The organism is Paracoccus marinaquae, from assembly GCF_018860165.1.
GTDB classification, from domain to species: Bacteria; Pseudomonadota; Alphaproteobacteria; order Rhodobacterales; family Rhodobacteraceae; genus Paracoccus; species Paracoccus marinaquae.
In genome coordinates this window covers 1-55,725 of sequence record NZ_JAHKNG010000020.1, presented here as the reverse complement: position 1 = coordinate 55,725, position 55,725 = coordinate 1, and the positions used below count along the sequence as shown (strand labels likewise).

Here is a 55,725-nt window from a genome sequence, read left to right as displayed (position 1 = left end):
AGCCGCGGATCATGCTGTTCGACGAACCGACCTCGGCACTGGACCCGGAAATGATCAAGGAGGTGCTGGACGTCATGGTGGAACTGGCCGGCACCGGCATGACGATGCTCTGCGTGACCCACGAGATGGGCTTTGCCCGCAAGGTCGCCGACCGGATGGTGTTCATGGAGGCCGGCAGGATTGTCGAGACCGCCCCGCCCGAGGCCTTCTTCACCGCCCCTGCCAGCCCGCGCGCCCGGCTGTTTCTGGATCAGGTGCTGGAGCACTGAGGCGTGGTCGAGGCGGCAGACAGGGTGACGATCCGGCGCAGGTCCCTCCGCCCGCGGCGCCTGCTGTCATCACGGCTCGTCTCGGTCCTGCTGTATCTTCTGGTGGTCTGGCTGATCCTGCGCACGGCGCTGAACGGCGCGGCGGCGATGGGCTATAACTGGCAATGGTATCGCATCCCGCAATTCCTCCTTGAGCGCACCGAGGACGGATTTCAGGCCGGCGAACTGCTGACCGGGCTTCTAGCGTCGCTGATCCTGTCGGGGTTGGCCTTTCTGCTGGCGCTGTTCCTGGGACTGATCGTGGCGCTGCTGCGGCTGTCCGATCTGGTCGTCGGGCGGGCGGTGGCGCGGCTGTTTCTTGAAATCGTCCGCAACATGCCGCTGCTGGTGCTGCTGTATGTCTTTTACTACGTCACCGGTCCGATCTTCGGGCTGAACCGCTATGTCGCCTCGGTGATCTGCCTTGGCGTCTATCACGCAGCACTTGTCTCGGAGATCTTCCGGGCCGGGATCAACTCGATCGCCACGGGCCAGTGGGAGGCTGCCGCCGCCATCGGCCTCAGCCGCAGGCAGACCTATCGCTTCGTGATCCTGCCGCAGGCCGTCCGCTTCATGCTGCCGCCGATGACCGGCGAGGCGGTGAACATGATCAAAAGCTCGGCCATCGTCTCGGTCATCGCGGTCGCCGAACTGACGACCGCGGGGCGCAACATCATCTCGGACACCTATCTCAGCTTCGAGATCTGGTTCACCGTCGCCGCCCTCTATCTGGCGGTCACGCTGTGCCTGTCGCTGCTGGCCACGCATCTGGAACACCGCCTTGCCACCAAATCCTGAAACCAGAACCACCGGAGGATCATCATGAAGAACCGAAGAACCCTTCTGGCCGGCGCGCTGGCGCTTGGCGCCACGCTGCTGGCCGGGCTGCCGGCAGCCGCGCAGCAGGCCACGCAGGCGCTGGCCCGCGAAAGCGTGATCGAGGCCATCAAGGAGCGCGGCGTCATCAAGATCGGCCTGTCCCTGTTCGTGCCGTGGTCGATGCGCGCCAAGAACGGCGATCTGGTCGGCTTCGAACTGGATGTCGGCCGCAAGCTGGCCGAGGACATGGGCGTCGAGGTCGAGTTCATCGAGACCGCCTGGGACGGCATCATCCCGGCGCTGGTCGCGGGCAAGTTCGACGTCATCATCTCGGGCATGAGCTGGACCGCGCAGCGCAACCTGACGGTCAATTTCAGCGATCCCTATGCCTATTCCGGCCTGAAGATCGTCGCCAACAAGCAGCTGACCGAGGGCATGACGGTCGCGGATCTTAACGATCCCTCGGTCACCTTCGCCGCCCGGCGCGGCGGCACGCCCTCGACGCTGATCGCGACCATGTTCCCCGAGGCCAAGCTGCTGCAGTTCGACGAGGACGGCGCGGCGACGCAGGAGGTCCTGAACGGCAACGCCCATGCCACCATGGGGGCCGAGCCGACGCCCTCGCGCGATGCCCGGACCCATCCTGATACGCTGGTCGTTCTGGGCGAGCAGGTGTTCGACCAGCGCGGCGACGGCTTCGTGATGCGCAAGGGCGATGTGGATGCGATGAACTTCTTCAACAACTGGATCGCGCAGAACTGGCGCTCGGGCTGGCTGAAGGAACGGCAGGACTACTGGTTCACCACCGAGGACTGGGCCGATCAGGTCGAATGATACCAACGGCCCCGCCGGGTGATCCGGCGGGCGCGCGGGGCGCGGAGACATCGCATGCGAGGACTGCGAAAGCTGCATTGGCTGGACTGGGCGATCCTCGCCCTGCTGATCCTGCTGGCCGGTTATGTCTGGCTTCGCATCGACGGCACGCTGAACTACAAGTGGCGCTGGCAGATCATCCCGCAATTCCTGATCCGTTACGACGAGGAGGCCGGGGGCTGGGTGGGCGGCACGCTGATGGTGGGGCTCTTCAACACCATCCGCATCTCGATCATGGCAAGCCTTCTGGCGCTGATCCTGGGCACGATCCTGGGATTGGCGCGCTGCGCGCAGAACCTGACGATCCGGCTTCTGGCCCGCACCTATCTGGAGTTCCTGCGCAATATCCCCGGCCTCGTCGTCATCTTCATCTTCTACTTCTTCCTCTCCGAGCAGTTGATCGCCGCCTTCAGGATCGAGGACTGGGCCCGCGACATCGCCCGCGGCGACAACGCCTGGCTCTGGGAGATTTTCTTCGGCGACATGCGCCGCTTTCCCTCGCTGATTTCAGGCGTTTTCGTGCTGGCCCTGTTCGAAAGCGCCTTCGTGGGCGAGATCGTACGGGCCGGCATCCAGTCGGTCCCGAAGGGCCAGCGCGAGGCCGCACGGGCGATGGGCCTGTCATGGACCGACCAGATGCGTTTCGTCGTGCTGCCGCAGGCGATGCGCAAGGTGGTGCCGCCGCTGGCCAGCCAGTTCATCATGCTGGTCAAGGATTCGGCCATCGTCTCGCTGATCTCGGTTCAGGACCTGACCTACCGGACGGTCGAACTGGTCACCTCGACCCGCGCGATCTTCGAGGCATGGATCACCACTGCGCTGATCTATGGCGGGTTGTGCTTCGGGTTGTCGCTGCTGTTCCGGCGTCTGGAACAGAAGCCGGGGCGCCGATCCTAGCCGCGGCTATGGCGTACGCTGTGATGGATGCGGATGCGCACCTCGTCCGGCTCGGCCGCCACTGCCTGCATCAGCGCCCGCATGTCGCCGCGCGCCGTATTCAGCTGGTCGATCAGCGACATGACCATGCGCAGCGTATCCTCGGGCAGGTCATACGAGTCGCTGAGATCACACAGCAGTTGCAGGCGTGCCAGATCGGCTTCGCGATAGCCCGGCCCCGCGGGCGTCGGGACCGGCCGGACGATATGGGCGCGCAGATAGGTCTGCAGCCGTGGCGGCGTCAACTCGTCGATCAGCGCCACGACCTCGGTTTCGCTGTAGAAGCGCGTCATGCCGTCATCCCCCCACCTTCATCCCGGCACGCGGGTCGTAGCCGTGATCCCTGCGCCAGGTTTCAATGAATGTCGCCAGATCGTCGTCGATCTTCGGCGGCATGACGATCTTCAGTTCGACCTGCTGATCGCCGCCATTGATGCCGCGCCCGCGCAGCCGCAGCCTGCGCCCGCTCGAGGCGCCCTTTGGAATGGTCAGATTGACCGGCCCGTCGACGGTCGGCGCCGCCACCTTGCCGCCAAGGACCGCCTCGTCAAGGCTGATCGGCAGGGTCAGGAAGATGTCGTCTCCCTCGCGCCGGAACTCGGGATGTGGCGCGACCGAGATGGTCAGATAGGCGTCCCCGGCACCGCCCTGCCCCATGCCCGCCCCGCCCTTGCCCTTCAGCCGGATGGTCTGGCCGTCGCGCACGCCCTTGGGGATCGTCACCTCCAGATCGCCGCCTTCGGGCAGGGTGATGCGGGCCTTGCCCCCCCGCGCGGCGGTCATGAAATCGACCTCGAGCGAGAAGCGGTAATCCTGTCCGCGCATGTGAAAGTCCCGCCTTGTGCCGCCCTGCCCGAAGCCGCCTGTGCCGCGTCGCCCGAACAGATCCGCGAAGACATCCGACAGGTCGGGATCGCCATCGAAGCCGTAACCCTGCGCATAGGGATTGCCGGCAGCCTCGGCATGGTCGCGGTAATAGCGGCGCTGCGGGCGTTCCTGGCCCTGCTCGTCGATCTCGCCCGCGTCAAAGCGGCGGCGCTGTTCGGGATCCTTCAGCAGGTCATAGGCCGCCGAGGCGGCCTTGAAGCGTTCCGCCGCCGCCGGATCGGGGTTCAGATCCGGGTGATCGGTCTTGGCGATCCTGCGATAGGCTTTCTTGATCTCGGCATCGCTGGCCGATTTCGTCAGCCCCAAGGCTGCATACGGATCGCCCGCCATTCACGGCTCCCTTCGCCTGTCTTTCTTGTCAACAAGATAGGGGGCCGGCCGGTTTCATCAATAGGGCAAGGGATGGTCGCGGTGCAGCCGGTCGATGGCCTTGACCAGATCCGCGGGCATCGCCCGGCCCAGCCCGGCGATCAGGTGGTCCAACTGTGCAAGCGTGGTCGCGCCAAGGATCGGAACCACCCTGAATGGCCGGGTCAACTGCCATGCGATGGCCATGTGCAGCGGATCCCAGCCGTGATCCCGCGCCAGATCGTGCCAGGCCTCGGTTGCGGCGACGCCACGGCGGGTCCTGCGCCCACCCAGATCGCCGAGCCCGCCCGTTGCCTTGTCGACGGCGGCCCGGCTGCCCTCGGGCAGGGCACCGCCGGAATACTTGCCGGTCAGCAGCCCCGCCGCCAGCGGCGAATAGGCCAGCAGCGTCACTTCCTCATTCACCGCCACCTCGGCCAGATCGGTGTCGAACATCCGGTAAAGCAGCGAATATTCGTTCTGGATCGCAGCCATTCGCGGCCCGCCGATGCGGTCTGCGGTATCGCACCAGCGGGTCAGCCCCCAGGCGCTTTCATTCGACAGCCCGACGGCGCGGATCTTGCCCACCCTGACCCCCTCGGCCAGCGCCTGAAGCACATCCGCCATATGGTCCAGGTTCCGCTGCTTCGACTGGCCCGAGGGATCATAACTCCAGTTCTGCCGGAAGCCGTAGGAGCCACGCACCGGCCAGTGCAACTGATAGAGGTCGATCCGGTCGGTCTGCAGCCGTTTCAGCGAGGCGTCGATACAGGCCCGGATCTCGGCGCCGCCGAAGGGCGCGCCGTCGCGGACCATCTGGCTGGGTCCGGTGATCTTGGTCGCGATCTCGACCCGATTGCGCTGGCCCGTCTTCGCCAGCCAGCGGCCGAGGATTTCCTCGGTCAGGCCGATGGTCTCGCGGCGGACCGGGTTCACGGGATACATCTCGGCGGTGTCGATGAAGGTCATGCCGACGGCCAGCGCCCGGTCGATCTGGGCATGCGCCACGGCCTCGTCCGTCTGGTTGCCGAAGGTCATGGTGCCAAGGCAGATCTCGCTGACCTCGACCCCGCTGCCGCCCAGTGTCACCCGCTTCATCGCCGTCCCCGTTTCCGATATCGCGCGCAAGCTAGCGATACCGGCGGCGAGTGCAACCCACCGACAGCCGTCAGCTGCGGCTGTAGCCGGTCGAGGCCGCGATCAGGTTCCGGGTATAGTCCTGCTGGCCGGCACCGCGGCGCAGGGCATCGGCAGTCATCACCTCGAGGATGCGGCCATGCTGCATCACCGCCAGCCGGTCGCACATATGCGCGACCACCGCCAGATCGTGGCTGACCATGACATAGGTCAGCTTGTGTTCGGCGCGCAGATCAGCCAGCAGGTTCAGGATTTCCGCCTGCACGCTGACATCCAGCGCGCTGGTCGGCTCATCCAGCAGCAGCAGCCGCGGCTCGGCCGCCAGCGCGCGGGCGATGGCGACCCGCTGGCGTTGCCCGCCCGAAAGCTGGTGCGGATAGCGGAAGCGGAAACCGCGACCAAGGCCGACATCCTCCAGCAGCCGGGTGATCCGCGCGTCGATATCGTCCATGCCCTGCAATGTCAGCGCCTCGTTCAGCACGGCATCGACGGAATGGCGCGGATGCAGGCTGGCATAGGGGTCCTGGAACACCATCTGCACGGTCCGGTAGAAGGCGCGGTCGCGGGTCCTGCCGGCGACGGCTTTCCCGTCCACCTCGATCCGGCCGGACCATGTGTCGATCAGCCCGGCAATGGCGCGCAGGATGGTGGACTTGCCGGAACCGGATTCGCCCACAAGGCCGAAGCTCTCGCCCGGGGCCACCGCGAAGCTGGCGGCTTTCACCGCATCCACGCGGTCGGGCGGGAAGCCGAACCAGACATTAAGGTCCTTGACCGTCAGCATGGGCGGCCACTCCGGACATCTGCAACCCGGGGCAAGGACATGGTTCACAGACCTCCGGGGAAATCGGTCGTAAGGCTTTCGCTCAGCGGATCACCGTCGCGCCAGTTGTCCTGACGTTGCAGGACCGGCAGGCGGTCAACCGGCGCATCGAGGCGCGGCAGGCTGTTCAGCAGGCCCTGCGTATAGGGATGGCGGGCGTGGTGCAGGTCGCGCGCCGCCAGCGTCTCGACGATGCGGCCGGCATACATGATCAGCACGCGGTCGCAGAACTGCGCGACAAGATTCAGGTCATGGCTGATGAAGATCAGCCCCATGCCGCGATCCTTGACCAGCGCGTCCATGATGTTCAGCACCTCGTTCCTGACCGAGACATCCAGCGCCGAGGTGGGCTCGTCCGCGATCAGGATTTCGGGATCGGGGGCCAGCATCATCGCGATCATGATCCGCTGCCCCATGCCGCCCGAGACCTCGTGCGGATAGGTGGTCATCACCCGTTCGGGATCGCGGATCTGCACGGCCTCAAGCATGTCCAGCGCCTTTTGCCGGGCCGCATCCCTGCCGCCGCCGGCATGCAGGCGATAGGCCTCGATGATCTGGTCGCCGATGGTCATCACCGGGTTCAGGCTGAATTTCGGATCCTGCATGACCATGCTGATGCGGCGCCCGCGGATCCTGCGCATCTGCCGTTCGGGCAAATTCAGGATCGGCTGGCCATCCAGATCCAGCCTCTCGGCGGTGACGTGGCCGGGCGGGCGGACGAGGCCGAGGATGGCGCGGCCGGTCATGGATTTGCCGCTACCGGATTCGCCCACCACCCCCAGCCGTTCGCGGCCCAGATCGAAGCTGACGCCGCGCACGGCCTCGAAGATGCCCTGACGGGTCGGGAAGGCAACCCGCAGATCGCGAACCGAGAGCAGCGGGCCGGTCATTCCTTGGCCCCCTTCGGGTCCAGCACGTCGCGCAACCCGTCGCCCAGCAGGTTGAAGGCCAGGCTGACGATGAAGATGGCAAGGCCCGGCATCGCCGCCACCCACCAGAAATCGAGGATATAGGTCCGCCCGTCCGAGATCATCGCCCCCCATTCCGGCATCGGTGGCTGCGCGCCAAGGCCGAGAAAGCCCAGACCCGCCGCCGAGAGGATGATCCCGGCCATGTCGAGGGCCACGCGCACGATCAGCGAACTGATGCAGAGCGGCCAGATATGCCGGATCAGCAGCCGCATCGGACCCGCGCCCTGAAGGCGGGCGGCGGCGATATAGTCGGCATGGCGGATGGTCAGCGTCTCGGCCCGCGCCAGCCGCGCATAGGGCGGCCATGCGGTCAGCGCGAGGGCAAGGACGGCGTTGCCGATGCTGGCGCCGAGGGCCGCGACGAAGGCCAGTGCAAGGATCAGCTTGGGGAAGGCCAGAAAGATGTCGGTGATCCGCATCAGCACCTGATCGGTCCAGCCGCCCGCGAAGCCCGCCACCGTGCCGATGAACAGCCCGATGATCGGCGCGATCAGCGCCACCGTGCCGACGATGAACAGGGTGATGCGCGATCCGTGGATCAGCCGCGACAGGATATCGCGTCCCAGGGCGTCGGTGCCCAGCCAGTGTTCGGCCGAGGGCGGGGCCAGCCGTCCGGCGAGGTTCTGCGAGAACGGGCTCTGCGGTGCCAGCCATGGCGCGAAGATCGCCATGAAGATCAGCAGGATCAGGATCACCAGCCCGAACATCGCCAGCCGGTTGGCGCGGAAGGTCAGCCAGCCCTGATAGATCGCGCCCAGCCGCGCCTGACGCCGGGTCTGGGGCGCGTCGGACAGCAGCCATTCGCGGCGGGTCATCCGGCTCATTTCGACCTCGGGTCCAGCACGCGGTACAGGAGGTCGCTCAGCAGGTTCAGCGCGATGAAGCAGGTGCCGACGACGATGGTGCCGCCAAGGACCGCGTTCATGTCGCCGGCCAGCAGCGATTTGGTGATGTATTGCCCAAGGCCGGGCCAGGAGAAGATGATCTCGGTCAGCACCGATCCTTCCAGCAGCGAGCCGAAGGAAAGCGCGATCACCGTCACCAGCGGGATCGAGATATTGCGGAAGGCGTGGCGCCAGATCACCGCGCGCTCGGACAGGCCCTTGACGCGCGCGGTGGTGACATATTCGGCCGACAGCTGCTCCAGCATGAAGCTGCGGGTCATGCGGCTGATATAGGCAAGGCTGAAATAGCCCAGCAGCGACGCCGGCAGGATGATGTGGCTGAACGCGTCGCGGAACGCGCCCCAGTCGCCGGCGATCAGCGAATCGACCAGGATCAGGCCGGTCACGGTCGGCACCATGCCGTCATAGATGATCCCCTGCCGGCCCGGCCCGCCGACCCAGCCGAGGATGCCGTAGAAGACCAGCAGCCCCATCAGGCCCAGCCAGAAGATCGGCATGGAATACCCGACCAGCGCCACCACGCGCGCGACCTGATCGACGAGGCCGCCGCGTTTCGCCGCGGCGATCACCCCAAGCGGCACCCCGATCGACACGCCGATGAAGGTTCCCAGCGTCGCCAGTTCCAGTGTCGCCGGGAACACCCGCTTGATGTCGTTCACGACCAGTTGCCCGGTCGAGATCGAACGGCCGAGATCGCCGCTGAGAATGTCCCGGATATAGCCAAGGAACTGCACTGCCAGCGGCCTGTCCAGACCCATGGCCTGATAGGCGGCGTCGTATTGCGCCTGGCTGGCACGGTCGCCCACCACCTTCAGCACCGGATCGATCGGCATGACCCGGCCGATGATGAAGGTGACCAGCAGCAGCCCCAGCAATGTCAGTGCCAGCGACAGCAATGTTCCCGCGATGTTGCGAAGGCGACGACGGCGGGCGGCGCTGCGGTCAGAGGCCGAAGGGGGCGGGGTCTGGCCCCGCCCGCCCGGATCGGTGTCGGTCGCGGCCAAGGATCACTCGCCCTTGGTGACCTGATGATACATGACCGAGGTCACGGCCCCGCCGATATTCCAGTTCTGCACGTTTTCCTGCAGGCCGGTATTGGCGATGCGCTGGAACAGCGGGATCAGCGGCGCCTCGGCCTGATACTGCTTCTGGATGTCCAGATACATCTGGGCGCGCTTGTCGCCATCCTGCTCCAGCGTGGCGGCGACGGTCGCCTCGTTCATCGCCTCGGGCACGGCATAGGAATTGCGCCATGCCAGCAGGCCGGTGGCCATCGCCTCATCGCTGTTGTCCGGATTATAGGCGAAGGTCGCGGCATTGGTGTTCGGGTCGGAATAGTCCGGGCCCCATTCGCCGATATAGATCGGCACCTGGCGGGCGCGATAGGCGTCAAGGCTTTGCGCGCCGGTCATCTGCTCGATGTTCAGCGTCAGCCCGGCTTCGGCGAAGGATGCCTGCAGCGTCTGCGCCACATCTACATATTCGCGCAGGTCGCGGACGCTGGTATTGATGGTGCCGCCCTCGATCCCGGCGTCAGTCAGAAGCTGCTTCGCCTTCGCGATGTCATAGGTCCAGGGGTTCTCGTCCAGCGCGCCCAGATAACCCTCGGGCAGGAAGGACTGACGGGTCTTGAACATGCCCTTCAGGAAGCTGCCGGTGATGCCATCGTAATCGACCAGATGCTTGATCGCCTGGATCACGGCGGGGTTCGACAGCAGTTCGTCCTTCTGGCTCAACCCCAGATAGAGGATGCGGCCCTGGGGCTGGTCCTCGACCTTGACGCCCTCGACCTCGCGCAGCGCATCGGCATCGGTGGGCGTCAGGTTGCGCGCGGCGTCGATATCTCCCTGCTCGAGCAACAACCGCTGGGCGCTGGATTCCGCTACGTTGCGGATGATGACGCGCTTCATCGCCGCGGCACCCTGCCAGTAGCCCTCATAGGCGGCCAGTTGCACCGCCTCGTTCGCCCGCCACGAGGTCAGCGTGAAGGCGCCCGAGCCGGCCTCGTTGGTGTTCAGCCAGGTGTTGCCCATATCCTCGCCCTCGGCATTGGCCATCACCAGTTCCTTGTCCACGACGCTGGCGACCATCGCGGTGAGGCAGTTCAACACGAAGGATTGCGCATAGGGCTTGTCGAGGCTCAGCGTCAGCGTATTGCCGTCGAAGGTGATCTTTTCCCCGGCGTTCTCGGGCGTGAAGCCGAACTGGGTCAGGATGAACGCCGGGGTCTTGTTCAGGATCACCGCACGTTGCAGCGACCATGCCGCATCCTCGGCACGGACCGGGTTGCCGGAATGGAAGGTGACACCCTCGCGCATGGTGAAGGTGATCGACATGCCGTCCTCGGCCACCTGCCAGCTTTCGGCCAGCGCCGGCTTGAAGCCCGCCGCCATGTCCAGCGGATCGAAATCGACCAGCCGGTCATAGGTGTTGCGGTTCACGTCATTGCCCGAAAACTCGAAGGTCTGAGCCGGGTCGAGGCTGATGATGTCGTTGATATCATTGGCCACGACCAGCGTGTCGGCCGGGGTCTCGGCAAAGGCCGCAGGGGCCAGGGCGATGGCGGAAGCCAGCAGCAGCGCGCGCGGGGTCAGAAGATGTTTCATGGCGGGTTCCCTGTCGTTGGTTCGCCCCCTTGTTGCGGGGGTTGCATGGCGCGAGGGTAGGCCCAAGCCCGCATCGCTGGCAAGAGGCGAGGCCGGACCGGACGGGGCAGCCCCGGCATGTGAAAAGGGGGCGCGAACGCCCCCCGTTGAAGAGTTGCCCCGGATCGCGCCTCAGGCCGTCTCGAACCGCCACTCACCCTCGCCAAGCGCCGGCGCGGCGCGGTCGGTGACCAGCGGGCTGCGCGAAAAGCGGATCGGCGTGCGCAGCCCGGCGATCCCCTCGGGCGCGATCTGAAGCCCCCGCGCCCGCAGCTGCGGTTCGGCCAGTGCCTCGGCCACGTCATTGACCGGGCCGCCCGGCACGCCCGCCGCCTCCAGCGTGGCGATCAGATCGGCGCGCGCAAAGCGCCGCGTGGCCTGTGACAGCAGCGGGATCAGCCGCTCGCGGTGGCTGACGCGGCCCCCGTTGCTGGCGAAGTCGGGATCGGCGGGCAGATCGGGCAGGTCCAGCACCCGGCAGAGTGCCGCGAACTGCCGGTCATTGCCGCAGGCGATGATCAGATGCCCGTCCGAGGCCGGAAACAGCTGATAGGGCACGATATTGGGATGCGCATTGCCCAGCCGGTGCGGAACCTTGCTGCCCAGCAGGTAGTTCGTCGCCTGATTGGCCAGCACCGCGACGCCGCAATCCAGAAGCGACAGGTCCAGATGCTGCCCCTGCCCCGACCGCGCCCGTTCGGCCAGGGCCGCCTGCACCGCGATCACCCCGTAAAGCCCGGTGAAGATGTCGATCCAGGCGACGCCGACCTTCTGCGGCTCGCCCCTCGGGTCGCCGGTCAGGTCCATGATGCCGGACATGCCCTGAATGAGGAAGTCGTAACCCGGCTGCGCCGCGCGCGGCCCGTCCTGCCCGAATCCGGTGATCGAGGCATAGACGAGGCGCGGGTTGCGCGGCGCGAGGCTGGCATAGTCCAGCCCGAACCTGCGCAGGCCGCCCAGCTTGAAATTCTCGACCAGCACATCGGCGCCGTCGATCAACGTCTTCAGCCGCTCCAGATCGCCGGCATCGTTGAAATCGCAGATGATCGAACGCTTGCCCCGGTTGGCGGCGTGGAAATAGGCGGCGACCGTTTCGGTCGAACCATCGGCGCGCGGACGTTCAATGAAGGGCGGCCCCCAGCGGCGGGTATCGTCGCCCTCGGGCGCCTCGACCTTGATGACCTCGGCACCCAGATCGGCCAGCGTCTGGCCGATCCAGGGACCGGCGAGGATGCGGGCCAGTTCGACGACCCTGAGCCCCTTCAGCGGTGCCTCGGACATGGCTCAGCCGAAGGCCTGAAGGTCGGTCTGCGCGCGGCCAAGGATCAGCGCGTGAACGTCATGCGTGCCCTCATAGGTGTTCACGGTTTCCAGGTTCTGGGCATGGCGCATGACGTGATATTCGATCTGGATGCCGTTGCCGCCATGCATATCGCGGGCCATGCGCGCGATATCCAGCGCCTTGCCGCAATTGTTGCGCTTGACGATCGAGATCATCTCGGGCGCGAACTTGCCCTCGTCGAACAGCCGGCCGACGCGCAGGCTGGCCTGCAACCCCAACGCGATCTCGGTCTGCATGTCGGCCAGTTTCTTCTGGTAAAGCTGCGTCGCGGCCAGCGGGCGGTTGAACTGATGCCGGTCCAGCCCGTACTGGCGGGCGCGGAACCAGCAATCCTCGGCCGCGCCCATGGCGCCCCAGCTGATGCCATAGCGCGCGCGGTTCAGACAGCCGAAGGGGCCGCCCATGCCCTCGGCGCCGGGCAGCAGCGCGTCCTCGCCGACCTCGACATTTTCCATCACGATCTCGCCGGTGATCGAGGCGCGCAGGGACAGCTTGCCGCCGATCTTCGGCGCGCTGAGGCCCTTCATGCCCTTCTCAAGGACAAAGCCGCGCACCTTGCCGCCATGCGCCTCGGACTTCGCCCAGACCACGAATACATCGGCGATCGGCGCGTTAGAAATCCACATCTTCGCGCCGTTCAGCACATAGCCGCCTTCGGTCTTCTTCGCCCGGGTCTTCATGCCGGCCGGATCGGACCCCGCATCGGGTTCGGTCAGGCCGAAGCATCCGATGAACTCTCCTGAGGCCAGTTTCGGCAGGTATTTCCGCTTCTGTTCCTCACTGCCATAGGCCTCGATCGGGAACATCACCAGCGAGGACTGGACCGAGGCCATGCTGCGATAGCCGCTGTCGATCCGCTCGATCTCGCGTGCGACCAGGCCGTAAGCGACGTATGAGGCCCCCACCCCGCCATATTCCTCGGCCACGGTGACGCCCAGCAGACCCGCAGCACCCATCTCGCGGAAGATCTCGGGGTCGGTCTGCTCGTTCAGATAGGCGTCCTGCACCCGCGGGACCAGCGATTCGGCGGCAAAGGCGGCGGCGCTGTCGCGGATCATCCGCTCTTCCCCGGTCAACTGATCCTCCAGCAGGAACGGGTCGGACCAGGAAAACGGTTGGCCCTTGTGCGATTTCGTGGACATCGGATTTCCCCCTCGGCGGTGCCAGTGACATTCTTGCTGCAACTTTTATCGCTTTGCAGCCGCCATGAAAAACGGATAATCCGCATCAGTTCATGTATGGAATGAATGATGCGGCAAAGGCGCTTTCTGCCCAATCTCAGCCTGCTGCTGGCCTTCGACGCGGTGATGCGCAACGGCTCGGTCACGGGGGCGGCGCAGGATCTGGCGCTGACCCAAAGCACCGTCAGCCGGCTGATCCAGACGCTGGAGGCGCAACTGGGGCAGGATCTGTTCCGCCGCCAGCGCAAGCGGCTGATCCCGACCGAGGCGGCGCAGCGCTATTTCCGCGAAGTCTCGAACGCACTGGATATCCTGCAGCGCGCCAGCATGTCGCTGATCGCCAATCCCGAGGGCGGCTCGCTGTCGCTGGCGGTGCTGCCGACCTTCGGCACCCGCTGGCTGGCGCCGCGACTGCCGGGATTCCTGTCGGCCAATCCGGGCATTTCGGTCAATCTGGCCACGCGCTTTGCCCGCTTCAACTTCGAGGCCGAGCCCTTCGACGCGATGATCTGTTTCGGCCGCGACGACTGGCCCGAGGCGATGCATCTGAAACTGTTCGACGAAAGGCTGACCGCCTGTGCCGCACCTGCCTTCCTCGCCGATCATCCGGTTGCGCGCGCCGAGGATCTGCATGACTGCGTGCTGCTGCAACTGGAAACCCGGCCCACCGCATGGGCGGCCTGGTTCGAGGGTCAGGGCGCGGCGCCGCCCATGGTGCCCAACGGCATGCTGATGGATCAGTTCTCGATGATGATCCAGGCCGCGATCTCGGGGCTGGGGATCGCGCTGCTGCCCGATTACCTGGCGCGAATCGAGATCACCGAGGGTCGGCTGCGCCCGATCCTGCGGCAGGCGGTGCCGGGACCGGGCGCATACTGGCTGGCCTGGCCGCAGGGCAAGGACGATCTGGGGCCGCTGAAGGCCTTTCGCGGCTGGATCACCGCAATGCTGGCTGAAGCGACGGACCGCTGATGTGCCTACGGGCACCCTTTCCTCTGCCCTGTCGGGTGACTAGTGTCGCCGGACGATCGCAGGAACGAGCAGATGACCGGCAGCACGGCCCCAAAGAAAAAGCGCCCCGGGCAGGGCAAGGATCCGGCACCCGCAGCGGCGAATCTGCTGATCGTCGCGCAGGCCGGGCGGCTGGAATACGAGGCGGTGATCTTCACCGCCAGCCTGCGCCAGTTCTCGCCGGACTGGCAGGGGCGATTGCTGATTGCCGAGCCGCAGCCCGAGGCGGCGTGGGAGGGCCACCATACCCGCATCGCCCCCGAGACGCGCGCCCTGCTGGAAGAGATGGGCGCCGAAATCCTGCCCTTCACGGCGCGGCACTTCGGCGCGACCTATCCCCATGGCAACAAGATCGAGGCCCTGTTCGCCCTTCCCGCGCGCGAGCCCTTCCTGTTCTTCGACACCGATACGCTGATCACCGGACCGCTGGACAGGATCGCCTTCGACTTCGGGCGCCCCTCGGCCTCGATGCGGCGCGAGGGGACCTGGCCCGACCCGCCGCTTTACGGCCCCGGCTATGACGACATCTGGAAATCGCTCTATGACCGTTTCGGGCTGGACTTCGCGGGCTCGCTGGACCCGGACCAGCCGGACGGGCATTGGGAACGCTATCTCTACTTCAACGCCGGCTGGTTCTTCGGCGCCGATCCGGCCGAATTCGGGCGGCGCTTCCTGAACTGGGCGATTGCCCTGCGGGACGAGCCCGGCGAGGTGATGGCCTGCCAGAGCCTCGATCCCTGGCTGGATCAGGTAATCCTGCCACTGGTGATCCACAGTTTCGGCGGCGGGCGGCCGGGGCCGGAGCTGGCCGGGCTGGACGGGGCGGTCAGTTGCCATTACCGCAACCTGTCGTTGCTCTATGCCCGCGAACCGGACGAGGTGCTGGATGCACTGGAGACGGCGACGGCGCCGAACCGGATCAAGCGGCGCCTGCGCGAATGGGTGCCGGCGCATCGGCTGATCTATCAGGGCAAGGGGCGCAAGAAGATCCGCCCCATGTTCGACCAGACCGCCCTGCCCACGAAGGAACGGCCGATCCGGCAGCGGCTGAAGAACCGGGGCTGGTGGCTGGTCTGAAACTCAGCCCTCGCCCGCCCCTTCCGACGAGCGCGCCCAGATATTCACGTCACCGCCGGCCGACAGCTCATCGATCCGGGCCAGTTCATCCGGGCTGAAATCGAGGCGGGCCAGCGCCCCCACGCAATCCTCGACCTGTTCGGGCCGCGAGGCGCCGATCAGCGCGCTGGTCACGCGCCCGCCGCGCAGTACCCAGGCCACGGCCATCTGCGCGAGGCTCTGCCCGCGCGCCGCGGCGATTCCGTTCAGCCCGTTCAGCCGGGCGATCATGTCCTCGCTCAGCCAGTCCTGCGACAGCGACTTGCCCTGTGCCGCGCGGCTGCCCGACGGCACGCCCTTGAGGTATTTCCCGGTCAGCATCCCCTGCGCCAGCGGCGTGAAGACGATGCTGCCCACGCCCAGATCGTCCAGCCGGTCCAGCAACCCGTCATTTTCCACCCAGCGGTTCAGCATGTTATAGCTGGGCTGATGGATCAGGCAGGGCGTGCCCAGATCCTTCAGGATCGCCACCGCCTCGGCCGTGCGCTGGCTGTTATAGCTGCTGATCCCGGCATAGAGCGCGCGCCCCGACCGCACGATCTGATCCAGCGCGCCCATCGTCTCTTCCAGCGGTGTCTCGGGGTCGAAACGGTGCGAATAGAAGATATCGACATAATCCACGCCCAGCCGTTTCAGCGACTGGTCGCAACTGGCGATCAGGTATTTGCGGCTTCCCCATTCGCCGTATGGCCCCGGCCACATGTCATAGCCGGCCTTGCTGCTGATCACGATCTGATCCCGGCAGCCGGAGAAATCGCTGCGCAGGATCTCTCCGAAGGCCTCTTCGGCGCTGCCCGGCGGCGGGCCATAGTTATTGGCCAGATCGAAATGGGTGATGCCGAGGTCCAGCGCCCTGCGGCAGATGTCGCGCTTGACCTGATGCGGCGTGTCATGGCCGAAATTGTGCCACAGCCCCAGGCTGATCGCCGGCAGCTTCAGCCCCGAGCGCCCGCAGCGGCGATAGATCATGCGGTCATGGCGGTCCGCAGCGGGCTGGTAGGGCTGCGCCTCAGCCATGGCCCAGAACCTTGTCGCAGCGGGCGCAGACGCCGGGATGGTCATGGCTGCCCACATCGGGAAGGATTTTCCAGCAGCGCTGGCATTTCTCGCCCATCGCGCTTTCGAAGACCACGCCGATGCCCGGCGCCTCGGCCATGCGGAAAGCCTCGTTCGGGGCCGGATCGGCGGTCAGCGACAGGTCCGAGGTGATGCAGATATCGGTGAAGTTCACCGATTTCAGCGCCTCGAGGATATCGCGGTCCTCGACATGCACGACCGGCGCCGCCTCGAGGCTGGCGCCGATGGTCTTGTCGCTGCGCTTGATCTCCAATGCCGCCGTGACCACGCGGCGGGCGCGGCGCACGTGATCCCATTTCGCCGCCAGCGGCTCGTTCAGCCATTCCGCGGGCGTCGCCGGAAAATCGTGCAGATGCACGCTGTCATCCTCGGACGGGAAACGCGACAGCCAGACATCCTCCATGGTGAAGGGCAGGATCGGGGCCAGCCATGTCACGAGGCGATGATAGAGAATGTCCATGACCGTGCGCACGGCGCGGCGGCGGGTGCTGTCTGCTGCGTCGCAATAGAGCCGATCCTTGCGGATGTCGAAATAGAAGGCCGACAGATCGACGGTACAGAACTGGAACAGGGTCTGGAACACGCCCTGGAAATCATAGGCGTCATAGCCCTTGCGCACGACATGATCCAGTTGCGCCAGCCGGTGCAGGACCCATTGCTCGAGTTCGGGCATCTCGTCGGGCGCAAGCTTCTCGGCCTCGGCGAAGCCGGCCAGTCCGCCCAGTAGGAAGCGCAGCGTGTTGCGCAGCCGGCGATAGCTGTCGGCGGTGCCCTTCAGGATCTCGGGGCCGATGCGGCTGTCGACGCTGTAATCCACCTGCGCCACCCACAGACGCAGGATATCGGCGCCATATTGTCCGACCACCTCGGCGGGCACGATGGTATTGCCCAGGGACTTGGACATCTTCATGCCCTTCTCGTCCAGGGTGAAGCCATGCGTCAGCACGCCCTTGTAGGGCGCGCGGCCCCGGGTGGCGCAGGCCTGCAGCAGCGAGGACTGGAACCAGCCGCGATGCTGGTCGGTCCCTTCCAGATACAGGTCGGCGATGCCGTCGGGGCTGCCGTCTTCGCGGTCGCGGATCACGAAGGCATGGGTCGAGCCGCTGTCGAACCACACATCCAGCACGTCCATGACCTGATCGTAGTCGTCGGGGTCGGCCACACCCTCCAGCACCTGCGCCTTGAAGCCGTCGCGATACCAGGCATCCGCGCCCTCGGCCTCGAAGGCGGCGATGATGCGGTCGTTCACCCGGACATCGCGCAGCAGGAAATCCCCGGCATCGGGCTTGGCGCCCTTCTTCACGAAACAGGTCAGCGGCACACCCCAGGCCCGCTGCCGCGACAGCACCCAGTCGGGGCGGTTCTCGACCATGGAATGGATCCGGTTGCGGCCGGTCTGCGGCGTCCATTTCACCAGCCTGTCGATGCTGGTCAGCGCCCGCGCCCGGATCGTGTCGCCATAGTCGCCCATCCCGTCGACCAGCGGCCGGTCGATGGCGGCGAACCACTGCGGCGTGTTGCGATAGATCAGCGGCGCCTTCGAGCGCCAGCTATGCGGATAGCTGTGCTTGATCTTGCCCTTGGCCAGCAGCGCGCCGGCCCAGGCCAGCTGCTTGATGACGCTGACATTCGCGGGGCCGTCCTTGCCATCGGGCTGGATGATCGCCTCGCCCCCGAAGAGCGGCAGATCGGCGCGGTAAGTGCCGTCCGGCTCGACGTTATAGGTCATTTGCAGCTTGTGCAGCAGCCCTAGCTGATAGTCGTCATCGCCATGGCTGGGTGCGGTATGGACAAAGCCCGTGCCAGCGTCGTCGGTGACGTGATCGCCGGCGAGCATGGGGACACGATAGTCCCATTCCCCGTCGGCGCCCTCAACTCCCCTCAGTGGATGGACAAGATAGAGCATCCCTAGCTGATCCGTGGGCACGTCGCGAAGTCTTACGTAATTCTCGACCTTCGCAGCTTGCATCACTCCCTCGGCTAGGGTGTCAGCCAGCAACAGCTTTTCACCCTTTGTCGCTGTTGAGTTGTCAGCAATCTCTCTGACCTCATAAAGGCCATAAGCGATGTCTCTATTGAAGGCGACTGCGCGGTTCTGTGGGATCGTCCAAGGGGTCGTTGTCCAGATAACGACAGACGCCTCTGCTTCGCTACCAATCAGATCATCCAGTGCTCGTAGCTTGTCCTCGAAATTTTTTTTCCATGTCTGCTGTTGTTCATTTGAAGAACCAATCCATTCGGCCTTGGGCTGCAAGCCCATGGGCTTGAACCGCACCCAGATCGTATGGCTGGTATGGTCGTGATACTCGACCTCGGCCTCGGCCAGCGCGGTCTTTTCGACCGGGGACCACATGACGGGTTTGGACCCCTGATAAAGCGAGCCATTCATCAGCAGCTTCATGAACTCCGCCGCGATCACCGCCTCGGCATGGTAGTTCATGGTCAGATAGGGATCGTCCCATTTGCCGGTGACGCCCAGCCGCTTGAATTCCTCGCGCTGAACGTCGATCCAGTGATCGGCGAAGCGGCGGCATTCCTGCCGGAACTCGACCAGATCGACCGCGTCCTTGTCCTGCCCCTTCTGGCGGTACTGTTCCTCGATCTTCCATTCGATCGGCAGGCCGTGGCAGTCCCAGCCCGGCACATAGCGCGCGTCGCGGCCCATCATCTGCTGGGATCGCACGATGAAGTCCTTCAGCACCTTGTTCAGCGCGTGACCGATATGCAGGTTGCCGTTCGCGTAGGGGGGGCCGTCATGCAGGATGAAGGGCGCCCGCCCCCCGGCCCGTTCGCGCAGCCGGTCATAGATGCCGATCCGCGCCCAGCGGTCCAGCCACGCGGGCTCGCGTGCGGGCAGGCCGGCGCGCATCGGAAATTCGGTCTGCGGCAGGAAGACGGTGTCGCGGTAGTCGGGGGTCTCGGCGCTCATCGGGGCGGTCCTTCAGGTCTGTCGGTTCGGCAAGGGGCATCCCGGCGGTGCGAAACCTCACACCGCCGGGTGACTAATTCGGATGCTGGACGCCAGAAAACACATGCCGCCCTCTATAGGAACGCCCTTCCCCGCCTGCAAGCGCCCGCCCCGTCATCCCGGTCCGAAATATCTGCCGGGTGTCGCCGGGCTGCGTCACGGGGCCGCCTTGCCCCCGCCCGCGCGGCGCGCGACCATCGGCCACCATGCTGGCCCGATTCGACATCGCCCCCGACCAGATCGACCGCGTCGTCGCGGTCTTTTATGCCGCCATCCGCCGGCACGAGGTCTTAGGCCCGGTCTTCGCGCGCCATGTCACGGACTGGCCCGAGCACGAGGAAAAGATCGCCCGTTTCTGGCGCAAGGCGATCCTCTATGAGCCGGTCTATGACGGCAATCCGATGCGCGTCCACATGGCCGCGGGCGATGTCCGGCCCGAGCATTTCGCGCAGTGGCTGGCCCTGTTCGACGAAACCCTGCGCCGCACCCTGCCGCCCGAGCCTGCCGCCGGTTGGTCGGCGCTGGCCCATCGCATCGGGCGCGGGCTGCGCATGGGGGTCGAGGATCTGCGCAGCCCCCAGCCCGGACCACCGGTGCTGCGCTAGCCGCGCGCCCTTGGCGGGCGTGGCCGGTAGCCCGGCAGTTTCCAGCCCCAGACCATGCTGCCCGCGCGCAGCGTCCAGACCACGGCGGCGCCCGCGATCAGCGCCTCGATGCGCCCGGCGCCCGCCCCTGCCAGCAGCACCGCGACCAGCGATCCGCCGAAGGCCGCGGTCAGGTAAAGCTGGCCCTGTTTCAGCACCAGCGGCACCTCATTGCCCACGACATCGCGCATCAGCCCACCGAAGGTCGCGGTGACGACCCCCATGATGACGACGATCACCGGCCCGAAGCCGGCCTCCATCGCCACGCCGGCCCCGGCGGCGGCGGCCACCGCCAGCGCCACGCTGTCCAGCCACAGCAGCAGCTTGTAGCGGCTTTCGAACAGATGCGCGGTCCAGAACACCAGCAGCGCCGCGCCCGCGGCCAGCAGGATGTAGGAGGGATCGGCAACCCAGAACACCGTCTCGCGCCCCAGGATCAGATCGCGCAGGGTGCCGCCGCCCACGGCGGTCAGCGCGGCCATGAAGATGAAGCCCACCGGGTCCAGCTGCGCACGGCTGGCGACCAGCGCCCCGGTCAGCGCGAAAACCAGCACCGAACCGTAATCCAGCGCCACCAGAAGCCCGGAGACGTTCATTTGAACGGCGCCATCCCGGCGCGGGCCAGTTCGTCGGCGCGTTCATTCTCGGCATGCCCGGCATGGCCCTTGATCCAGCGCCATTCGACCCTGTGGCGGGCCTGTGCCGCGTCCAGCCGCTGCCACAGTTCGACATTCTTCACCGGCTTCCTGCCGGCGGTCTTCCAGCCATTCCTCTTCCAGCCGTGGATCCACTGGCTGACGCCGTTCTTCACATAGGCGCTGTCGGTGGTGATGGTGATCTCGCTGGGCCGGGTCAGCGTCTCCAAGGCCGAGATCGCCGCCATCAGTTCCATCCGGTTGTTGGTGGTATCCGCCTCGCCGCCCTGCAATTCGCGCTCTTTCACCACGGTATCGCCCGCCATGGCGCGCAGCAGGACGCCCCAGCCACCAGGCCCGGGATTGCCGCTGCAGGCCCCGTCGGTCCAGGCAAACAGTTCGGTCACGCCCGGCTCACCGCCAGTTTCAGGCCAAGCAGTGCAAAAGAGGCGGCAAAGACCCGCCGCAGCCAGCCCATCGCATATTCGGACGCAAGCACCGCCTCGCGACCGCTGGCGGCCAGTGTGGCATAGGTCAGGAAGACCGCGAAGGTCATGGCGGCGAAACCCAATCCCAGTTCGATCATCGCGCCGATGCCCGCGCCCTCGGGCAGGAATTGCGGCAGGAAGGCCATGAAGAACATGGGCAACTTGGGATTGAGCAGGTTCAGCATCACCCCGCGCCAGATGATCCGCGCAACGGGCATCGGTGCGCCGGCATCGACCCGCAGCCCGCCCTCGCCCCGCCATGCACCCCAGGCCATCCACAACAGATAGGCGACCCCGGCGAATTTCACCGTCTGGAACAGAACCGCGCTGGTGTGCAGCACCGCGGCCAGCCCGGCCATGGCGATCAGCATGTGGATCACCGGCGGAATGGTGCAGCCCACCGCTGCCCAGAACCCGGCGCGAAACCCGGACCCCAGCGTCGAGGACAGCGTATAGATGACTCCGATACCCGGCACGAGGCAGACGATGAAAGCGGTCAGCAGATATTCAATGCTCATGACGACAGCCCCACATAACCCGGCAGCGATCGAACCCGATCGAGCCATGCCCCGATACCCGGAAACCGCGCCATGTCGTAACCGCCGCGAGTCCCCGCCGTATGGGTATAGGCGTAAAGGCACAGATCGGCCAGAGAGACCCGCCCGCCCACCAGCCAGTCGGCGTCGGCCAGCCGGTCCTCGATCACCCGCAGGACGGCGTGGCCCCGTTCCAGCAGATCGGCCAGCCGCGCGGGCGTGGCTTCGGCGGCGCGGTCGGGATAGGACAGCAGCGCCTGCCGCACGGCGATGACCGGCTCATGACTGTATTGTTCCCAGAACATCCAGCCCAGCATCTGCGCCCGCTTGACCGCATCGGCGGGAATGAACGCCGTGCCCTCGCCCAGATACCACAGGATCGCGTCGGATTCGGCCAGCACCCGCCCGTCATCCAGCACCAGCGCGGGCACCTTCCCATAGGGCAGGACGCGCCCGGCCCTGGCCCGCGCCAGGGCCTCCGAGCCCTGTTCGCAATCGACGATCTCGGCCGCGCGCCCGGTCAGGGCCAGCAGCAGCCGGGCCTTGTAGCTGTTGCCCGAGGACGGCATCGAATAGAGTTTCATCCCTCGTCCCTTTTCGTCGCCCGGACATCCCGCAGAGGTGGCCGGGCGCGTCGCCTATGCCGGCTCTCGCAGCACCCGCGGCACCTTGAACTCGACATTCTCCTGCGCCGTCTCGACCACCTCGAGCGCCACCTCATAGCGGGCGCGGAAGGCGTCGATCACCTCGTTGATCAGAACCTCGGGCGCGCTGGCCCCGGCGGTCACGCCAACGGCGCGCGCGCCCTCGATGGCCCGCCAGTCGATCTGCTCGGCGCGCATGACGAGCTGCGAATAGGCGCAGCCGGCGGCCTTCCCCACCTCGACCAGGCGCTTGGAATTGCTGGAATTCGGCGCCCCGATGACCAGCAGCGCGTCGATCCTGGGCGCCACCGCCTTGACCGCCGCCTGGCGGTTGGTGGTAGCATAGCAGATATCCTCGCGGGCCGGGCCGGTGATGCCCGGAAACCGCGCCTGCAGGGCCGCCACGATTTCGGCCGTGTCATCGACCGACAGCGTCGTCTGGGTGATGAAGGCCAGCCGCGCCGGATCGCGCGGCGCGATCCCCGCGACATCCCCGACCGCCTCGACCAGGATCACCTCGCCATCCGGTAATTGTCCCATGGTTCCAAGGACTTCCGGGTGGCCGGCATGGCCGATCATGACCATCTGCAGGCCTTCGGCGTGATGCCGCGCCGCCTCCATATGCACCTTGGACACCAGCGGACAGGTGGCATCGACAAAGACCATCTCGCGCCGCCGGGCCTCGGCCGGGACCGCCTTGGGCACACCATGGGCCGAGAAGATCACCGGCCGGTCATCGGGGCATTCGTCCAGTTCCTCGACGAAGATCGCGCCTTTTTCACGAAGCGAATCAACGACATACTTGTTGTGGACGATCTCGTGGCGGACATAGACCGGGGCGCCCCATTTCTGCAGGGCCATCTCGACGATCTTGATCGCGCGGTCCACGCCGGCGCAGAATCCGCGCGGCGCGGCCAGAAAGAGGGTCAGGGGCGGCTTTGCGTGTTCCATGCGGCTGACCTAGCGCGGAGCGCCCGCCGCGTCCAGCAAAACGCCACTCACAAACCGGACACCGGACAGGCACCGGATGTGCACAGCCTGTACACAGCTTGCGCGAGTTGCTCGGCCGCGATCGGCAACGCCGGCCTCGCCCTTGCCCGGATGGGCAGCACCTCACGGCGAGCAATGCGGGCCCGTCAAAGCCGCTTCGCGCTTTGCTCGGCCACGTTGCAGTGAAGCCGCTGCACCTGCCAGCCGGGGTGGGTTTTGGCCCAGTCGGCGGCCAGGAACTGCGTGCTGGTCATGCACTGGATCAGGGTCATGTCGGTCAGCAGCCGGCTGTAGGTCCGGCACCGCTCGGGCTCGCCCATAAGGCAGGCGACAAGGATGAACTCGATCATCAGGCCCTCCTGAAATGGATGTGGCTCATGCCGGGTGAAGGCGCGGCAGAGGCAGGGGCGCGGACAGGGCCGTCACCGCCGCCGAGGCCTGCCGGAACGGCGACCGTGACATGAAATGCTTCAGGCTGCATACTGTCCTCCCGTCACTTGTGCTGGTGTCTGATCGTCTCTCTGCCGCGCGAGCCAAGTCCCGAAAACCGGACCTAAAAATGCCGAAACTGTCCGAAATCCTCGCCTTCAGATCCGCCACCGGGCAGAGTTTCAACGGTGCGTCGATCGATACGGGCCGCCGGGGCGTGATCGGGCCGGATGGGGTGTTCACGCCGCTGAGGCCGAAATCCTTCGAGGTCCTGCGGCATCTGGCCGGTGAGGCCGGCGGGATCGTCAGCAAGGACGCGCTGTTCGATCGGGTCTGGGCCGGGCAGGCCGTGACCGAGGACAGCCTGACGCAATGCGTGGGCGACATCCGCCGGGCGCTTGGCGACGAGGACAAGCGTGTGCTGGAAACCGTTCCGCGCGTGGGGTTCCGGCTTCACGCCGACCGGCGCGGCGCGGGCCTTCGGCGCCGGCGGCTTGCTGCGCTTGCCGCGGGCGCGGCCGTCGTTCTTTTTGCGGCGGTGCTGATACTGCGCGATCCGGCGGGCGAGGTGCCGCCGACCATTGCCATCGCCTCGGACGGCGCGACCGCGGGCCTGGCGGGCGATCTGGGCCATGCGCTTGGCCGCTATGGCAGCCTGACGCGCGTCTCGCGGGCGGCGCGGTTCGAGCTTGATCTTTCATCGACGACCCGCGGTCGCGTGCTGGCCAGCGTGACGGATACGGCAACCGGGCGTGTCATCTTTTCGCGCACCTTCGACGATGAGGACGGGCTTGCGGTGCGGCTTGCCGCCCGGCTGGCCTCGCCGCTGAACGGCGAGATCGCCCGGGTGCTGTTCGCTGCCTCGGAGAACAAGCCGGTGGCGGAATTGACCCCGCTTGAATGCTATCTCATCAGCTATCAGTTGCAGGGAAACCAGAACAACGACCGGATCGCCAAGCGGTCGGACGCCTGTCTCTCGGCCCTGCTGGCGCGCAACCCGCGGGACGCGCGCGCCCTGGCGCTGCGGGGCGCGCTTTACGCGCAGCAATACTGGTGGGGTGTCGGGCTGGACGAGCCGGCGCGGTCGGACCCGGGCCTGCGGGCCGGGCTGGCGTCACGGGCGCTGGTGTCGGTGGAACGGGCCGAGGCCCTGCATCCGCCGCCCGACGCCGCGACCTATTATGCGATGGCGCGGGCCTATTACGCGAACTGCCAGCGCGAGCAGACACTGGCCACCGCCCGCCGGGCGCTTGAGATCAACCCGGATGATCCGAACATCCTCGGCGGCGTCGGTAACTGGACCGCCTATGTCGGCCGGTGGGAAGAAGGCGCGGCCCTGGCCCGGCGCGCGATAGATCTTGCGCCGCAGGGCTATGCACGGTGGTGGTACTGGCCCATCGGCAAGGCGGCCTGGGTCGCGGGCGATTACGAGGCGGCACTGGACGGCTTCATGAACGCCTATGACGAAACCTCATGGCTGAGCCAGGTGCAGCTTGCCTATACGCTTCCCTATCTTGACCGGTTGCCCGAGGCGCGCCGCGCGGTCGAACGGCTGCGCGAACTGCGGCCGGGCTTCACCCGGCAGGATGCCCGCTTCGCCTATGAGCGCTGGTGCTTTCCCGAGGCGTTCATCACCAAGATGGATCGCGCGCTTGAACTGGCCGGCCTGCCGGACGCGGCGGGGTGACGGGCCGGACCGGGTAATCGCCGGTGATCGGGCGACGCGCGGCGGCGCGCGGCGCCCGATCCCTGCCAGCGGGTCAGCCGGCCAGCAGCGCGGCGTTGCCGCCGGCGGCGGTGGTGTCGACGCAGAGATGACGCTCATGGGCGACATGGGCCAGATCGGGGCTGGCGGAGATCAGGGGCCGGATCGGCCCTGACTGCCCGGCCAGCGCCCGCGCATAGGCCTGCCCGCGCGTCTGATCGCCCCACCACAGCGCCGCCGAGAAGCCCGGCAGATCCGCCAGATCCCCGGCCGACAGCGCCCCGGACGGGACCGCCGCCCGCCCGCCAAGCGCCTCGATGGCGCGGCCCTGCGCCTCGGCCGCCTCGCGGCCCGGGCCGAGGCACAGGACCGGTGGGCGGACGACCAGCACCAGACGGTTCAACTCGCCCGTGGGTCCGGGCATCAGGCGATCCTGCAGGGCGGTTTCGGCCGCGGCCGAGAGTTGCGTGCGCAGTGCGTTGAGATCGGCAGCGGCGGTCCAGTCGCCCGGGACGGCCTCGACCGGTTCGGGCGCGTAGAACCGGGCCAGGTAGAGCGGCCCGCCCGCCTTGGGGCCGGTTCCCGACAGGCCTTCGCCGCCGAAGGGCTGGCTGCCCACGACCGCGCCGATCTGGTTGCGGTTCACATAGATGTTGCCGGCATGGACGGCGCTGGTCACCTCCTGCACGCGCGAATCGATGCGGGTATGCAGCCCGAAGGTCAGACCGAAGCCGCGCGCGTTGATGTCGGCGATCACCTGCGGCAGGTCGCGGTTGCGGAAGGTGGCGACATGCAGGACCGGGCCGAAGATTTCGCGGCCGAGATCGGCGATGCCCGTGACCTGCATCAGCGTGGGCGCGATGAAATGCCCGTCCGCCGGCGCCGCGCGGCGATGCAGGACGCGGTCGCTGTTCTGCGCCAGATAGGCGGTGATGCCCTCTTGCGCCTCGGCGTCGATCACCGGGCCGACATCGGTCGACAGATGCCAGGGATCGCCCACGCCCAGCTGATCCATCGCGCCCTTGATCATCTCGATCAGCTGGGGCGCGATATCCTGCTGGACATAGAGGCAGCGCAGCGCCGAGCAGCGCTGCCCGGCCGAGCGGAAGGACGAGGCGACGATGTCGCGCACCGCCTGTTCGGGCAGCGCGGTGGAATCGACGATCATCGCGTTCAACCCGCCGGTTTCCGCGATCAGCGGTGTGCCGGGGGCCATGTTCGCGGCCATGGCGCGGGCGATGATCCGGGCCGTCTCGGTCGAGCCGGTGAAGACCACGCCGCCGATCCGCGCGTCCGAGGTCAGCGCCGCGCCGACGGTGGCGCCGTCGCCGGGCAGCAGTTGCAGCGCCGAGGCGGGCACCCCGGCCCGATGCAGCAGCCGCACGGCGATGGCCGCGATCAGCGGCGTCTGCTCGGCCGGCTTGGCCAGCACGGCATTGCCCGCCATCAGCGCCGCCGCGATCTGGCCGGTGAAGATCGCCAGCGGAAAGTTCCACGGGCTGATCGCGGTGACGATGCCGCGCGGCGCCCCGGCCTGCGCCTCGCCCTCGGCGGCATAGTAGCGCAGGAAATCGACGGCCTCGCGCAGCTCACCCACCGCGTCGGGCAGCGATTTGCCGGCCTCGCGGCCAAGCGTGGCGAAGATCGGCCCGAACTCCGCCTCGTAGAGATCGGCGGCGCGGCGCAGCGCGGCGGCACGTTCGGCCGGGGCGGCGGTCCAGACCCGCGCATCGGCGATGGCGCGGGCCACGGTGGCGGCATCGGCCTCGGTCACCTGCGCCACGGCGGCGCCGGTCGCGGGGTTCAGGACGGCCCGCGCAACGCCCGCGGGCGCCGAGACGGTGATCGGCGCGGCATCGGGCGGCGTGACCGCGCGCGCCACCTCGATCCGGGCCAGCGTGGCCTCGTCGGTCAGATCGAAGCCGGTCGAATTGGTCCGCCCTGCCCCGAAGAGGGCGGCCGGCGCGACCAGCGTGGCCGGGGCCGTGGCGGTGGCCAGCGCCTCGAACGGGTCGCGGGCGACCTCTTCGGGGCTGACCGTCTCATCGACGATCTGGTGCACGAAGGACGAGTTGGCGCCGTTTTCCAGCAGCCGGCGGACCAGATAGGCCAGCAGGTCACGATGCGCGCCGACCGGGGCATAGATGCGGCAGGCGCCGCGGGTCTCGCGGATCACGATGTCATGCAGCCGCTCGCCCATGCCATGCAGGCGCTGGAACTCGAAGGCGATGTCGCCGACCATTTCGAGGACCGCGGCGACGGTCTGGGCGTTATGGGTGGCGAATTGCGGATAGATCCGGTCGGCATAGCCGATCAGCTTGCGGGCATGGGCGATATAGCTGACATCGGTCGCGGTCTTCGAGGTGAACAGCGGGAAGCCGGGAAACCCCTCGACCTGGGCGCGCTTGATCTCGGTATCCCAATAGGCGCCCTTGACCAGCCGCACCATGATCCTGCGGTCCAGCCGCCGGGCGGTGCGATAGAGCCAGTCGATCACCGCGCCCGCGCGCTTGCCATAGGCCTGCACGACGACGCCGAACCCGTCCCAGCCGGCCAGCGACGGATCCGACAGAACCGCCTCGATCACCTTCAGCGAGATAACCAGCCGGTCCTGTTCCTCGGCATCGATATTCATCCCCATGCCGGCCGCCCTGGCCTGCTGCGCCAGCTTCAGCACCACCGGCACCAGTTCGGCCAGCACGCGGTCTTCCTGCGCCACCTCGTAGCGCGGATGCAGCGCCGAGAGCTTGATCGAGATGCCGGGGTTCCTCTGTACCGAGCCCTTGTCGCAGGCCCGGGCGATCCCGGCGATGGCCTCGGCATAATCCTTGGCATAGCGCGCGGCATCGGCGCCGGTCATCGCCGCCTCGCCCAGCATGTCATAGCTGTAGGTGAAGCCCTGCGCCTCGCGCGTCCGGGCACGGTCCAGGGCTGCGTCGATGGTCTGGCCCAGCACGAACTGCCGGCCCATCTCGCGCATGGCGCGGCCGACGGCGGTGCGGATCACCGGCTCGCCCAACCGCTTGATCGCGCCGCGCAGCGTGCCGGCGATGCCCGGCTGGTCGTCGTCCAGCACCTTGCCGGTCAGCATCAGCGCCCAGGTCGAGGCATTGACCAGCGAGGACGAGGCCTCGCCCAGATGCCGGCCCCAGTCCGAGGGCGCGATCTTGTCCTCGATCAGCGCGTCGATGGTCATCCGGTCGGGCACCCGCAGCATCGCCTCGGCCAGGCACATCAGCGCCACGCCCTCGCGCGTGGACAGCCCGTATTCGGACAGGAAATGCTCCATCAGCGTCGGCTTGGCCTCGCTGCGGATGCGCCGCACCAGATCGGCGGCGCGGCGGGTGATGGCGGCACGGGCGGCGCCGTCCAGCCCGGCCTGCGCCACCAGTTCGGGCAGCAGATCGGCTTCGGGGCGAAACTTGGCCTCGGTGGTGAAGGCGGAAAAATCAGTCTGTGCCATGGGCTCCTCCTGCGGCGATGGCCCTGAATACCGGATTGCGAATGGACGATGGGTCCAAATCATATCATAATCGTGGCCAAGGCGAACAATCTGCGAAGGAATTTTGGATCGTGGAGGAAGATCTGGATCCGATCAACCGGCGCATCCTGTCCGAGCTGGTCGCCAATGCCCGGATTCCGATCACCGAACTGGCGCGCAAGGTCGGCCTGTCCAAGACGCCAGTGGCGCTGCGCATCCGGCAGATGGAGGAGATGGGGCTGATCACCGGCTATCGCGCGATCCTGTCGCCGCTGAAGCTGGGCCTGACCCATGTGACCTATATGGAACTGCGCCTGAACGACACCCGCCAGAAGGCGCTGGAGCAGTTCAACGCCGCCATCCGGCTGATCCCCGAGGTCGAGGAATGTTACATGATCGCGGGCGGTTTCGACTATCTGATCAAGGTCCGCTCGCGCGACATGACCGATTTCCGCCGCATCATGGCCGAGAAGATCTCGGCCCTGCCGCATGTCGGCAGTTCCTCGAGCTATGTCGCGATGGAGGCCGTGGTCGAGCAGAACTGGACCGAAATCTGAGGCCGGGCGCGGGCTATTCCGTCGCCGTCGCCTCATCGTCGGGCATGGCCGGCGCCTCGGCCGTCTCGCCCTCAGGCAGCGGGCCGGCCTCGATCAGGCGGTTATCCTCCCATTCGCCGGCGGCGACCTGCCCGGTGGCATAGCGCATCACCCCCTGCCCCTGCCGCTTGCCGGCCACGAAATGGCCCTCATAGCGGTCGCCGCTGGCATAGGTGGCCACGCCCTCGCCGTCGATCTCGCCCTGCTGCCAGCCGCCCTCGTAGACGAAACCGTCGGGCGTGGTCAGCTTGCCCTGCCCCTCGCGCAGGCCATTGGCGAAGGTGCCGGTATAGACGGTGCCGTCGGGATAGGTCGCCTGCCCCTCGCCATGCCGCTGGCCGTCCTTCCAGGCGCCGGAATAGACATAGCCGTCGGGATAGGACATCCGCCCCTGGCCGTCATTGCGCGCATTGCGAAAGCTGCCCTCATAGACCATGCCATTGGCGTAGGCGGCCTTGCCCTCGCCCTCGATCACGCCGGCGGCCCATTGCCCCTCATAGGTCGAGCCGTCGGGATAGGTGATCTTGCCCGCGCCCTGGGGGCGGTCGGCCTGCATCGCCCCGTCATAGACCGAGCCGTCGGGATAGGAGATGCGGCCGCGCCCCTCCATCCGGCCCTCGACCCAGTCGCCGCTATAGACATAGCCGTCGGTGCCGGTGAAGGTGCCGGGCCCGTGGCGGCGGTCGGCGCGGAACTGGCCGTCATAGACATCGCCATTGGCATAGGTGGCGATGCCCTGCCCCTCGCGCTTGCCGTTCAGCATCTGGCCCTCGTAGCGGTCGCCCGAGGGCTGCACCAGCAGGCCCGAGCCCGACATCTGCCCGGCCGACCAGATGCCGTCATAGGCCAGCCCGTCGGCCATGGTCAGCTTGCCCTTGCCGGCGCGCTGCCCGGCCAGCATGCCACCCTCGTAGATGGCGCCGTCGGGATAGGTGATCCGGCCCTGCCCTTCCTTGACGCCGGCGTTCCAGTCGCCCTCGTAGCGATAGCCGTTGGGCTGGGTCAGCACGCCCTTGCCCTGATGCAGCCCCCTGACGAAATCGCCCGTATAGACCGAGCCGTTGGCATAGCGCGCCTCGCCCTTGCCGGTGATCTCGCCGGCGATCCAGTCGCCCGCATAGGTGCCGCCATCGGCATAGGTGATCTTGCCCTGCCCGTCCGGCTTGCCCTTGGAGAAATGCCCGGCATAGACCGAGCCGTTGGGGAAGGTGGCCGTGCCCTGGCCCAGAATCTCGCCATCGACCCAGTCGCCCTCGTAGCGATAGCCATTGGGCAGCGTATAGGTGCCCTGCCCGTGCTGGCGGCCGTTGCGGAAGGTGCCCTCGTAGACACCGCCGTCGTCATATTGCTTGGTGATGACCTGCGCATCGGCCGCGCCCATTGCCGCCATCAGCGCCAGTGCCGCCGCACCCGCCCGCATCGCTGCCTTCATCGCCTGCATCCTTCGCCTTTTGCGCACAGGTCTACCCCAAGCCGCCGCCACGCGCAAAGCCCGACTTTTCCTTTCAGGCTTCATCCCCTATCACGGGCGCGAGAGATGCAGGGGCCACGCCATGACCGACCGTTTCCGCCTGACAATCGGGCAGTTGAACGCCACCGTGGGCGATCTGCCCGGCAATGCCGCGAAAGCGCGCGAGGCCTGGGATGCCGCGCGCGCGGCCGGGGCCGAGATGCTGGCCCTGCCGGAGATGTTCATCACCGGCTATCAGACGCAGGATCTGGTGCTGAAACCCGCCTTCACCGAACAGGCCATGGCGGCGCTGATGGACCTGGGCGGGGCCTGCGCCGATGGCCCGACGCTGGGCATCGGCGGGCCGTGGCGCGACGGCGACAGGCTGTATAACGCCTATTGGATCTTTCGCGACGGCAGGCTGGTCGCCCGCGTGCTGAAGCACCACCTGCCCTACAAGCAGCTGTTCGACGAATTGCGGCTGTTCGATTCCGGCCCGATCAGCGGCCCCTACCCGGTCGGCCCGGTCCGCATCGGCTCGCCCATCTGCGAGGACAGCTGGTATCCCGACGTGGCCGAGACGCTGGCCGAGACCGGGGCCGAGATCCTGATCGTGCCCAATGGCAGCCCCTATCACCGCGAGAAGCTGGACCTGCGCATGGGCCATATGGTCGGCCGCGTGGTCGAAACCGGCCTGCCGCTGGTCTATGTGAACATGGTCGGCGGGCAGGACGACCAGATCTATGACGGGGCCAGCTTCGTGCTGAACCCGGGCGGCAGGAAGGTGGTGCAGCTGCCGCCCTTCGAGGAGGCGCTGGTGCATGTCGATTTCACCCGGCAGGCCAATGGCTGGCAGGCCGAGCCCGGACCCATGACCCCGCAGCCCGACGCCTGGGAGCAGGATTATCACGCGATGATGCTGGGCCTGCGCGAATACCTGCGCAAATCGGGGTTTGCGAAGGTCGTCCTCGGCCTCTCGGGCGGGATCGATTCGGCGCTGGTCGCCACCATCGCCGCCGACGCCATCGGCGCCGACAACGTCCGCTGCGTGATGCTGCCCTCGGAATACACCTCGCAGGCCAGCCTTGAGGACGCCGCCGATTGCGCCGCCCGGCTGGGCACGCGGCTTGACACTGTCCATATCGAGGGCGCGCGCGACGCCGTGGCCGGGGCGCTGGCGCATCTGATGGAAGGCACCAGCCCCGATACGACCGAGGAAAACATCCAGTCCCGCCTGCGCGGGGTGATGCTGATGGCGATCTCGAACAAGTTCAACGAGATGCTGCTGACCACCGGCAACAAGTCCGAGGTCGCGGTGGGCTATGCCACCATCTATGGCGACATGGCCGGCGGCTATAACCCGATCAAGGACCTGTACAAGACCCGGGTGTTCGAGACCTGCCGCTGGCGCAATGCCAATCACCGCGACTGGATGATGGGTCCGGCGGGCGAGGTGATCCCGCCGCAGATCATCTCGAAGCCGCCCTCGGCCGAGCTGCGCCCGAACCAGAAGGATCAGGATTCGCTGCCCCCCTATGAGGTGCTGGACGCAATCCTCGAAGGGCTGGTGGAAAAGGACCTGGCGCTGAAGGATCTGGTGGCCCGGGGCTTCGACCCCGAAACGGTGAAGAAGGTTGAGCGGCTGCTCTATATCAGCGAATGGAAACGCTATCAGGCCGCGCCCGGGCCGCGCATCTCGACCCGGGCCTTCTGGCTCGATCGCCGCTATCCGCTGGTCAACCGCTGGCGCGACGGGTTGTAGGCGCGGCGGCGCGGCACCCCTCCGCGCCGCCCCCGATCACAGCAGGAAATCCCGCTCGATCAACTGGATCGGATCCTCGAGGACGATGATCAGATCGGCGCGCCGGTCGCCATCCCTGTCGGCCTGGATCTGGGTCAGCCCGCCATTCCTGACAAAGCGAACCTCGCCATCGATCCCGTGAAACGGCTGGGTTCCGATGAAATCGAAGGCCTGATTGCCGGCGCGATCGGCGCGCGCATCCAGCGGCCGCAGGTCGATCCTGTCGCCCTGCCCGCGGATGAAATCGGGAATCCGGTCGGCCGCGCGGTCGAATTTGACGAAACGGAAATGATCCGCGCCCGGGCCGCCGACCAGCCGGTCGATGGCATCGCCCCCAATCAGCACGTCATTGCCCGGGCCGCCCGCGAGCCGGTTGGCATCGTAGTTGCCGGACAGGACGTCATGGCCCCGGCCGCCATTCACGTTCTCGAACTCGCGCAGTTGCAGGCGCCCGTTCGGGGTGGTTGCGTTTCCGCTTTCCAGATCGACGACGACACGTCCGAAGAACGCCCAGAAATCGACCGTATCCAGATCACGATTGGTCGCGTCCGAAGCCGAACCGCCACCGTTCACGGTAACGGTGTTGCCGGGATCGGCCTGCGCCCTGAAGATCAGGGTATCGGCATCGCGGCCCAGATTGATGTAATCGGCGCCGCCCTTGTTCAGGATGACCCGGTCCACGCCCCGCCCGGCATTGATGGTTTCGATGAAGTTGTTGCCGCTGGTGATGGTGTCATTTCCCCGGCCGGCATCGATAAGCGCCGCCTCGCCATTGACCGTGATCCGGTCATTGCCTTCATCGCCTGCGATGGACTGCGCCCAGGTCGGGATCGTGGTGAAGATCGTGTCGTTGCCGTTTCCGCCGCTGATATGGTTCGCGCCATTGCCTGCGCTGGTGATCGTGTCGTTGCCGTTTCCGCCATCGACGAACATGGCATCGCCATTGACCGTGATACGGTCGTTCCCATCCTCGCCCGCAATGGTGCGAGTCCATGTCGGGATCGCGGTGAGGATGGTGTCGTGACCATTTCCCCCGCTGATATCGCCCGCATTGCCCCTGGTGGTGATCCGGTCGTTGTCGTCGCCCGTGTCGATCTTGGCGATCCACTGGGTGCCGCCCTCGACCGTATCCATGCCGCGGTTGGTCCTGATGTTGTTGACCTGGCTTCGGGCGATGATGGTGTCCGGTCCGTCGTAGCTGATGATCGATTCGATACCGGCGCCGCGATTCTCGACCACGATCCGGTCGGTGCCGTTGCCCAGATCGATCGTTCCCAGCCATTGGTTGCTGTTGACCTGAACGATATCGTTGCCGTCGCCAGTCGAGGCAAAGTTCACCCTCGCATCACCGATGGTCAGCAGATCGTTGCCGCCGCGGGTGCTGACCGTCTCGACGCGGGTGCGCGTCAACGCGATGACGTCCCTGACCTCATGCGAGCCGATGATCGTGTTAATGCCCCGCTCACCGGCCGCGGCATCGTCGCTGACGATCAGCCCCAGACCGCCCGATGCGCGCAGCACCGAAGAGTTCCAGCTTCCGGTCAGGTTGACCGTAAGGATTGGCCCGACACTGGGTGAATGGAAGAAGAAGCCGTCCACCCATTGTTCGAACCATTCGTATTCCTGAACCCCATTCACCACGACCGGAGTCGTGCCGTCGAGGGTGATCGTCGTGTCGCTGGTAATCGTGACCATGGTCTTGTCCCCTGTCTTCATGTGTCGATGCAGGACCGCACGGCCCCGAGAGGACAGGTTCACATAGTAGCGTCATTGCAGCGTCATTCGGCCTTGCGGCGGCGCAGGCCCGTCTGGCTTGTTCAAGTCTTGTGCATTGATTTCATGCGCGGAATACGCCGCGAGCAGCATGTCCCCGGGGCCGGAGGAAAGGACCCGGATCAGCCCACCGCACAGGCGAATCGGCCCAGCGGAACGAGGGCGTCTCAGATGCAGCGCCCGCCGTCGACCTCCATGGCGACGCCGGTGATCATCGAGGCCTCGTCCGAGGCCAGGAAACAGGCGGCATTGCCCAGATCCTCGGGCGTCGAGAAGCGGCCGATGGGGATGGTCGACAGGAACTTCGCCCGCATCTCGGGCGTGTCCTCGCCCATGAAGCTTTTCAGCAGCGGCGTTTCCCCCGCCACCGGGTTCAGCGCGTTCACGCGAATGCCGAAGGGCGCCAGTTCCACCGCCATCGCCCGGGTCGCGGTGATCAGCCAGCCCTTCGAGGCATTGTACCAGTTCAGCCTTGGCCGCGGCGAGACGCCTGCGGTCGAGGCGATATTGACGATGGCCCCGCGCCCTGCCTGCTTCATCAGCGGCACGACCTCGCGCGCGACTAGATAGACCGACTTGCAGTTCACCGCCAGAACCCGGTCGAAATCGGCCTCGCTGACCTCCTCCATGGGCGCCGGAAGATGGGTCACGCCGGCATTGTTCACCATGATGTCTATGCGGCCGAAGGCCGCCATGGTCTCGGCCACCATGGCGGCGACGCTGGCGCCATCGGCCACATCCGCCCGGAGCGCGCGGCCACCGGTCTCGGCGGCGATCGCGCCCGCCGCGGCCTCGTTGATGTCGGCCACCACGACCTCGGCCCCTTCGGCCGCGAATTTCCGCGCGATGCCGGCGCCGAACCCCGAGCCACCACCGGTCACGATGGCGATCTTGCCTTCAAGCCTCATCCTGTCCTCCCGTTCCGTCGCGGCATGATCGCCAGGCAGGCGGCAACCGCAAGCCGCCTATGGCACCTCGATCTTGCCGACCAGGGGCACGTCGTCGCTTTCGCTGACCGTATGGCGTTCGATCATGCGGTGAACGACCGGATCGGCCTCGCCCTTGTGCAGCGCCAGCAAGAGTTCGCTCACGCCGGCGTCGGATTTTGTGCGCCGCAGGTTGTGGCGGACATAGTCGTCCCAGGTGGCGATGTGATAGCTTTCCGACCATTGTTCGGGATGTTCCAGATCGCGCAGCAAGGCCCAATTCCGCGCCCCGTCGCGGCGGCGGATGTCGCGGCGCCGTTTCATCAGCCGCAGGAATTCGGGCACGTCCGCCTGCGCGATCTGGTAATCGACCATGACCATGATCGGCCCCGACCGGCCGCGCAGATCCAGTTGCAGGGCGGGCTCGCGGAAACGGTTCACCGGGTCCAGATCGACACTGCCGAATTCCGGCGCCCGGAACCAGATCCCGATCACCGCCCCCAGGGCCAGAACGCCCCCGGCCGCAGTCAGCGCCACGGGCAGGCCGTGGGCACCGGCAACCGCGCCCCAGGCCCAGGACCCCGCCGCCATGCCGCCGAAGGTCGCCGTCTGATACAGCGCCAGCGCCCGCGCCACGACCCAGCGGGGCGTGGACAGCTGCACCGTGACATTGAACAGCGACAGCGCCAGCACCCAGGACGCGCCCGCCGGCAGCATCGCCAATCCCTGCAACCAGATCGAGCGCGACTGCCCCAGCACCACCAGCGCCAAGGCGAAGCCGACAAAGGCCAGACGCACGATATTCTCGTTATCGTGGCGTGCGCGGATGCGCGGGTTCAGCACCGCGCCGACGATGGCACCGATCCCGAAACAGCCCAGCAGCGTGCCATAGAGCATCGAGCCGCCCTCGGGATGGCTCTTGGCGACGAGGGGCAACAACGCCAGCACTGTGATCGCGGCAAAGCCGAACAGGGCCGCGCGCAGGATCACCCGCATCAGGTTCGGCGACAGCGCGACATAGCGCAGCCCGGCCGCCATCGCGGGCAGGAATTCCTCGGGCGGGGCGGTGCGGGGTCCGGTCTTCGGCTTCCACCTGACCAGCGCGCCCAGAAGCGGCAGATAGCTGAGCGCATTGACGGCAAAGGCCGCGGCCGCCCCGAAGCCGGCGACGATGAAGCCGCCGGCGGCGGGGCCGACGCTGCGCATCAGGTTGAATCCGACCGAGTTCAGCGTCACCGCCCCCGGCAGATCGGCGCGCGGCACCAGATCCCCCATGCTGGCCTGCCAGGGCGGGTTATAGAGCGCCTGCCCCGCCCCGATCAGGAAGGTGAACATCAGAAGCAGCCAGGGCGTCAGCCAGCCCTGCCAGGCCACCAGCGCCAGCCCCACCGAGACGGCCAGCATGAAAAGCTGCGCCGCCAGCAGCAGCGTCTTGCGATCGAAGATGTCGGCCAGCGCCCCCGAGGCAATGGCCAGCAGCATGATCGGCAGCGTGTTCGAGGCCTGCACCAGCGCGATCAGCGTCGAACTGTCGGTCAGTTGCGTCATCAGCCAGGCGGCGCCCACCGCCTGGACCAGCCCGCCGAAATTCGAGATCAGCGTCGCCGTCCACAGCATCCGGAAATCCCGATGGCGGAAGGGGGCGAGCGGCGAAGTGGCGGTGTGGTCAGGACTGGGCACGGCAGATTCTCGGATTGATCCGGGCAAGCCTAGAAGAGGTGTCGGGGGACGGCAATCGCCCCGATACCGACCCGGTCGCGGCCCCGCGCCCGGGTCGGTATCGCCGTGAAACGCACGGAAACTTGTTTCAGGACCGCAGGAAGTTGATCGAACTGCCGCGCCCGCGCCACAATGGCCGGGTCAATTCGAGCCCCGCAGGACCAGAGGGTTGACGGAAGGCGGGCGGGGCAGGCTGATGAACCTCTGTGCGAATCACGCGCGGCTCTGCCGTCGCGCCTGATCTGCGAACTGAACGCTGCCATGGACGCGCCTGTCTGGCATGTCCACCGCCACAAGGAACAACAAACGATGCGCCTGGTTCCCCTGTTTGCGGCGCTGGCCCTCGGGCTTGCTGCCTGCGCTCCGACCAGCCAGACAGTGCTGGCCACCGCCCCGGTTCCCGATGTCTATCAGGCCCGGGTCGATTCCGGCCCGAATGGCGAGCCGGTCGATATTCCGGCGGTCCGCGCCGCCTATCTGACCGACCGCAACCGCCGTCAGCGCGTGGCCTATAACGGCCCCGAAGCGCCCGGCACCATCGTCGTGGACCCCTATGCCCGCGTCCTCTACGACGTGCTGGAAAACGGCGAGGCGATGCGTTTTGGCGTGGCCGTCGGCCGGGCCGGCAAGGGCTATAGCGGCAATGCCGTCATCAGCGTCAAGAAACGCTGGCCCAGCTGGACGCCGACCCAGAACATGATCCGGACCGAGCCCGATCTTTACGGCCAGTTCGCCGGCGGGCTGCCCGGCGGCATCGACAATCCGCTGGGGTCGCGGGCGCTGTATCTCTATCGCAACGGCCGCGATACCTATTACCGGATCCACGGCACCATGGACCCGTCCTCGATCGGCAAGGCCACCTCGGCCGGCTGCATCCGCCTGTTCAACCAGGACATCATGGACCTGTTCGACGAGACCGCGACGGGCACCCGGGTCAAGGTCCGCAACCAGGCCGAGAGCGTGCGCTATGAAGGGCAGATGATCGAGACGCCCGAGGGGTATGTCATCCCCGCCGCCGAGATCGGGCAGGTGCCGGCAGCGGCCCCGATCGAGGCCGCCTTCGTCTCGCCCGTGGAAAGTGCCGTGCCCACGCCCTGAGGATCGCCGGCGGCCGGTTCCGGCCGCGCCGCCCTTCCTTTGCCCTTGAATCCCTGGCCTCCGGCCCATCAGCCGGAGGCTTTATAATTGCAAATCCCTGCATTTTCACGCAATCTGCCCGCGAAATCGGGTGCCGGACACCAACAAGAGGGACAGAATGCCGAATTACGCCAGTCGCGAACAGGAACTTCTCAGCGGCGCAGAACGGACCTTGGCCGGGGCCAGCCGCCAGCCGCAGCTTGGTCAGCTGGACGATGCCGCACTGATGACCCTGATCGCCGATCTGACCCGTGTCGCAGACGCGGCACCCGCTGCCGCTGCAGCGGACGGGTTGTCGGCTGCTGCCCTGCTGAAGACCGCGCTGACCCGCGTTCAGGCCGAACGGCGCAAACGCGGCCTGAAGCCGGCCCGCGCGACGGCTGCTGCTGCGGACAAGGCACCGGCCGGGTCACGCAGGCGTGCCGCCGCCCCGTCCCCGGACGCAAAGCCGGCGGCGGAACCGGGCAAGCGCGCGCCGGCCACGACACGCCGGGCAGCCGCCAGCCGCAAGCCCGCAGAGCCCCGCAAGAGCGATCAGCGCACCGGTTCGCGCCGGGTGAAGAAGGCGCCTGCCGCCGCGGCCGCCGCCGTATCAGCCCCCGCAAAGGCGGCTGCCACCAAGCCGGCACCGACGGATGCAGCACCCAAGACACGGGCCGCACGCGGCCCCGCGAAGAAGCCAGCAGCCAAACCGGCCGCAACCGCCCCGGCCGGCCGCAGGACCGTCGAGGCCCGCAAGGACGACCAGCGCACCGGCCCGCACCGGGTGAAGAAGTCGCCTGCCGCCGCAACCGCCGCCGTATCAGCCCCTGCCAAGGCAGCTGCCGCCGAGCCGGCGCCAGCGGATGCAGCGCCCAAGGCACGGGCCGCACGCAGCCCCGCGAAGCAGCCGGCGGCCAAGCCGGCCGCACCCGCGCCGACCGCGGCCGCCACTCCGGCAGTTGCAGCCGGGACGCGCCAGACCGAGGCTGATCGCAGGGCGGCGAGAAAGGCCGAAAAGCAGGCCGCGAAAGAGATCGAGAAGCAGGCCCGCAAGGCCGCCCGCAAGGCCGAGAAGGACCTTGAACGCGCCGCCCGCAAGGCTGCGAAGAAGGCCGCGAAAGAGGTCGAAAAGGCCCTGCGCAAGGCCGAACGGAAGAAAGCCAAGGCCGCCGACAAGCCCGCCGCTGCCAAGGCCAAGACGAAGTCCAAGTGACGCCGTGCCGCCCGTGCGGGGCGGTGGCCGGCCGGGGAAAGGAGCCTCCCGTGCGCCGCATCCTTGTGATCCTGTCGCTGATCTCCGGGCTGTCCCTGCAGCCCGGCTTCGCGCAACCGGGCGTGGATGCGATCGACGGTCGCCCGCCCGCGCAACAGAGCGACAAGCTGCGCTGCACCGATGACGGGCGCGACTGCATCCGGCTGGAAAACTATGCCGCCGATGTCTGCCAGATGATCGAGCGCAACGCCGTCGAGCGCGGGCTGGACCCGAATTTCCTTGCGCGCCTGCTGTGGAAGGAAAGCCGTTTCGAGCCGGGCGCGATCAGCCCCGTCGGCGCCCAGGGGATTGCCCAGTTCATGCCGGGCACGGCGGATCTCTATGATCTGCACGACCCCTTCAACCCGGCGCTGGCGATCCACAAGGCCGCCTGGTATCTGGCCTTTCTCCGCGATACCTTCGGCAATATCGGCATGGCCGCGGTCGCCTATAACGGTGGCGAAAACCGCGCCTCGCGGTTTCTTGCCGGGCAGACGAGCCTGCCCTACGAGACGCTCGACTATGTCGAATCGATCACCGGCCACAGCGCCCAACGCTGGCGCGACAACCCGCCGGCAACGGCCGAGCTGCGGCTGGCCCTGAACCCCGATCTCGACTTCCGCCCCGCCTGCGAGGAACTGGCCGGCAAGCGCGCGCTGCGCGAATTCATGGTCCAGCCGCGCGTCTTCCCCTGGGGCGTGATCGTCGCCAGCCATCCCAACCGCTCGGGCGCCGCGCAGCAGGTTGCGCGGCTGAACCGCAGCCTCAGCCCGATCCTCGAGGGCAAGCGCGTGGGCTATGTCCGCAAGCGGCTGACCGGCACGCCGCGCGCGCTCTATACCGCGCAGGTCGGCTATGACAGCAAATCCGAAGCCGCCGCCTTCTGCCTCAAGCTCAGGCGCGTCGGCGGGCGCTGCATCGTGCTGAAGAACTGACGCAGCGCCGCGGGATCGCAAAAGCTTCATCCCCGGGTTACCGCATCGTCACCTGTCCTCGCAACGGCCCCCCTATTGCGCCAGCCGGCGAACGAGGCCCCGGTGGTGGCGGATGATTACGTTCGCGCCGACAGGAACAAGACCGTCATCGACGTTCTGGCCAACGACAGCGACGGCGACAGCAATCGCCTGAAGGTCTCCGAGATCAACGGCGTCAGGGTCGACCGGAACGACAAGGTCTGGATTCCCGCAGATCGGCGGCATCCGCTTCAGCTTTGACCCGACTGCCGCTGCTGGCGACCGGATCGAGGACGCGGTCTTCGTCGATCCCGAGACCGGCGCGGTGCGCGACGTTCGGGTCGATGACGGCGAGGTGGTGAACCCGGATCAGGATTACGGCGTGGTCACGCTGGGCTTTCTGCCGACGGGTGGAGACGGCTATCCCTTCCCGACCGGCGACGCGTTCGACTTTACCGGGCTGCTGAACGCAGGCGTGCAGACCGGCGCCGCGACCTTCGCCGATGACGGCACCGAGCAGGACGCCTTGGCCGAATATCTGCTGGCCAATCACGCCACGTCAGAGACCGCCTTCGACGAGGCCGATACCGGCCGCGATCTGGACGGCCGGATCGTCAACCTGGCCTATCAGGACGGCGCCGAACTTGACGCCGCCGTGGACAATTTCATCTTCGTTTAGGCTGGAAGGCCCGCAAACCGGACCGCCGCGCCCCTGTTGCGGCGGGTGTTTCACATGTGCGGCCGTGGACGCACGATGGCGCTGCGGTTCGGGCGTGACGGTTGCCTGCGCAAATGCTAATTTGTCGCAAGAGGATCAACGCTTCCAGTCGGCGAGGGGCACATGTCCGGTCCTGGCAGTCTTCCACAGATGAATGGCCGGGACATGACCTCGGGCATCGGCTTCGAGACCTGGCTGCAATATGTCGACGGGTTCGAGCTGCGCCATTTCTGCGCCTTCGAACTTCTCAACGACCGGCGCGGCCTCGACTGCCTGACGGACTATCACCGCAGGCTTGTCGAGGCGGCGGTGGCAAACGGCTTTGGCGTGATCGGCGAGGGGCTGCACTATCGCGCCAGCAGGGACTGGGGCGCGTTGATCGGCTTCTCGCCCGAGGCTCTGGAAGAGATCAACATCCGCGCCATCGAGTTCTACAAGGGCTTCGCCCGCGAATACGACAGCCCCGAGACGCCGATGATCGTCGGCGGCATGCTGGGGCCGCGCGGCGACGCCTACAATACCGGTCGCCTGCCCGACGCCGCCGAGGCAGAGGACTATCATGCGGGTCAGATCCACACGCTCAAGGCGGCCGGGGCCGACCTGATCACCGGGGCCACCCTGTCCAGCGTCGAGGAAGCGATCGGCATGGCGCGGGCCGCGAGAGCCGCCGACATACCCGTGGTCATTTCATTCTTCGTCCGGCAGGGCGGGCTTCTGGCGGGCGGCGAGACGCTGGAAGACGCGATCGAAAAGGTCGATGCCGCGACCGGTTCAGCCCCGGCCTATTACATGATCAACTGCACCCATCCGACCGAGTTCGAGCCGGCGCTGACCCCCGGCGACTGGACGCGGCGGCTTGGCGGCTTTCTGCCGAACGCGGTGGCGATGGACACCCTGGCGCTGTGCAAGCTTGGCCATCTCGAGGACGGCGATCCCGAGGACCTCGGCCGCCGGATGGCCGGGCTTTCCCGCCGCTTTCCGCATGTCCATGTCTGGGGCGGGTGCTGTGGAACCGACGGTCGCCATATCGGCCAGATCACGCGGCAGGTCGGCGAGGCCCGAAAGGCGATGGCGGCAGAGTAAGCCGGGGCCCGGAGCACGCCTTTGCCGGTTCGGCAGGGCCGGCCTGGCCCCGATTGCGTCAACCCGCGATCAGAAAAAGCTCTGCGGGTCGATATCGACGGCCAGCCGCAGATTGCCGGGCGGTTTGTGCGGCGCCAGCCAGTCGGCGATGGCGGCCTGCAACGGCGCCTGACGCGGCGCCCGGATCAGCATGCGCATCCGGTGCCGCCCCCGGATCCGGGCGATGGGCGCGGGTGCCGGCCCCCAAAGCTCGGCCGCCGCCGCGCGCAGCGGCGCGGCATGGGCCGCCAGCAGCCGGGCGAAATCGCTGACCACGCCCAGATCGGGATGCGACAGGATGATGCCCGCCAGCCGCCCGAAGGGCGGCATCCCGGCCGCCTGACGGGCGGCGGCCTCGGCATCCCAGAAGGCCTCGTCCTCGCCCGACAGGATCGCGCGGATCACCGGATGATCGGGCTGATGCGTCTGCAGCAGCGCCAGACCCGGCGCCTGCCCCGATTGCCGCCCCGCGCGCCCCGCCACCTGCCGCATCAGCTGGAACGAGCGTTCCGCCGCGCGCAGATCGGCGCCCTGCAGCCCCAGATCGGCGTCGATCACGCCAACCAGCGTCAGGCGCGGGAAGTTATGGCCCTTGGCGACGATCTGGGTGCCGATGATGATATCGGTCCTGCCATGCGCAAGCTCGGCAATCGTTTCCTTCAGCGCGCGGGCGGACTGGAACAGGTCCGAGGACAGAACCGTGGCCTTCGCATCGGGAAAGCGCGCGGCGACCTCTTCGGCGATGCGCTCGACCCCCGGGCCGATGGGCGCCAGCTTGCCCTCAACGCCGCAGGAGGGGCAGGCTTCGGGGATCGGTCGCGTCTCGCCGCATTGATGGCAGACGAGGCGGTTCTGGAAACGGTGCTCGACCATGCGCGCGTCGCATTGGTGGCAGCCGATCTGCTCGCCGCAGGCGCGGCAGATGGTGACCGGCGCGAAGCCGCGGCGATTGAGGAACAGCAGCGCCTGTTCGCCCCTGACGATGCGCGCCTCGACCGCCTGTGCCAGTGTCGGGGAAATCCAGCGTCCCGAGGGCATGTCCTCGGCGCGCAGATCGACGGCGGCCATGTCGGGCAGTTCGGCCTCGCCATAGCGCGCGCGCAGGTCCAGCCGCGCATATTTCCCGCTGGCCGCGTTCACCCAGCTTTCAAGGCTGGGCGTGGCCGAGGCCAGCACCACCTGCGCGCCCGCGATCGAGGCACGCAGCACCGCCATGTCGCGGGCGCTGTAATAGACCACATCCTCCTGCTTGTAGCTGGCATCGTGTTCCTCATCGACGACGATCAGCCCCAGATCGCGGAAGGGCAGGAACAGCGCCGAACGTGCGCCGACCACCAGCCCGACCTCGCCCCGGCCCGCGATGTGCCACAGGCGGCGGCGTTCGGTCCGGGTGATGCCGCTGTGCCATTCGCCGGGGCGGGCACCGAAACGCGCCTCGACCCGGTCCAGAAACTCGGTCGAGAGGGCAATCTCGGGCAGCAGGACAAGCGCCTGACGGCCCGCGCGCAGGCATTCGGCCACGGCCTCCAGATAGACCTCGGTCTTGCCCGAGCCGGTGACACCACGCAGCAGTGTCGTGCCATAGCCGCCCGCCCCCACCGCGGCGCGCAGCGCATCGGCCGCGGCCTGCTGATCCTCGGCCAGGGGCTTGCCGGGTCGCGCCGGGTCAAGGTGCGGATAGGGCGCGTCGCGCGGCGCCTCGATCTCGGCCAGGGCGCCCTGCGCGACGAGGCCCTTGACGACCGAGGTGCCGACCCCGGCCAGATGCGCCAGTTCCGAGGCCGCGAAACTGGCGCCGCCGTGATCGGCCATCACCTGCAGCACGCGCTGGCGGGCCTCGGTCATGCGCTGCGGTGGATCGCCCGCCGGCACGATCACCCGGCGCGCGGCGGGCGGCTGGTCCAGATCGGGCGCGCGCGTGGCCATCCGCAGCATCAGCGGCGGCGGGGTCAGGGTGTAATCGGCGGCACGGATCAGGAAATCGAGGAAACCGGGGGCGAAGGGCTCGGCCTCGATGACACGGGTGACCGGGCGCAGCTTCGCCAGGTCGAAATCGCCCGCGCCCTCGCCCCAGACCAGCCCCAGCACCCGGCGCGGCCCCAACGGCACCAGCACCAGCTGACCCTGCCGGACACCGCCTTCGGGCGCCAGATAGTCCAGCACGCCGACCGGCTCGCAGGTCAGCACCGCGATCCGGGCGCGGGCGGGGAAATGGCGGGGCAGGCTGTCACGCATCGCCGCGATAAAGCCGCGCGGATGCGCGGGTTGCAAGCCCGCCCATCGCCCTCGCAGCCCCTTTCGGCGGGACACCTTTTGCGCTATCACCCGGGCCAAGCCGCAAGCAGAGGAACCGGGCCATGAAATTCTTCGTCGATACCGCCGATGTGGACGCAATCCGCGAGTTGAACGATCTGGGCATGGTGGATGGCGTCACCACCAACCCTTCGCTGATCCTCAAGGCCGGGCGCGACATCACCGAGGTCACCCGCGAGATCTGCGCGATGGTCGACGGTCCGGTCAGCGCCGAGGTCGTGGCCGAAAAGGCCGAGGACATGATCCGCGAGGGCAAGATCCTGGCGCAGATCGCCGACAACATCGCCGTCAAGGTGCCGCTGACCTGGGACGGGCTGAAGGCCTGCCGGGCGTTGTCGCAGGACGGCCATATGGTGAATGTGACGCTGTGCTTTTCGCCCGCGCAGGCGATCCTCGCCGCCAAGGCCGGCGCGACCTTCATCAGCCCGTTCATCGGCCGGCTGGACGACATCCATCTGGACGGGGTCGATCTGATCGCGGATATCCGTGAAATCTATGACAATTACGGCTATGAGACGCAGATCCTCGCGGCCTCGATCCGGTCGGTCAACCATATCATCGAGGTGGGCAAGATCGGCACCGACGTGATTACAGCACCTCCGGGTGTCATCAAGTCGATGGCCAACCATGTCTTGACGGACAAGGGGCTTGAGCAGTTCAATAAGGACTGGGCAAAGACCGGTCAGAAGATCGGCTGAACAAGCCGCGACAGCGCGGCGGAAAGGGGCAGGATGACGGTCGAACTGGACCAGGCCACGGAACCGGAACCCGGGCTGGACCCGAAAACGCGCGACAGGCTGCTGGCCGATCCCGGCGCCATTCTGGGTGATCGCGATCTGATGCGGGCGCTGGTCGCCGCGCGCGAGGACGAGAACGGCGCGAATGTCATCGACATCCGCGGCCGCGCGATGGAGGCGCTGGAAACGCGGCTGGACCGGCTGGAGGCCCAGCATGAAAGCGTGATCGCCACCGCCTATGACAACCAGTCGGGCACGGCGGTGGTCCACCGCGCGGTGATCGGGCTTCTGGAGGCGGTTGATCTGGCCGAACTGGTGGACAGCCTGCAATCCGACATCGCGCCGCTGCTGCGGATCGAGACCCTGCGGCTGGTGGTCGAGGCCGATCCGGTCCTGCCGAACCTGCCCGAGGATGTGCTGATCGCCCCGGCAGGTGCGATCGAGCGGATCGTGGCGGCCGGGCGGCGGGCGCCGCGCGGCGACGACATCGTGCTGCGCCCGGCCTCGCCGATCACCCAGCCGATCCATGGCCGCGCGCTGGCCTCCGAGGCGCTGCTGCCGCTGGATCTGGGCGCCCGGCGGCCTCGCGCCATGCTGCTGATGGGCAGCGCGGACGCCCAGCGGTTCATGCCCGCGCATGGCACCGACCTGCTGCGTTTCTTCGGACAGGTGTTCCGGCTGGTGCTGTTGGCCCGGCTGCGGGCATGACCGCCGCCGCCGGCCCGCTGGCGCTGGCGCCCGCCATGGCGGATGCGCTGGCCCGCTGGCTGGAGGTCGAGGCCGCGACCCGCGACCGCTCGGCCCATACGATCACCGCCTATCAGGCCGACCTGCTGGCCTTCCTGTCCTTCCTTGGCCACCATCACGGCACGCCGGCGACGCCGAAATCGCTGGCCGGGCTGCGGCAATCCGACATGCGCGGCTTTGCCGCCTCGGAACGGGCGCGGGGGCTTGGCGCACGCTCATTGGCCCGGCGGCAATCGGCGGTGCGCAGCTTCCTGCGCTGGATCTCGGATCGCGAGGGCCATGACATGTCGGCCGCGCTGGCGACGCGCAGTCCGAAATATGCCCGTTCGCTGCCCCGGCCGCTAACGCCGGATCAGGCGCAGGACGCGCTGGACATGGTCGCGCTCGGCCATGACACGCCCTGGGTGGCGGCGCGCGACGTGGCGGTGATGACGCTGCTCTGGGGTTGCGGGCTGCGCATTTCCGAAGCGCTTGGGCTGAACGGCGCCGACTGGCCCTTCCGCGAGGCGCTGACCATCACCGGTAAGGGCGGCAAGCAGCGGCAGGTCCCGGTCCTGCCGGTCGGGCAGGCCGCGGTGGCCGAATATCTGCGCCTCTGTCCCTGGCCGCTGGCCGCCGATCAGGCCCTGTTCCGGGGTGTGCGCGGCGGACGGCTGCGCCCCGACGCCATCGAGACCGCGTTGCGAAGGGCGCGGCAATCGCTGGGGCTGCCACCGACCGCGACGCCGCATGCCCTGCGCCATTCCTTCGCCACGCATCTGCTGGCTGCGGGTGGCGACCTGCGCACCATCCAGGAATTGCTGGGCCATGCCAGCCTGTCCACCACGCAGGTCTATACCGGCATCGATGACGCGCATCTGATGGCGGTCTATCGCACTGCCCATCCCCGCGGGTAGTGTCAAGGCAAAGGGGATCACGGCCCCCCTCGGGCCGGGGCCGGGAATGCCGATTCGTGATCCGCCGGCGAACCGGAACCGGGTTCATGCGTTGCGCCCGAGGCAACGGAAGGAGGCGACGATGACCATGCATGCGGTCTTCCATCGCCCGCTGGACGCACAGGTCCCGCAGGGCTTTGATCGGGCGGTGTTCGCAATGGGTTGCTATTGGGGGGCCGAACAGGTGTTCTGGCGCCAGCATGGCGTCTGGCTGACGCAGGCGGGCTTCACGGGCGGGCAGACCCGCCCGGACGCGCCCGGCACAGGCGGGGCCGACCATGCCGAGGCGGTGCGGGTGATCTTCGACAGCTCGCAGGTCAGCTATGAGCGGCTGTTGCAGCTGTTCTGGGAAAACCACGACCCCACCGGAGGTGACCGCGAGGACGATGCCACCGGCAGCCGCTATCGCAGCCTGATCATGGTCTTCAACGGCAGCCAGCGCCATGCCGCCCAAGCCTCGAAGGTCGATTACGGCAACCGGCTGGCGGTTCATGGCTTCGGCCGGATCACCACGCAGATCATCGACGAGGCGCCGTTCTGGCCCGCGCCCGACGAAGACCAGCAATATCTGGCAAGGAACCCCGATGGGCATTGCGAGCCGACCGGCACCGGGGTAGAGGCCTCCATCCCCAATCCGGACACAAGCTGATGCCCACCTATTCCGCGCTCACCCATCTCGGCGGCCGCGACGCCGCAGAGGCCCTCGCCGAAGCCTGCGAACGGCTGGAACCCGAACCCGTCGGCAGCGGCGTGTTCGAGATCGAGGACGGGTCCGGCCGCTGGGAGGTGGGGGCATATTTCACCGAAACGCCGGACGAGGTGGCGCTGGCGTTGCTGGCCGCCGCGCATGGCGCCAACCCCTTTGCCATTTCGAAATTGCCCGATGTCGACTGGGTGGCCCATGTCCGGCGTGAACTGACCCCGGTGCAGGCGGGACGCTTCTTCGTCCACGGCGCCCATGACGCCGACAAGGTGCCCGAAGGCGCCGAGGCGCTGTGCATCGAGGCGGCGATGGCCTTCGGCACCGGCCATCACAGCACCACCAAGGGTTGCCTCGAGGCGCTGGACCGGCTGGCCGGCACCGGTCTTCAACCCCGCCGCATCGCCGATATCGGCTGCGGCACCGCCGTTCTGGCGATGGGGGCCGCGCGGATATGGCCGGTCACGGTGCTGGCCAGCGATATCGACCGCGTGGCGGTGGATACGGCGGCGGCCAATGTCATCGCCAACGGGCTGGACGGCCGCGTCATCTGCATCGAAGCCGCCGGTTTCGACCATCCGATGCTGGATCGGGCGGCGCCCTTCGATCTGGTGCTGGCCAATATCCTGAAACAGCCGCTGATCGACCTCGCCCCGGACATGGCCCGCCATGTCGCCCCCGGTGGCTGGATCATCCTGTCGGGCATCCTGACCGGACAGGCGGATGAGGTGATCGCGGCCTATCGGCAGGCGGGCTTCGGCAACGCCCGCCGCGACGATCTGGGCGAGTGGTCCACCCTGACGCTGAGCCGCGCCGGCTGATCCTGCCTTCCGGGCATCGCCGCCGGAGATTGCATCCCGTGCAGATCCCGCCTAACGCTCGGGGCCGAAGGACGGTGGGACATGACATCTGACAGCGAATCCAAGGTGGGTGCCGACAGCGTTGCCACGGCCCTCCGGCAGGCCGAGAACCCGCTTCTGGCGGCGGCATGGATGATGGGCGCGGTCGCCTCGTTCACGCTGATGGCCGTGGCCGGGCGCGAGGTGAAGCTGGATCTGGATACCTTCGAGATCCTCGCCTATCGCTCGGCCATCGGCATCGCCATCATCGGTGCCATCGCCACCCTGCGCGGGCGCTGGCAGGATATCGACCTCCGCCGGCCGGGGCTGCACCTGACCCGGAACCTCGTCCATTTCGGCGCCCAGAACCTGTGGTTCTACGCCATCTTCACCATTCCGCTGGCCCAGGTCTTCGCGCTGGAATTCACCGCGCCCCTGTGGGTGCTGATCCTGTCGCCGCTGTTTCTGGGCGAGAGGCTGACCCGCCCGCGAATCGTCGCGGCGCTGCTGGGCTTTGGCGGCACATTGCTGGTCGCGCAGCCCGGGGCGACACCGATTTCGGCCGGGCTGCTGGCGGCGGCGGGCTGCGCCGTGGGCTTCGGGCTGACCTATATCCTAACCAAGAAGCTGACCGCGACCGCCAGCACCATCTGCATCCTGTGGTGGATGACGGTGCTGCAGACCATCTTCGGCTTTGCCAGTGCCGGGATCGACGGGCAGATCGCCCTGCCCTCGCCCGCGTCTCTGCCCTGGGTCGCCATTCTGGGATTCACCGGGCTGATGGCGCATTTCTGCATCGCCAAGGCGCTGCGGCTGGCGCCGGCGACGCTGGTCATGCCCTTCGACTTCCTGCGCCTGCCGGTGATCGCGGTGGTCGGCCTGCTGCTCTATGACGAACCGCTGGGTCCGCTGGTCCTGATCGGCGGCGCGCTGATCCTGAGCGGAAACTACCTCAATATCCGGGCCGAGGCGCGGCGGCGGCCGGGGTGAGGGCATGAAAAAACCCCCGCTGCGACCAGTGGGGGTTCGTTCGTCTTACGGCTCTGGTTCAGAGGCCGCGCGCAATCCGCCCGATGTCGCCGCGGCACAGACCGATATCGTCCAGCTCGCGATCCGACAGGCGGCTCAGCTCGCGACGGGTCGTGCGCGTGTCTTTCCACGCCCCGACCAGCGCGACGACGCGTGCGACGACATTGCCCAAGCCCCCGTCAGCATGGCTGCGGTTCGTTTCAATGGCCGACATCATATCACCTGTAGTCATGGTGCCCGAATAGCGGGCAGGTTTCGGATACAGCAGAGATAGATTGTGCAGGTGCAGAATTAAAGCCCCTGCCCGGGCAAGGCAGCCATGCGTTTACCGCACTATTGCTGGAAATTTTCACGTTTCTGCGACGCGGCGTCAGTTCGCGGAACCCGGCCGGATCATTGTGGAACTGCCCGGATCAGCGCCAGTCGCCGAGGGCCGCCTGCCACAGCGCGATTGACGCGACGGCAGCCGTATCCGCCCGCAGAATCCGCGGCCCGAGGCTGGCCCTGGTCACGAAAGGCAGGGCCGACAGCCGCGCCCGCTCGGCGGCGGAAAAGCCGCCCTCGGGACCGATCAGGATCGCCCATGGCCCAGCCGCCAGCCCGGCCAGCGTTTCGGCCGGTCCGGCCAGCGCCTCGTCGGCCCAGAAGATGCGACGAGCCGCGTCCCAGCCGTCCAGCAGCCGCGACAGGGGCACCAGTTCGCAGACCTCGGGCACATGGGTGCCGCCGCATTGTTCGGCCGCCTCGACGGCATGGGCCTGCAGCCGGTCCTGGCGGATCCGCTCGGCATTGGTGAAATCGGTCCGCACCGGCAGGATCCGCGCCGCGCCCAGTTCGGCGGCCTTCTCGACGATGAAATCGGTGCGGGCCTTCTTGATCGGCGCGAAGACAAGCCAGAGATCGGGCGGATCGCGCTGCGGCGCGGTCTGGTCCAGCACATCCAGCCGTCCGCCGCGCTTGCCGATCTCGGCGATGCGCGCCGCCCATTCGCCGTCGCGCCCGTTGAAGACCGCAATCACCTCGCCCGCCTGCAGCCGCATGACGCCCGACAGGTAATGCGCCTGCGCAGGCTCCAGCGGAACGGGTTGTCCCGCAGCCAGCGGGTGATCTATGAACAGCCTGATCTTCGCCATGATGGGCCGCACGCTATGCAAAGCCAGACCGAAAGGCCAGATGCCGTCATCGACGCGCCAACGGGAAACTGGGTGGACCGCCACGCCCCCGCGTCATGGCGCCCCTGGCTGCGGCTGAGCCGGGCCGACAGGCCGATCGGGACATGGCTTCTGCTGCTGCCCTGCTGGTGGGGTGTCGGGCTGGCGATGATGGCCGACGCGCCCCGCTGGTTCGATCTGTGGATCGCCATCGCCTGCGGGCTGGGCGCGCTGGTCATGCGCGGGGCGGGCTGCACATGGAACGACATCACCGACCGCGATATTGACGCCCGCGTCGCCCGTACGCGGTCACGGCCGCTGCCCTCGGGTCAGGTGACGCTGCGCGGTGCCTATCTGTGGCTGATCGCGCAAGGGCTCCTGGGTTTCGTGATCCTGCTGACGCTGGGGCGCGCGGCGATCTGGATGGGGGTGGCCTCGCTGGCGCTGGTGGCGATCTATCCCTTTGCCAAGCGGTTCACATGGTGGCCGCAGATCTTTCTGGGCCTCGCCTTCAACTGGGGGGTGATGCTGGCCTGGGCCGCGCATATGGGCCGGCTGGACCTCGCCCCCGTGATCGCCTGGCTGGGCGGGATTGCCTGGACGATCTTCTACGACACCATCTATGCCCATCAGGATACCGAGGACGACGCGCTGATCGGCGTCAAGTCCACCGCCCGCCTGTTCGGCGAGAACAGCCCGCGCATCCTTGCGGGCTTTGCCCTGCTGGCGGTGCTGCTGCTGGGGCTGGCCATTTCGCTGACGGGTCGCAATCTCTTGATCGGCTTCGCGGGCCTGGGCGGTTTCGCCGCGCATCTGCTGTGGCAGCTTCGCATTTTCACGCCGGATCAAAGCGATAACTGCCTCAGGCTGTTCCGCTCGAACCGCGACGCGGGGCTTGTTCTCGCCCTGTTTCTCGCCATTGCGGGGCTGGCGTGATTGCACGGCGCGCAAGCCGCCGCTAGACCGAACCGATCTGCAACAGATTACGGTTCACCCGCATGGCGCAGTCCCGAAGCCGTATCCCCACCGCACTGGCGGCCATCATCGTACTGGCCGGGGCCGGCGGCCTGAGCTGGTGGGCGGCGCAATCCGCCACGGTCTTCATCGAGACCCGTTCACGCGAGGATGTGAAACTGGCGCTGGCCACGGCCGGGCAGGACTGGGTTCAGGTGTCCGCCGACGGGCTTCAGGTCCATCTCACCGGCACCGCCCCCAGCGAGGTCGAGCGCTTTCGCGCCCTGACCCAGGCGGCCATCGCGGTCGATTCCTCGCGGATCGTGGATGACATGACCGTCGCCTCGGTCGAGGCCCTGACCCCGCCCGATTTCAAGATCGAACTGCTGCGCGACAGCGACGGGATCTCGCTGATCGGACTGGTGCCCGCCTCGACCGATCGCACCGCGATCCTGCGCAACCTGAAAAGCGAAACCGCCGCGCCGAAGATCACCGACCTTCTGGAAAGCGCCGACTATGCCGTTCCCGAGGATTGGGACGACGCCATCGCCTTCGGGCTGCAGGCCGCCCAGATGGCCGCCCGCGCCAAGATCTCGATCGCGCCGGGCGAGGTGCGCATCGCCGCGATCGCCGACAGCCGCGCCGAGAAGGGCCGGATCGAGACGGAACTGAAGCGCGCGCGTCCCGAGAAGATCGACCTGACCACCGACATTTCGGCCCCGCGCCCGGTCATCGCCCCCTTCACCCTGCGCTTCCTGATCGACGAGGAAGGGGCGCGCTTCGACGCCTGCGCGGCCGATAACGAGGACGGGCGTGCGCGCATTCTGGATGCGGCGGTCCGGGCCGGCGCGGGCGGCAAGCCCGGCTGCACCCTGGGTCTGGGGGCGCCGACACAGCAATGGGCGGATGCCGTGGTTCCCGCCATCGAGGCCGTCGCCGGGCTGGGACTGGGATCGGTCACCATCTCGGATGCCGATATCGCGCTGATCGCGCCAGCCTCGGTCGAAGAGGCGCGCTTCGACGAGGTGGTGGGACAGCTGGAACGCGCCCTGCCGCCGGTCTTCTCGCTTCAGGCCCGCAGAGAGCGCGCCGAGGAGGCCGAACACGGCCCGCCGGAATTCGTCGCCTCGCTGGTCGGGGACAGCAACCTGTCGATGCGCGGCCGGATCGCGGATGAGCAGATGCGCGAGGCGGTGGACAGCTTTGCCCGCTCGCGCTTTCTCTCGGTCCAGAGCAGCCTGAGCAGCGACGATGACGTGCCGGGCGGCTGGACGGTGCGGGTGATCGGCGCGCTGGAGGCGATGGACAACCTTGCCAGCGGCACGGCCGAGGTCTCGCCCGACCTGATCCGCCTGTCGGGCGTCTCGGGCGACCCGGATGCCGCCGAACGCACCGCCGCCACCTTGGCCGACCGGCTGGGACCGGGCGCGCGCTATGATCTGTCGATCCGCTACGACCGGCGACTGGACCCGGCGCTGGATCTGCCCGATGGCGAAGAATGCATCCGCCAGCTGAACATCATCCTGTCGGAATCCGAGATCGGGTTCGAGCCCAGCAAATCCACCATCGCCGGCGATCCCGCCCCGACGCTGGAGCGCATCGCCGGGGTAATGACGAACTGCACCGACTTCCGGCTGGAAGCCGGCGGGCATACCGATGCGCAGGGCTCCGAAGGCTTCAATGCCGACCTGTCCCGCGCACGGGCGCAGGCATTGGTCGTGGCGATGACCGAGGCCGGGATCGACACCGTCAACATGACCGCGCGCGGATATGGCGAAAGCCAGCCCATCGCCGGAAATGACAGCGAGGAAGGCCGCGAGGAAAATCGCCGGATCGAGTTCCGTCTGCTCTCGGATCACCCGGTCCGCAGCCAGCCGCTGGCCGAACCGGTCAGGCTGGCGGGCGTGACCAGGGTTGTCCCGGCAGGCGCAGCCGCCGCGGACGCGCCGGCGCCTACCGAGAAGCCGGAAGGCCCCGTGCCCACGGCGCTGCAATTCGAGGGACCGCCCGTCCCGACCATCATCAACGGGCCGCTGATCGCCCCGGCGACGGTCGGAGTCAGCGAAGAGTTCCTGACGCTGGACGAGCGCGAGGAAAACATTACGCTGCCGGTGCAGACCCCGGACGAGAACACGCCGCGCCCGGAACCCCGCCCCGAGGACGAGGCGGGCGCGGCCCAGGCAGAAGGCTCAGGCGACATCGAATGAACCGGACCGAATTCATCACCGTCACCGCGATCATCCTGTTTGCCGCCTTCGTGCTGGGTTGGTTTGCCAGCTGGCTGGTCCATCGCCTGTTCCGCCCCACCCGCGCCAGCATGAGCGAACTGGATCACATGGCCCAACAGTTGCATGACGCCGAAGAGGCCCGCGACACCGCCGTCGCCCGGCTGGAAGAGCGCGAAGCGGATCTGGCCAGCCGCCTTGCCGGCGCGGAAGAGGAATTGCAGGCAGCGATGGACGGGCTGCGCGAGAGCCGCGTCGAGGTCGAGGAATTGCGCGACTATATCGAGCAGAAGCTGGCGCGGCGCTGAGCCCCGGCCGGTTTGGGAAAGGGGGGCCCCTCTCGCTCAGGTTCTTTCCGGGGCAGTGTTCTGTAACCAGTTATTTTAGCATGTAACCAATTATTCTGGCATTTGATGCGTTAAGACCCATAAACTTCTCGCGCTTATCCGATATCGTCACGGGCCGTCGCAAGGTGGGTTAGCGGCGTTTCTGCGCTCACCGATGGACGGTGGCGTGGCTGATATGGCGGTCGGGCGGGAAGTGTTCGGCGATGGCGGCGGCGACCTGATGATAGGTCAGCCGGTCGAGGCGGGCGAGGATGAAGGCTTGCAGCTCGGGATCGGTGTCGATGATCGCTGGGCGGCCCGAGCGGTGGGCGCGGCGATGCTCGGTCGGCGGCACCTCGCAGGCCGGAAGCTGTGACAGGGAATGTTGCAGTGCCGCGCCGCGCAGCTGTTCAAGCGAGGCTTCAAGCCGGGTGAGCGTGCCGCGCAACACGGATATCTCTGCAAGTGCCACGTCGATCTCGGTCAGTTCGTCGGCCGTCACGCAGCCTTGAACGGGCGGTTGAACGGTCGCGCCCGTCACAGGAGGTCTTCCAGGCCAGTGGCCACCAGCCGCTCGATCTCGTCGCGGTTCTCGCCGGAGAGGCCCAGATAGGGGCGTGCCGGCGTGTCGTTACCGCCGAACTGATGAACCGCGCCCATAGACCAGGTTGGTGCCAACGGCCACGTCATCGCCGCGCAACTGCCAGCCGATGCTGTCCCGGACATGCCCCTCATTCTCCAGAAGCGAATGGTCGCCGGAGCGCGAGCGTGCATAGTCCGGCGACCAGGGTGCCCAGGGCCCGCCGTCAGGCGCCCGCTTCCCGCTGTCGATGCGGTGAACGGTCTGGCTTTCGATCACCGCGCCGATGGCCGCGAGGATGCCGCGCATCTGAGTATCTTCTTGCTGAGGATGTCGCCGCCTATACCGAAGACCGGAAACGGATCGCTGGCCAGACCGTTCGGCGGGATGTGCTACCCGAGGTTCTTTCAGGCGATCCTGCCCTGACCCGCCGGTTGATCGACTGCAATAGCCGGAAATGGCGCTATACCAGCGGTGTGGTCGCCTTCCATGCTGATGATGATCCCTCCGACGATCAACAGGCGGCTGTGATGGCCGATTTCGAGTCAGCCGCCTTTGCGGGGCTTGAGAGGGATCAGGCGGGCACCTCGAATTTTCACCGTTTTCCGCTGTTCGTGGGCAGGTCTGCGGCCTGAAGCCCGCATGAAGCGGCTTGGCGGGGGACTTCGGATTGGTTTCGGGAGCTGATGCGCCGGGCCGTTGAGGGATTTGCTCCCTCCGGCGCGGCTTCGGCGAACCCTGCGTCACGCCGGGCACGGGTTCAGGCGACGCAGCTGCACGAGGCGTCGCATGTTGTAGGCGAGGTTCTTCATCCCGATTTTGGCCTTCGCTCGTACCATTCCGACGGTGCGCACCAATGT

55 protein-coding genes and 1 pseudogene (1 of these 56 only partly in view) are annotated in these 55,725 nt (G+C 67.3%); 26 read left to right on the top strand and 30 right to left on the bottom strand.

From position 1 onward, the window contains the following. The 4 genes in view from KNW02_RS12315 to KNW02_RS12300 are tightly spaced (at most 54 nt apart) and all read left to right on the top strand, a layout consistent with a single transcriptional unit that may run on beyond the window. Positions 1–269 carry the 3' portion of an amino acid ABC transporter ATP-binding protein gene (locus tag KNW02_RS12315; protein WP_252733782.1) on the top strand. It extends 478 nt beyond the left edge of the window, so the window shows 269 of its 747 coding nt (coding positions 479–747); the start codon falls outside the window, past its left edge; the stop codon is at positions 267–269. A gap of 3 nt (positions 270–272) precedes the next feature. Beyond that, positions 273–1,106 (top strand): amino acid ABC transporter permease, encoded by an 834-nt coding sequence (locus tag KNW02_RS12310; RefSeq protein WP_348524724.1) that lies wholly within the window; start codon positions 273–275, stop codon positions 1,104–1,106. Positions 1,107–1,130: 24 nt separating this feature from the next. Beyond that, positions 1,131–1,961: a transporter substrate-binding domain-containing protein gene (locus tag KNW02_RS12305; RefSeq protein WP_216033569.1), complete on the top strand. Its 831-nt coding sequence runs from the start codon at positions 1,131–1,133 to the stop codon at positions 1,959–1,961. A gap of 54 nt (positions 1,962–2,015) precedes the next feature. Next, on the top strand, positions 2,016–2,897 hold the full coding sequence (locus KNW02_RS12300; protein ID WP_216033568.1) for an amino acid ABC transporter permease: 882 nt from the start codon (positions 2,016–2,018) through the stop codon (positions 2,895–2,897). Here the strand turns inward: KNW02_RS12300 and KNW02_RS12295 are convergent. The 10 genes from KNW02_RS12295 to KNW02_RS12250 form a co-directional block, all read right to left on the bottom strand. Further along, positions 2,894–3,229: a hypothetical protein gene (locus tag KNW02_RS12295; protein WP_216033567.1), complete on the bottom strand. Its 336-nt coding sequence runs from the start codon at positions 3,227–3,229 to the stop codon at positions 2,894–2,896. The genes KNW02_RS12300 and KNW02_RS12295 overlap by 4 nt on opposite strands. A gap of 4 nt (positions 3,230–3,233) precedes the next feature. Then, positions 3,234–4,154 (bottom strand): DnaJ C-terminal domain-containing protein, encoded by a 921-nt coding sequence (locus KNW02_RS12290; RefSeq protein ID WP_216033566.1) that lies wholly within the window; start codon positions 4,152–4,154, stop codon positions 3,234–3,236. Between the two features lie 57 nt (positions 4,155–4,211). Continuing rightward, complete coding sequence (locus KNW02_RS12285) at positions 4,212–5,270, bottom strand: aldo/keto reductase (protein WP_216033565.1); 1,059 nt, start codon at positions 5,268–5,270, stop codon at positions 4,212–4,214. Positions 5,271–5,340: 70 nt separating this feature from the next. Next, positions 5,341–6,093, bottom strand: coding sequence for an ABC transporter ATP-binding protein (locus tag KNW02_RS12280; RefSeq protein ID WP_216033564.1), 753 nt, complete (start codon positions 6,091–6,093; stop codon positions 5,341–5,343). 44 nt (positions 6,094–6,137) lie between these two features. Next, a complete protein-coding gene (locus tag KNW02_RS12275; RefSeq protein WP_216033563.1) occupies positions 6,138–7,022 on the bottom strand; it encodes an ABC transporter ATP-binding protein in 885 nt (294 codons plus the stop codon). Continuing rightward, positions 7,019–7,927: a nickel transporter permease gene (nikC, locus tag KNW02_RS12270; protein WP_216033562.1), complete on the bottom strand. Its 909-nt coding sequence runs from the start codon at positions 7,925–7,927 to the stop codon at positions 7,019–7,021. The genes KNW02_RS12275 and nikC overlap by 4 nt, the downstream gene beginning before the upstream one ends. Beyond that, positions 7,924–8,916: an ABC transporter permease gene (locus KNW02_RS12265; RefSeq protein WP_216033582.1), complete on the bottom strand. Its 993-nt coding sequence runs from the start codon at positions 8,914–8,916 to the stop codon at positions 7,924–7,926. Before KNW02_RS12265 ends, nikC begins: the two co-directional genes overlap by 4 nt. Positions 8,917–9,015: 99 nt before the next feature. Next, positions 9,016–10,614: an ABC transporter substrate-binding protein gene (locus tag KNW02_RS12260; RefSeq protein ID WP_216033561.1), complete on the bottom strand. Its 1,599-nt coding sequence runs from the start codon at positions 10,612–10,614 to the stop codon at positions 9,016–9,018. A 171-nt stretch (positions 10,615–10,785) separates the two neighbouring features. Next, positions 10,786–11,934: a CaiB/BaiF CoA transferase family protein gene (locus KNW02_RS12255; protein WP_216033560.1), complete on the bottom strand. Its 1,149-nt coding sequence runs from the start codon at positions 11,932–11,934 to the stop codon at positions 10,786–10,788. 3 nt (positions 11,935–11,937) lie between these two features. Further along, positions 11,938–13,137 (bottom strand): acyl-CoA dehydrogenase, encoded by a 1,200-nt coding sequence (locus KNW02_RS12250; RefSeq protein ID WP_216033559.1) that lies wholly within the window; start codon positions 13,135–13,137, stop codon positions 11,938–11,940. A gap of 108 nt (positions 13,138–13,245) precedes the next feature. Here KNW02_RS12250 and KNW02_RS12245 point away from each other — a divergent pair, with 108 nt between their 5' ends. Together KNW02_RS12245 and KNW02_RS12240 are read left to right on the top strand one after the other, a co-directional pair. Continuing rightward, a complete protein-coding gene (locus tag KNW02_RS12245; protein ID WP_216033581.1) occupies positions 13,246–14,148 on the top strand; it encodes a LysR family transcriptional regulator in 903 nt (300 codons plus the stop codon). A gap of 72 nt (positions 14,149–14,220) precedes the next feature. Further along, the gene (locus KNW02_RS12240; RefSeq protein WP_252733780.1) at positions 14,221–15,264 is read left to right on the top strand and encodes a hypothetical protein; all 1,044 of its coding nucleotides are present in this window, start codon (positions 14,221–14,223) and stop codon (positions 15,262–15,264) included. A gap of 3 nt (positions 15,265–15,267) precedes the next feature. Here the strand turns inward: KNW02_RS12240 and mgrA are convergent, their stop codons facing one another. Together mgrA and ileS are read right to left on the bottom strand one after the other, a co-directional pair. Next, positions 15,268–16,320 carry an L-glyceraldehyde 3-phosphate reductase gene (gene mgrA, locus KNW02_RS12235; protein WP_216033558.1) on the bottom strand — a complete coding sequence of 351 codons (1,053 nt, stop codon included), beginning with the start codon at positions 16,318–16,320 and terminating at the stop codon, positions 15,268–15,270. Further along, positions 16,313–19,309 (bottom strand): isoleucine--tRNA ligase, encoded by a 2,997-nt coding sequence (gene ileS, locus KNW02_RS12230; RefSeq protein WP_216033557.1) that lies wholly within the window; start codon positions 19,307–19,309, stop codon positions 16,313–16,315. The genes mgrA and ileS overlap by 8 nt, the downstream gene beginning before the upstream one ends. 245 nt (positions 19,310–19,554) lie before the next feature. On the opposite strand from ileS, the gene KNW02_RS12225 reads away from it, so the two are divergent. Beyond that, positions 19,555–19,953 carry a group III truncated hemoglobin gene (locus tag KNW02_RS12225; protein ID WP_216033556.1) on the top strand — a complete coding sequence of 133 codons (399 nt, stop codon included), beginning with the start codon at positions 19,555–19,557 and terminating at the stop codon, positions 19,951–19,953. On the opposite strand, the gene KNW02_RS12220 is transcribed toward KNW02_RS12225, so the two are convergent. The 6 genes from KNW02_RS12220 to KNW02_RS12195 form a co-directional block, all read right to left on the bottom strand. Continuing rightward, on the bottom strand, positions 19,950–20,588 hold the full coding sequence (locus KNW02_RS12220; RefSeq protein WP_216033555.1) for a trimeric intracellular cation channel family protein: 639 nt from the start codon (positions 20,586–20,588) through the stop codon (positions 19,950–19,952). The two genes, KNW02_RS12225 and KNW02_RS12220, sit on opposite strands and share 4 nt — an antisense overlap. Further along, entirely contained in the window at positions 20,585–21,034 is a 450-nt protein-coding gene (gene rnhA, locus KNW02_RS12215) for a ribonuclease HI (RefSeq protein WP_216033554.1), read from the bottom strand. The genes KNW02_RS12220 and rnhA overlap by 4 nt, the downstream gene beginning before the upstream one ends. Further along, complete coding sequence (locus tag KNW02_RS12210) at positions 21,031–21,633, bottom strand: LysE family translocator (RefSeq protein WP_216033553.1); 603 nt, start codon at positions 21,631–21,633, stop codon at positions 21,031–21,033. The genes rnhA and KNW02_RS12210 overlap by 4 nt, the downstream gene beginning before the upstream one ends. Further along, positions 21,630–22,235, bottom strand: coding sequence for a glutathione S-transferase family protein (locus KNW02_RS12205; RefSeq protein WP_216033552.1), 606 nt, complete (start codon positions 22,233–22,235; stop codon positions 21,630–21,632). Before KNW02_RS12205 ends, KNW02_RS12210 begins: the two co-directional genes overlap by 4 nt. 54 nt (positions 22,236–22,289) lie before the next feature. Next, on the bottom strand, positions 22,290–23,246 hold the full coding sequence (ispH, locus tag KNW02_RS12200) for a 4-hydroxy-3-methylbut-2-enyl diphosphate reductase (protein WP_216033551.1): 957 nt from the start codon (positions 23,244–23,246) through the stop codon (positions 22,290–22,292). Between the two features lie 185 nt (positions 23,247–23,431). Next, positions 23,432–23,635: a hypothetical protein gene (locus KNW02_RS12195; RefSeq protein ID WP_216033550.1), complete on the bottom strand. Its 204-nt coding sequence runs from the start codon at positions 23,633–23,635 to the stop codon at positions 23,432–23,434. Positions 23,636–23,844: 209 nt separating this feature from the next. On the opposite strand from KNW02_RS12195, the gene KNW02_RS12190 reads away from it, so the two are divergent. Beyond that, positions 23,845–25,401, top strand: coding sequence for a winged helix-turn-helix domain-containing protein (locus KNW02_RS12190; RefSeq protein ID WP_216033549.1), 1,557 nt, complete (start codon positions 23,845–23,847; stop codon positions 25,399–25,401). A 73-nt stretch (positions 25,402–25,474) separates the two neighbouring features. Here KNW02_RS12190 and putA read toward each other — a convergent pair whose 3' ends face one another. Further along, the gene (gene putA, locus KNW02_RS12185; RefSeq protein WP_216033548.1) at positions 25,475–28,882 is read right to left on the bottom strand and encodes a bifunctional proline dehydrogenase/L-glutamate gamma-semialdehyde dehydrogenase PutA; all 3,408 of its coding nucleotides are present in this window, start codon (positions 28,880–28,882) and stop codon (positions 25,475–25,477) included. 110 nt (positions 28,883–28,992) lie between these two features. Between putA and KNW02_RS12180 the strand changes: the two genes are divergently transcribed. Beyond that, entirely contained in the window at positions 28,993–29,457 is a 465-nt protein-coding gene (locus tag KNW02_RS12180; protein ID WP_216033547.1) for an Lrp/AsnC family transcriptional regulator, read from the top strand. Positions 29,458–29,470: 13 nt separating this feature from the next. Here KNW02_RS12180 and KNW02_RS12175 read toward each other — a convergent pair whose 3' ends face one another. Beyond that, the gene (locus KNW02_RS12175; RefSeq protein ID WP_216033546.1) at positions 29,471–30,928 is read right to left on the bottom strand and encodes an MORN repeat-containing protein; all 1,458 of its coding nucleotides are present in this window, start codon (positions 30,926–30,928) and stop codon (positions 29,471–29,473) included. Between the two features lie 121 nt (positions 30,929–31,049). Here KNW02_RS12175 and KNW02_RS12170 point away from each other — a divergent pair, with 121 nt between their 5' ends. Continuing rightward, positions 31,050–32,708 (top strand): NAD+ synthase, encoded by a 1,659-nt coding sequence (locus KNW02_RS12170; RefSeq protein WP_216033545.1) that lies wholly within the window; start codon positions 31,050–31,052, stop codon positions 32,706–32,708. A gap of 36 nt (positions 32,709–32,744) precedes the next feature. On the opposite strand, the gene KNW02_RS12165 is transcribed toward KNW02_RS12170, so the two are convergent. From KNW02_RS12165 to KNW02_RS12155, 3 genes are all read right to left on the bottom strand, one after another. Further along, positions 32,745–34,442 carry a calcium-binding protein gene (locus KNW02_RS12165; protein WP_216033544.1) on the bottom strand — a complete coding sequence of 566 codons (1,698 nt, stop codon included), beginning with the start codon at positions 34,440–34,442 and terminating at the stop codon, positions 32,745–32,747. A gap of 245 nt (positions 34,443–34,687) precedes the next feature. Further along, positions 34,688–35,428, bottom strand: coding sequence for a glucose 1-dehydrogenase (locus KNW02_RS12160; protein WP_216033543.1), 741 nt, complete (start codon positions 35,426–35,428; stop codon positions 34,688–34,690). 57 nt (positions 35,429–35,485) lie between these two features. Further along, positions 35,486–37,126, bottom strand: coding sequence for an MFS transporter (locus tag KNW02_RS12155; RefSeq protein ID WP_348524723.1), 1,641 nt, complete (start codon positions 37,124–37,126; stop codon positions 35,486–35,488). Positions 37,127–37,474: 348 nt separating this feature from the next. On the opposite strand from KNW02_RS12155, the gene KNW02_RS12150 reads away from it, so the two are divergent. The 6 genes from KNW02_RS12150 to KNW02_RS12125 all read left to right on the top strand — a co-directional run bounded on the left by KNW02_RS12150 (position 37,475) and on the right by KNW02_RS12125 (position 42,290). Then, complete coding sequence (locus KNW02_RS12150; RefSeq protein WP_216033541.1) at positions 37,475–38,263, top strand: L,D-transpeptidase; 789 nt, start codon at positions 37,475–37,477, stop codon at positions 38,261–38,263. A 157-nt stretch (positions 38,264–38,420) separates the two neighbouring features. Next, positions 38,421–39,497: a hypothetical protein gene (locus tag KNW02_RS12145; RefSeq protein ID WP_216033540.1), complete on the top strand. Its 1,077-nt coding sequence runs from the start codon at positions 38,421–38,423 to the stop codon at positions 39,495–39,497. 50 nt (positions 39,498–39,547) lie between these two features. Next, positions 39,548–40,471, top strand: a complete 924-nt coding sequence (locus KNW02_RS12140) for a transglycosylase SLT domain-containing protein (protein WP_216033539.1) — start codon at positions 39,548–39,550, stop codon at positions 40,469–40,471. 75 nt (positions 40,472–40,546) lie between these two features. Then, positions 40,547–40,750 carry an Ig-like domain-containing protein gene (locus KNW02_RS12135; RefSeq protein WP_216033538.1) on the top strand — a complete coding sequence of 68 codons (204 nt, stop codon included), beginning with the start codon at positions 40,547–40,549 and terminating at the stop codon, positions 40,748–40,750. After that, positions 40,725–41,168 carry a 5'-nucleotidase C-terminal domain-containing protein gene (locus KNW02_RS12130; RefSeq protein WP_216033579.1) on the top strand — a complete coding sequence of 148 codons (444 nt, stop codon included), beginning with the start codon at positions 40,725–40,727 and terminating at the stop codon, positions 41,166–41,168. Before KNW02_RS12135 ends, KNW02_RS12130 begins: the two co-directional genes overlap by 26 nt. Before the next feature lie 204 nt (positions 41,169–41,372). Beyond that, a complete protein-coding gene (locus KNW02_RS12125; RefSeq protein ID WP_216033537.1) occupies positions 41,373–42,290 on the top strand; it encodes a homocysteine S-methyltransferase family protein in 918 nt (305 codons plus the stop codon). Between the two features lie 69 nt (positions 42,291–42,359). Here the strand turns inward: KNW02_RS12125 and KNW02_RS12120 are convergent, their stop codons facing one another. Further along, complete coding sequence (locus KNW02_RS12120; protein ID WP_216033578.1) at positions 42,360–44,564, bottom strand: primosomal protein N'; 2,205 nt, start codon at positions 44,562–44,564, stop codon at positions 42,360–42,362. A 122-nt stretch (positions 44,565–44,686) separates the two neighbouring features. Here KNW02_RS12120 and fsa point away from each other — a divergent pair, with 122 nt between their 5' ends. The 6 genes from fsa to KNW02_RS12090 all read left to right on the top strand — a co-directional run bounded on the left by fsa (position 44,687) and on the right by KNW02_RS12090 (position 49,590). After that, positions 44,687–45,340, top strand: a complete 654-nt coding sequence (gene fsa, locus KNW02_RS12115; RefSeq protein WP_216033536.1) for a fructose-6-phosphate aldolase — start codon at positions 44,687–44,689, stop codon at positions 45,338–45,340. A gap of 33 nt (positions 45,341–45,373) precedes the next feature. After that, complete coding sequence (locus tag KNW02_RS12110) at positions 45,374–46,087, top strand: DUF484 family protein (protein ID WP_216033535.1); 714 nt, start codon at positions 45,374–45,376, stop codon at positions 46,085–46,087. Next, the gene (locus tag KNW02_RS12105) at positions 46,084–47,022 is read left to right on the top strand and encodes a tyrosine recombinase XerC (protein WP_216033534.1); all 939 of its coding nucleotides are present in this window, start codon (positions 46,084–46,086) and stop codon (positions 47,020–47,022) included. The genes KNW02_RS12110 and KNW02_RS12105 overlap by 4 nt, the downstream gene beginning before the upstream one ends. 121 nt (positions 47,023–47,143) lie before the next feature. Continuing rightward, on the top strand, positions 47,144–47,710 hold the full coding sequence (msrA, locus tag KNW02_RS12100; RefSeq protein ID WP_216033533.1) for a peptide-methionine (S)-S-oxide reductase MsrA: 567 nt from the start codon (positions 47,144–47,146) through the stop codon (positions 47,708–47,710). Further along, complete coding sequence (locus tag KNW02_RS12095; RefSeq protein WP_216033532.1) at positions 47,710–48,582, top strand: 50S ribosomal protein L11 methyltransferase; 873 nt, start codon at positions 47,710–47,712, stop codon at positions 48,580–48,582. The genes msrA and KNW02_RS12095 overlap by 1 nt, the downstream gene beginning before the upstream one ends. Positions 48,583–48,753: 171 nt before the next feature. Then, complete coding sequence (locus KNW02_RS12090; RefSeq protein WP_216033577.1) at positions 48,754–49,590, top strand: DMT family transporter; 837 nt, start codon at positions 48,754–48,756, stop codon at positions 49,588–49,590. A 58-nt stretch (positions 49,591–49,648) separates the two neighbouring features. Here the strand turns inward: KNW02_RS12090 and KNW02_RS12085 are convergent, their stop codons facing one another. Together KNW02_RS12085 and KNW02_RS12080 are read right to left on the bottom strand one after the other, a co-directional pair. After that, positions 49,649–49,843 (bottom strand): DUF1127 domain-containing protein, encoded by a 195-nt coding sequence (locus KNW02_RS12085; protein ID WP_216033531.1) that lies wholly within the window; start codon positions 49,841–49,843, stop codon positions 49,649–49,651. Between the two features lie 199 nt (positions 49,844–50,042). Further along, positions 50,043–50,762: a 16S rRNA (uracil(1498)-N(3))-methyltransferase gene (locus KNW02_RS12080; protein ID WP_216033530.1), complete on the bottom strand. Its 720-nt coding sequence runs from the start codon at positions 50,760–50,762 to the stop codon at positions 50,043–50,045. A 15-nt stretch (positions 50,763–50,777) separates the two neighbouring features. On the opposite strand from KNW02_RS12080, the gene ubiA reads away from it, so the two are divergent. From ubiA to KNW02_RS12065, 3 genes are all read left to right on the top strand, one after another. Next, positions 50,778–51,716 (top strand): 4-hydroxybenzoate octaprenyltransferase, encoded by a 939-nt coding sequence (gene ubiA / locus KNW02_RS12075; protein ID WP_216033529.1) that lies wholly within the window; start codon positions 50,778–50,780, stop codon positions 51,714–51,716. Positions 51,717–51,778: 62 nt separating this feature from the next. Beyond that, the gene (locus tag KNW02_RS12070) at positions 51,779–53,941 is read left to right on the top strand and encodes an OmpA family protein (protein ID WP_216033528.1); all 2,163 of its coding nucleotides are present in this window, start codon (positions 51,779–51,781) and stop codon (positions 53,939–53,941) included. Continuing rightward, positions 53,938–54,267, top strand: a complete 330-nt coding sequence (locus KNW02_RS12065; RefSeq protein ID WP_216033527.1) for a hypothetical protein — start codon at positions 53,938–53,940, stop codon at positions 54,265–54,267. Before KNW02_RS12070 ends, KNW02_RS12065 begins: the two co-directional genes overlap by 4 nt. Before the next feature lie 187 nt (positions 54,268–54,454). Here the strand turns inward: KNW02_RS12065 and KNW02_RS12060 are convergent, their stop codons facing one another. Genes KNW02_RS12060 through KNW02_RS12050 form a run of 3 tightly spaced genes read right to left on the bottom strand, consistent with a single transcriptional unit; the run spans position 54,455 to position 55,174 of the window. Then, positions 54,455–54,787, bottom strand: coding sequence for a helix-turn-helix domain-containing protein (locus KNW02_RS12060; RefSeq protein WP_216033526.1), 333 nt, complete (start codon positions 54,785–54,787; stop codon positions 54,455–54,457). Between the two features lie 35 nt (positions 54,788–54,822). Further along, a complete protein-coding gene (locus KNW02_RS21295; RefSeq protein WP_216033525.1) occupies positions 54,823–54,945 on the bottom strand; it encodes a phage virion morphogenesis family protein in 123 nt (40 codons plus the stop codon). Then, the gene (locus KNW02_RS12050) at positions 54,917–55,174 is read right to left on the bottom strand and encodes a phage virion morphogenesis family protein (RefSeq protein WP_216033524.1); all 258 of its coding nucleotides are present in this window, start codon (positions 55,172–55,174) and stop codon (positions 54,917–54,919) included. Before KNW02_RS12050 ends, KNW02_RS21295 begins: the two co-directional genes overlap by 29 nt. A 125-nt stretch (positions 55,175–55,299) precedes the next feature. Here KNW02_RS12050 and KNW02_RS12045 point away from each other — a divergent pair, with 125 nt between their 5' ends. Then, entirely contained in the window at positions 55,300–55,500 is a 201-nt protein-coding gene (locus tag KNW02_RS12045; protein ID WP_216033523.1) for a hypothetical protein, read from the top strand. Between the two features lie 108 nt (positions 55,501–55,608). Here KNW02_RS12045 and KNW02_RS12040 read toward each other — a convergent pair. Continuing rightward, positions 55,609–55,725 (bottom strand): annotated as a pseudogene (locus KNW02_RS12040) (IS5/IS1182 family transposase); the annotation flags it as partial.

Excerpts from the sequence above, each read along its gene's own strand:
- KNW02_RS12305 (WP_216033569.1), top strand. The coding sequence starts at position 1,131 with ATGAAGAACCGAAGAACCCTTCTGGCCGGCGCGCTGGCGCTTGGCGCC.
- KNW02_RS12300 (WP_216033568.1), top strand. The coding sequence starts at position 2,016 with ATGCGAGGACTGCGAAAGCTGCATTGGCTGGACTGGGCGATCCTCGCC.
- KNW02_RS12295 (WP_216033567.1), bottom strand. The coding sequence starts at position 3,229 with ATGACGCGCTTCTACAGCGAAACCGAGGTCGTGGCGCTGATCGACGAG.
- KNW02_RS12290 (WP_216033566.1), bottom strand. The coding sequence starts at position 4,154 with ATGGCGGGCGATCCGTATGCAGCCTTGGGGCTGACGAAATCGGCCAGC.
- KNW02_RS12285 (WP_216033565.1), bottom strand. The coding sequence starts at position 5,270 with ATGAAGCGGGTGACACTGGGCGGCAGCGGGGTCGAGGTCAGCGAGATC.
- KNW02_RS12280 (WP_216033564.1), bottom strand. The coding sequence starts at position 6,093 with ATGCTGACGGTCAAGGACCTTAATGTCTGGTTCGGCTTCCCGCCCGAC.
- KNW02_RS12275 (WP_216033563.1), bottom strand. The coding sequence starts at position 7,022 with ATGACCGGCCCGCTGCTCTCGGTTCGCGATCTGCGGGTTGCCTTCCCG.
- nikC (WP_216033562.1), bottom strand. The coding sequence starts at position 7,927 with ATGAGCCGGATGACCCGCCGCGAATGGCTGCTGTCCGACGCGCCCCAG.
- KNW02_RS12260 (WP_216033561.1), bottom strand. The coding sequence starts at position 10,614 with ATGAAACATCTTCTGACCCCGCGCGCGCTGCTGCTGGCTTCCGCCATC.
- KNW02_RS12255 (WP_216033560.1), bottom strand. The coding sequence starts at position 11,934 with ATGTCCGAGGCACCGCTGAAGGGGCTCAGGGTCGTCGAACTGGCCCGC.
- KNW02_RS12250 (WP_216033559.1), bottom strand. The coding sequence starts at position 13,137 with ATGTCCACGAAATCGCACAAGGGCCAACCGTTTTCCTGGTCCGACCCG.
- KNW02_RS12245 (WP_216033581.1), top strand. The coding sequence starts at position 13,246 with ATGCGGCAAAGGCGCTTTCTGCCCAATCTCAGCCTGCTGCTGGCCTTC.
- KNW02_RS12240 (WP_252733780.1), top strand. The coding sequence starts at position 14,221 with ATGACCGGCAGCACGGCCCCAAAGAAAAAGCGCCCCGGGCAGGGCAAG.
- mgrA (WP_216033558.1), bottom strand. The coding sequence starts at position 16,320 with ATGGCTGAGGCGCAGCCCTACCAGCCCGCTGCGGACCGCCATGACCGC.
- ileS (WP_216033557.1), bottom strand. The coding sequence starts at position 19,309 with ATGAGCGCCGAGACCCCCGACTACCGCGACACCGTCTTCCTGCCGCAG.
- KNW02_RS12225 (WP_216033556.1), top strand. The coding sequence starts at position 19,555 with ATGCTGGCCCGATTCGACATCGCCCCCGACCAGATCGACCGCGTCGTC.
- KNW02_RS12220 (WP_216033555.1), bottom strand. The coding sequence starts at position 20,588 with ATGAACGTCTCCGGGCTTCTGGTGGCGCTGGATTACGGTTCGGTGCTG.
- KNW02_RS12210 (WP_216033553.1), bottom strand. The coding sequence starts at position 21,633 with ATGAGCATTGAATATCTGCTGACCGCTTTCATCGTCTGCCTCGTGCCG.
- KNW02_RS12205 (WP_216033552.1), bottom strand. The coding sequence starts at position 22,235 with ATGAAACTCTATTCGATGCCGTCCTCGGGCAACAGCTACAAGGCCCGG.
- ispH (WP_216033551.1), bottom strand. The coding sequence starts at position 23,246 with ATGGAACACGCAAAGCCGCCCCTGACCCTCTTTCTGGCCGCGCCGCGC.
- KNW02_RS12195 (WP_216033550.1), bottom strand. The coding sequence starts at position 23,635 with ATGATCGAGTTCATCCTTGTCGCCTGCCTTATGGGCGAGCCCGAGCGG.
- KNW02_RS12190 (WP_216033549.1), top strand. The coding sequence starts at position 23,845 with ATGCCGAAACTGTCCGAAATCCTCGCCTTCAGATCCGCCACCGGGCAG.
- putA (WP_216033548.1), bottom strand. The coding sequence starts at position 28,882 with ATGGCACAGACTGATTTTTCCGCCTTCACCACCGAGGCCAAGTTTCGC.
- KNW02_RS12175 (WP_216033546.1), bottom strand. The coding sequence starts at position 30,928 with ATGAAGGCAGCGATGCGGGCGGGTGCGGCGGCACTGGCGCTGATGGCG.
- KNW02_RS12170 (WP_216033545.1), top strand. The coding sequence starts at position 31,050 with ATGACCGACCGTTTCCGCCTGACAATCGGGCAGTTGAACGCCACCGTG.
- KNW02_RS12165 (WP_216033544.1), bottom strand. The coding sequence starts at position 34,442 with ATGGTCACGATTACCAGCGACACGACGATCACCCTCGACGGCACGACT.
- KNW02_RS12160 (WP_216033543.1), bottom strand. The coding sequence starts at position 35,428 with ATGAGGCTTGAAGGCAAGATCGCCATCGTGACCGGTGGTGGCTCGGGG.
- KNW02_RS12150 (WP_216033541.1), top strand. The coding sequence starts at position 37,475 with ATGCGCCTGGTTCCCCTGTTTGCGGCGCTGGCCCTCGGGCTTGCTGCC.
- KNW02_RS12145 (WP_216033540.1), top strand. The coding sequence starts at position 38,421 with ATGCCGAATTACGCCAGTCGCGAACAGGAACTTCTCAGCGGCGCAGAA.
- KNW02_RS12125 (WP_216033537.1), top strand. The coding sequence starts at position 41,373 with ATGACCTCGGGCATCGGCTTCGAGACCTGGCTGCAATATGTCGACGGG.
- KNW02_RS12120 (WP_216033578.1), bottom strand. The coding sequence starts at position 44,564 with ATGCGTGACAGCCTGCCCCGCCATTTCCCCGCCCGCGCCCGGATCGCG.
- fsa (WP_216033536.1), top strand. The coding sequence starts at position 44,687 with ATGAAATTCTTCGTCGATACCGCCGATGTGGACGCAATCCGCGAGTTG.
- KNW02_RS12110 (WP_216033535.1), top strand. The coding sequence starts at position 45,374 with ATGACGGTCGAACTGGACCAGGCCACGGAACCGGAACCCGGGCTGGAC.
- KNW02_RS12105 (WP_216033534.1), top strand. The coding sequence starts at position 46,084 with ATGACCGCCGCCGCCGGCCCGCTGGCGCTGGCGCCCGCCATGGCGGAT.
- msrA (WP_216033533.1), top strand. The coding sequence starts at position 47,144 with ATGACCATGCATGCGGTCTTCCATCGCCCGCTGGACGCACAGGTCCCG.
- KNW02_RS12095 (WP_216033532.1), top strand. The coding sequence starts at position 47,710 with ATGCCCACCTATTCCGCGCTCACCCATCTCGGCGGCCGCGACGCCGCA.
- KNW02_RS12090 (WP_216033577.1), top strand. The coding sequence starts at position 48,754 with ATGATGGGCGCGGTCGCCTCGTTCACGCTGATGGCCGTGGCCGGGCGC.
- KNW02_RS12085 (WP_216033531.1), bottom strand. The coding sequence starts at position 49,843 with ATGTCGGCCATTGAAACGAACCGCAGCCATGCTGACGGGGGCTTGGGC.
- KNW02_RS12080 (WP_216033530.1), bottom strand. The coding sequence starts at position 50,762 with ATGGCGAAGATCAGGCTGTTCATAGATCACCCGCTGGCTGCGGGACAA.
- ubiA (WP_216033529.1), top strand. The coding sequence starts at position 50,778 with ATGCAAAGCCAGACCGAAAGGCCAGATGCCGTCATCGACGCGCCAACG.
- KNW02_RS12070 (WP_216033528.1), top strand. The coding sequence starts at position 51,779 with ATGGCGCAGTCCCGAAGCCGTATCCCCACCGCACTGGCGGCCATCATC.
- KNW02_RS12065 (WP_216033527.1), top strand. The coding sequence starts at position 53,938 with ATGAACCGGACCGAATTCATCACCGTCACCGCGATCATCCTGTTTGCC.
- KNW02_RS21295 (WP_216033525.1), bottom strand. The coding sequence starts at position 54,945 with ATGGGCGCGGTTCATCAGTTCGGCGGTAACGACACGCCGGCACGCCCC.
- KNW02_RS12050 (WP_216033524.1), bottom strand. The coding sequence starts at position 55,174 with ATGCGCGGCATCCTCGCGGCCATCGGCGCGGTGATCGAAAGCCAGACC.